The following is a 45,179-nucleotide window of genomic DNA, read 5'->3' as shown; positions in this document are numbered from 1 at the left end:
CCTTCTTGCCCTCAAGCACCTTCTTGAGGGTAATTTTCTTTCAAGATTTCGCAACGATTATTTGCTTATCTTGTGTAATTTTTGTTTTTATCTCGACAATTGCAGAAAAAACATTTGCAATACATGTAGACAATGTGCCTCTTAATTCTCTAAACTATTAAAACGTTACGGAAGAGTGGCAGAGCGGTCGAATGCGTCTGATTCGAAATCAGAAGTTCTCTTACAGGAACCAGGGGTTCGAATCCCTTCTCTTCCGATACTTTTACTTTACTGTGATTGTACTAAAAAGAAAGTTATAGAATTCTTCTATAATAAAAAATTCTCGAGTATTCAGGATAAGCTATCAAATAAAATCAACTTAGCGGTTACAGTTATACTATTCTTTCCCTTTTAGATAGCTTAGGAGGGATTCATAATACTCATCTGAAAGATTTTTACGAAGCTGAGACCATTGGATATCGGCGAGCTGATGATTATAATTGTTCACACGTAAGCTCGCGGGAGTGTAGAGCATCCCTATAAAATAGATATTTGTCTTTTTACAAAAAGCATCGATAGTACGTAAACGTTCTGCATCATGATCGATATAGATGATTTGACTTGGCTGAGAAGATATGTTTCTTAAAAAAATTTCTAAAGCTTCATTCATTCCTAGATTATTTTTTATCCCTCCAACAAACCAAACATTTTTTTCTATAGCCATCTCTTCTATAGGTTTCTTTTCTGTCGTAGATTGAGATAGCCAACCGTCTTGACAAATCGCTGGACATGAAGTGAAATCTATGTTTAAAGAACGCAAAACTCCGAGAGTCTTCTTAATCAAATTTATAGGCCTTTGAGAAACCCCCAAAACCCAAGATCGTTTCAAAGACAAGCCTACGAGTGTATTTTTTAGGTTAGGGCTCACTAATTCATATTCCACAAGAAAAGAAATCCCCATCCATTCAAGAAACGCCTGTTCCTTGGCCTGCTCTCTAGTTAATATTGTCGAAAGCTCTTTTTCTCTATAATACAGCCATGCAGACTGGCCTATCATCTGTTTCGGAAAAATTACAGTATCTTCGATATTGAAACATACTAAGGTTTTCTCCCTAGCAAATCTATTAACTGCTTGGACATCTGTAATTTTAATTACTACCGCCTCAAGAGAGGGGATTTTACATAAACATAGAATAAATAAAATGAAAACATTTCGTCTCATAAAAGACCTTACAAAAACACAAGAAAGATTACATAGCAATTTGTATGAGAATATACTCCAGTAAATCATTACAACCTGAGTTACATGATCATAGTAAATAAAAAGGGCCCTAAGCACCCTCAGGGGGAAAGAGAATGCGTAGGGCTTGTTTTGTAAACATCATGTTAATTCGTTTTCGGGAGAGCATCTAAAACTAGTTGTGCCACTTCATCCATAATTACTTGCAAACCCTGGGATCCCTGGAGCTCTGCAGCTGTGGCATAAGGATGAGTATAATCAAAAAGACTCTTTTGAGCAGGATAGTATACCAATCCTAAAAACTTCATGCCCCAATCTATACAAGCAGAACCTATAACTTTAATAGCATCTGGATCTTCTCCTAAAAAAATAATTTTTTTAGGAGAAAGATTTAGTTCAGCAAAGAGTTGGCTCAGAGCATCTACTGTAGAATGTTGTCCAGAAAAAAGCACTCCTCGATAAAAAAGAGACGCGTCTGAAGGAGTGCTCGGTATCTTTAAAAAGAGGTTTTCTGAAGATACGGAGCGTCTTTCAAAATTTATATTCTGCTGAAGCAAATTATGCAAAGTACAAGGAACAGCCTCTATGCCAAACGAAGAGATGCCTAAAACCAAACTATTAGAAGTTACAAGTATAGTATTTAACTGCTCTGGAATGTTACTTTCTAAACAGTCTTTCTTCCTAAAGATATCAATAGCGAGAGCTTCTTCTACTAAACGTTGGTTTCCCTCTTGTTCATTACCAAACAATTTAAATAATTGCCTACGTCTAGTTTCATACCATCCTGGACTACCTAAAGAAGGATGTTGAAGCAGTCCACGGTCTACATCGATACAAAATATTGTACTTTCATCTTCATTTTCTAAATAAGAAAGGACTTTGTTAAAGGAATAAATAATCTGTAGAGAAATTTTCTTTTTTTTCGGGAGCGCCTCTGCAGAATTGAAGAGACCCATTATGACACCTGCTACTGTTGCTATATAAAAATATATTCTTTTTGTCTTAATTCTCGACATTTGTTTCCAGCAGGATCGATTTGCATAGGCATTATAAACTTTTTTTAAATAAAAGCAATAATAAAGGTGGTTCACAGTACATTCTAGGACAGTTTTTGTCATCAAAAAATCAACTTAACAAATTGAATTTCTAAAACTAAATAAAGTGTATCTGTGAAAAGCTTTCTGCTATTCGCTCTAACTGTTGGGGCATCATATTCTCCTATTTCACCAAATAATTTTTATTAAATTATTCCTAAGTGTAAGAAACACCTCCCTGGGAACTCTTCTTAAAGCTTCTCAAGCTAATGCAAGAAATTTTTTTAATTTTATAGATTTTAAAAAAATTACTTTATACAATCGCTAACGTTCTAATTTTAAATGAGGTGAAAACACAAAAACAACAGTCCTGATTGGAATTGTGTTTGTAAATACTATAAGTATTTGCATAGGCTCATCTTTTTAATGTCGAAGTTTTCTAATTTTCAATGACTGAAAATAAATTGTTCAATTCTAAATTGGCATTGCTCCGGAATAAAGATTGGGACTCGCTTGTTAAAACACGCTATCTCCAAGTAATAGCTCACTAATTTCTTAGGCCTACTAGATAAAGAGTTCTTCTTAACTCTATGAAAATCAAAACAAATCTAAACTATTAGAGGTGGTTTTATGGTTTGTCCAAGCAATTTTTGGTCATCACTTTGCGGCAGTTGCACTGTCCAATGGAGCGAAGTAAGAACAGAGGAAACCGGGGGTATAAATTTAGGAGGAGAGACAAGCACAAATACAGTTGTAACTACACAACCTAAAATAACAAAGGTAGAGAAACATCTGCAGTTTACCACAACAGCACCTGATGACAGTGTACTAAAAACAATTCAAGAAGCAGGCAATTTAGTTGATGCTGTCCTATCACATCAGCGAACACAAAGATGTGCTGCGTATTGTTATGAGTCATGTTCTGATGGATGTAGTAGTTATTGCGGTGCTTTCGGAAGGTTCGTTTGCGGAATCTACAATGCTTGTTGTTTTGATCAAGAGAATGCTATTTCCAATCTTGTTCGAGAATGTGATAAAATATACGGCCCCATTTGTGTAGCGTTGGCTGCTAAACACATGAGCTGGAATTTAATGGAGCTAGCAGAAAGTAATGCCCCATTGAGTGAGGAAGAGAAAAATTCTTTCAAACAACAATGCGCAGAAGCTAAGGATAATCTCTATGGAACTATGTCATACCTATCTCAACAATTTTTCTTTAAAGGAGTAGATAGCATTAGAGAGCAAGGCTTAGAGAATTCACTAATTCAAACCGTTCTAAATTTCATTGCTACAAGATCTTGGGAAAAAGCAGAAACATCCATTCAAGAAGGTGCTACATCCTCTCTTCAGTCTTCTCCTACTTGTTATGTCCTCACTTCAACTCCTCTTGGTTTACAAACTTCATCCCCTACTCAACCCGAAGCTCGACGACCATCCTACGTCCCTCTAAAAAACGAACAGAACCTAGCAAACAAAATTAATCTCAAAAAAATACAGAAAGAATTAGCAAAGATCCAAGTAATAAATCTAAAAACAGGAGAGGTATGCCCTATGGGTCATCTTTCTTGCCTATTGGTAAGGATGCTTGAACACTTTCTCATATTTGTAGGAGGAGGTCCCTCTTCAAACCTAGGATTGACAGGTGCAGGGATATGTTATACAAGTGAACAATTTCTAGAGATAATTATCCTACTTTTATTGTGTATTGGCTATTGTCCTATAGCAACTGATAGTAGTCCTGGGATAGATAAAGATGATCTTACGGATCCCATTATACTACTTTTCTATCAATTTCAACATGCTTATCAGGGAGGAAAAGGAAAGCTTTCAAAACAAAAACCTGCATTATTAAGACAAACGAGTATTCACTCACCAACTCCAGCAGACTCATTTCTACCTGGAGAGGAGTCAGACGAGGAGGAAGAGGAGAAGGATGACGATATAGTGTACCAAAATCAAATTCTTGAATGCTCAGGACATTTACAAACTATATTTCTAGGAATAAACAAGTCGTAACTTCTCTATATCTTGGGGGCAAGACCCGTGCGTTTTTTCAAGCATGTGATTTTTTGCAAATGGCTATGTTTTACTAAGAGTCTTTTAAGGCTGCAGCCTTTAAAAACGATACGAAAATTTTCGCATATAAACCACAGAATATTTTCGAAATTTAAAAAACAAATTGACTAATAACAAAAAATCATTTTAAACTTTCTGTCTAAAAAATTTTTTACAAAAAATAATATCAAATATTTTCTATATTTAGACTTCTTGCAATGAATTATCATTCAAAAATAATTCTAAGGGATTTGCTATCGATAGGTTTTTTCTCTATAGAGAACTCCGAATTAAAAATATTTGCATAACTTAATCTTATAAAAGGAAAATTTTTATGACCTGTCCAATTGGAGGCTTCAGTTGTTTTTATCGCGAACAACCAAGAAATCCTCAACCAGAAAATATTCCACTCCAAGGACAAGATCCTTCTAATCCACCAATCACACAACAGCCTAGACGTGAAATGGGGTTTAATATCTCATCTCCAGAAGGCCTATTAGATACAGCAAAACAAGCAGGTCAACTAGTAAATGATCTTTTAGATAGCGCTAGAATGCAACGCCTAGGGAACTATTGTAATAGAACAGGAACGCCTTGGTGTGAACAGCATTGTCCTGGCTTTTTGCAATGGATATGGGGAGGGTGCTGTGCCTGTTGCTTAAACACCACTGACAATCCCGATAATCCTCAATCAATTTTCTTACAAGAACTCGTAAACCTTTTCGGACCTATTTGTGTTGGGCTAGCTTTTCAACACTACCCAGAACATCAAACGAAAGTTCAAAGTGGTCTCATGTTAAACGAAAGCGAGAAAGCTGATCTCAAAAATATTTGTCAACAGACGCTGACAGCGCTTCAAAAAACACAAACACACTGCCTGGCTTACCCTCTACGTTGTTTGTTGCTTAGCAACGAGTCCGGGGACAATATAAGTGAAGGGGAATACTCTTCTAAGGTACTGGAAGCTGTATGCAGTGTTTCAGCACCCGGTGTATTTTCACCTGACAATCCTCCTACTACTTGGATCTTACAAGCAGATTCTTCAGCAGCACAAGAAGACAGCGACGATACACTTCTTCAAGGTGCTGTTGGAGGTGCTCCACGGGCTAGCTCAAGTTACCGTGTAACATGTAAATTAAATTGTAAGCATCTGTTGCACAAATTAGCCAGGTTAGAGGTCTATAGCGTCGATTCAGGATATACGGGCCCTTTAGGACAAGCTGCTCAGACTGTGGTTGATCAAATAAAGCGAACACTAAAATGCCTAGTCCTTGGTACAGGCACGCTATTCCAGACTCCTGGATTCGGATTGAGTCTCGAGTCAGATGTATTCCAACTCCTAGTACTGCTGTGTCTTCTTGCACAAGGATATATTCCTGTAGATCCTTTAGATCCCAGCAAACCTTGTATTGATCCTGATGCCGAAGGTCCATGGCAAAACATCATCCGAACATTATTAAGAGAAGGCCGAGGGAGAACTTATCGTTGGGCCGCGTATAGCACTCACTCGGGTTTAGACGATCCGGATCTAGAAGTAGACGGTACTTCGCAGCAGCACTCAAAAAAGCATACTACTAAGCAGCAACCTTCTGGTCTCCCTCAAGCAACGACAAGTCATCACCATAGACACCCAGATGAAAGCGATTCTAAAACTACAGGAAGAAAACAGCCTGATCTAGGTGTACCTCTAGAAGATCATGAGGATAAGGATAACCCATGGTCCCCTGGTAACCAACAAGCACTTTTGCAATCATCTAGGAAAGCCCAACACTGTTTCTTCTTAGGATAAAAGTACTACCTACTCATCTGTTGGTCTAAATATAGACCAACAGGCCTTGAGTTAAAAAACAGAAAACAGAGACCCTAACCACCATATGGAAATTCCCCCTAAAACAATTAATCCTGCCCACCAAAGGTTTGACCAAGAATGAATAGCTCTTTCAGGAGAATTCCTCCCCCCCATGGACTCAAGGTCCAAAAGCATTTCCATATTATGCTCTGAAAAGTCCTTGAAAATTTTCATTACATAGGGATGTTCTTGTAAAATAGTTTCGCCATCCAATCCAAGATAAGTAGCATACTTTTTAATAAATCCTTGAGCATAAATTGGGGAAATTAACTTGCCTAAATATCCCTGTTCAATAGCTTCTAAACAAGAATAACGTATCGAAGTTGCAGCTTCTACATCTTTTAATGATAGTGATTGAGACTCTCTTGACACACGAAAAATCTCGCCTAGATGTAGAAGTTCTTTATGTATGTGTTCCTTCATAAAATCAACTTTACCTATTTACTGTTCCTCAAAAACCCTGAGACTTTAAAATACAAGATAGTTTTCACGCCTATATCTTTTGCACTCCTAAGTTATTTGCAGGAATATACAAAATTGTCTTTTAATTTGTACTTGGAAAATGTCTTCTCTATACAGTATATTACTTAGAAATAAAAATAATAAACCCCTAGCATCTTGTTTATAGGGTTAAGAACCAAGCAGTTGTAAGCATTTTTATAATTCATAGGTAGATTTCCTGCATGTCAACACCCTTTGTTATTACTTTAACAACCTCTGCTCAAAATAATTTAAGAACTCAACTGGAAGAAAAAGATTTCACCTTTTCTCAGCCACAAAATACTATATTTCAAGCTCAGTCTAAATCTGTTACCTGTACCCTATATTCCTCAGGTAAACTTGTTATACAGGGTAAGGGAGCTCAAGAATTTATAGAATTTTTCCTGGAACCTGAAGTTTTGCACAGATTTACTCATACCGCCTTAGAACAAGATCTTCGCCCACGATTAGGAGTAGATGAATCTGGGAAAGGAGATTTTTTTGGTCCCCTATGTATAGCAGGAGTCTATGCTGATCAATCTGAGATTTTAAAAAAACTTTATGATAGTAACGTTCAAGACTCTAAAAATCTTAAAGATAGTAAAATTATTTCCTTAGCACGGATCATACGCTCGTTATGTGTCTGTGATCTAATCATCTTGTATCCAGAAAAATACAACGAGCTGTATAGAAAATTTCATAACTTAAATAAGCTTCTTGCTTGGGCTCACGCTACTATTATCAATAACTTAGCACCCAGGCCTTCGGGAGATGTATTTGCAATTTCAGATCAGTTTGCATCTTCCAAACAGACTTTACTCAATGCTCTCAAGCAAAAAGCAACCGACATTTCTGTGATACAAAAAACCCACGCAGAACAAGATGTTATTGTAGCCGCAGCTTCGATAATAGCTCGGGACGCATTTGTAAATTCAATACAAAAACTAGAACAAAAATATCAGTTGCAGCTTCCTAAAGGTTCGGGAAGTAACGTTAAAGAAACAGCAAAGGTAATTGCCAAACAAAGAGGGAAAGATTTTTTAGAAAAGATTAGTAAAACACATTTTAAAACTTTTGAAGAAATATAGTCGTGAAGATAGCTTCGTTCTGATTTAATCAAGTCTAGGAAGCAAGTAAAAATCCTGCATTTTAATTAAGAAACAATTTCCTCTTTACTCAAATGTGAGTTATAACGACGCTTAATTTTCTCTAAAGCAGCTTTAAATTTCTTTGGATCTCGAGGTTCTTCCATAAGGTCAATATAGAGAATTCCATTAAGATGGTCTGTTTCGTGCATAATGATACGAGCAGTAAATCCTTCTAAATTCTCGGTAAACGTCTTTCCATTAAGATCCATAGCAGTCACTGTAATGTTTTTAGGACGAAATACTTCGCCCCGTAGTCCAGGAATTGAAAGGCATCCTTCTCTACCTATTACCAGTGTTTCAGAAGGATTAGACAGAGTCGGATTGATAAATACCCTCGGAGACTCACAAAAAATCAATTCTCCATCTAGGCTCTCTCTCTCTACACACATAACAAATAGGCTGATATTTTTTCCTACTTGGGGGGCAGCGAGGCCTACCCCTCTATGGGCTTCCATAGTATCACACATATCTCTAACAAGATTTTGAATTTCATCTGTAATCTCTGTAATTAAAACAGATTTTTTCCTTAAAATAGGACTACCGTAATATTCTAATCGTCTAATCATGGTCTATAACATGGCCTTAATAGATTTCTAGGAAGAAGGCTGATAAAACAAATATGTAAAGCCAAAATACTTCTTATACTGATAAATCAATATACTTTGGGCAAAAAAAGAATTTCTTAGCGCCAGGAATGACAGAGACATGGAAGAGGATACTAAAAAACTGTCATTCTTATTTAAAAGATGAAGGCCTCGTAAAGTCATACTTCGTTTGAGAATAAAAACCAGCCTACTCTCCTTCTTGACTAGAAAAACACCTAGCCAAAGAGGCAAGAAATTAAACGTGATTTTTTTTAATCTTTATCAGCAGCAACTTCACTTTGAATCTCCTCAGAAACACTTACTGGAAATTCTTTAATATCTAACTTTTTTCCTAAGAGATTTGTTGAAAACGAAAGTAATAAACAGCCTACACAGAAAGCAACAGCAAACCATGTGGTTACTTTTTTCAAAATATCTGGAGTAGAAACACCAAATACAGAATCTCCAGAATCCACACCGAACGAAGAACCTAATCCCATGCTCTTACTTTCTTGAACTAAAATTAAGCTACAAAGAACTACACATAGAAAAAGGAAGATGAATAAAAATGCGTAAAATAACACCGTCATGCCGTTCTCCTTACCTAAAGACACCGATTAAAATACAAGAAATTGAGCAATGGAAAATCCTTATTTTTAGTGCTAGATGTAAATGCTAGAAGCACCGTTCTCCTAGCACATGATACAGATCTAATCCAATACGTAAGCTTGTGGATCTAGATAACATTGTGGTAAAAAAAGCAATTATTGACCATCTGAAAATTAATTCTATATATAGAGACATATTCGTCTTCATGCCCTTCCATCATATAGCTATCATCACACTCTGTTCTTTGATTATCGTCCGATGGGGAAAATAGATCAAAGTTAAGGTTTTCAGTAAATCCCTGACAACAACAACCTAAGAAACAAAGAAAAAATAGGTATAACAATTTCATAAATCTCCTAAACTACCAACAAAAATTTCTAGCCACATCAAAAAAATTTTGAGCCTCCAAAGAAGCTCCACCGACTAAAAGGCCATCCACATCATCACATTGACCTAAATCCTGAGCGTTATCCGCTTTCACAGATCCTCCATATAAAATGGGAACTGTCTCTGCTACGATTTTAGAAAATCTTTTTGCTAGCACCTCACGACAAAACAAGTGAATACGCTGGACATCAGAGGCTTTAGCCACCTGCCCTGTGCCAATTGCCCATATAGGCTCATAAGCAATCAAAAAGTCGACATTATTCGGAATTTCTTTTAGTCCTGAAAGTAGCTGGGTTTCGATTAGCTCACACGTCTTTCCCTGTTCACGAACTGTTAGGCTCTCACCAATGCAAAGAACAGGGACAAGTCCTGCCTGAGCCACAGCCTTTACTTTAGAAGCTATGAAAGAATCACTCTCTCCAAAAATATGCCGTCGCTCTGAATGCCCTACTAAAACAAACTTTACCCCAACCTCCCCCAGCATGAGCAAGGAAATCTCTCCAGTAAAAGCTCCCGCAGTCTCTGGATATACGTTTTGTGCCCCTAACCAAACAGAAGCACCCGTAGCGTTTATTACCTTATCACAAGAGTACAAAGAGGTAAATGGAGGAGCAATACCTATAGTACACCCAAGAGGTTCTCCCTCTAATAGAGCAGCAAGTGTTTGAACGTACGCTTCTGTATCCTGTATTGTTTTATGCATTTTCCAGTTGCCCAAAGCATAACGTTTTCTCGTCATATTGTTCTCCTTACTTTCCTGAAAGAATCAATGATTTTTTAATAGTTTTCTATCAGAAAATGAACTAATCTAAACCCTCTCAATTCTGCAGAGAGGCCTTCCTATTATGTCATCGCCTCCAGAGGCTGTTGCACTTTTAACTGAGCGCATTAAGACTCTTCTTGAGTCAAATTTTTGTCATGTCGTAGTTAAAGGCGAACTTAGCAACGTCTCCTTACAGCCTAGTGGACATCTCTATTTTGGCATTAAAGATAATAAAGCTTTCCTTAACGGTGCGTTTTTCCATTTTAAAAGTAAGTATTATGAACGCAAACCTAAAGACGGAGATGCTGTTATTATTCACGGGAAGCTCGCTGTCTATGCTCCTAGGGGACAATACCAAATTGTAGCTCATGCTTTGGTTTATTCTGGAGAAGGCGATCTCTTACAAAAATTTGAAGAAATTAAAAAACGTCTTACTGCTGAAGGATATTTCGCTGTTGAGAAGAAAAAGCCACTTCCTAGCACTCCCAAATGCATCGGTGTCATTACTAGCCCAATAGGGGCTGTCATTCAAGATATCTTGCAAGTACTTTCTCGACGCGCCTATAACTATAAAGTGTTCATTTATCCAGTTACTGTGCAAGGAAGTTCTGCGGCTCATGAAATCTCAAAAGCAATTGAAGTCATGAACACTGAGGGCCTGGCCGACGTACTTATTATTGCTCGAGGTGGAGGCAGTATCGAAGATCTCTGGGCATTCAACGAAGAAATTTTAGTTAAAGCAATCCATGCAAGCAGACTACCGATACTTTCTGCTGTTGGCCATGAAACAGACTATACCTTATGTGATTTTGCTGCTGATGTACGCGCTCCTACCCCTTCTGCAGCGGCAGAAATTGTATGTAAAAGTAGTGAGGAGCAAGTGCAAATCTTAGAAGGGTATCTGCGTTATCTGATATCTCACTCACGACAATTCCTTGCATCAAAAAAACAACAACTTATTCCTTGGAGACGCTTTTTAGATCGTGCAGAATTCTATGCTACAGCACAACAACAGATCGACTATATTGAAATAGCCATTAAAAAATGTATACTGACAAAGCTTAATCAAAGTAAACAATACTATACCAACATCTCACGTTGGCTACAAGGAGACCTTGTTTCTCGAACAAACTGTAAACTTCAAGACTTACAAAAAATGCTTTTACAAGCCTTATCCCATAAACTACTTTCCATCCAAAGACACTGCTATCAAGTAAAAAAAAATCTTATACCCCCTCGCCAACTTCAACAGCTATCACAGAAATTATCTTCCCGGCAGCAACAACTCAAGGCCTTGATCTCCCGACGACTGCACTATCAAAGAGAGGTTTTTTGTCATAAGCATGCTTTGCTTAAGCATGCTCAAAATGCTTTAGAGCAACAGCTCTCTATTCATTTGCAACATCTCAAGCTACTAGAGAAACGTCTAGCGCGAGAATGCTTGTTAAATGTCCAAAATCAAAAAATCTTGTATGAAAATTTAAACGAAACTTTTGCAACAATTTTAGAGCATCGTTACGCAAGTTATGTCTCCCGTTACTCTGCGTTAAAGGAACAACTTCATTCCTTAAATCCTAAAAATGTTTTAAAACGCGGATACTCAATGCTCTTTGACTTTAATAAAAAGTTCGCTATTATTTCTGTGGATAACTTACAAGAAAATGGTCGTGTAAGGGTTCGGTTGCATGATGGCGAAGCCATTTTAACTGTGACAGATATAGAAGTTGATAAACGTATAAAGGGCTAGGCCATGGAAGAAGTCCCCTTTGAGAATGCAATGCAACGGTTAGAAGAAATTGCCGATCTAATGAATCAACCTACAACATCTTTAGATACATCTCTGGCATTATATGAGGAAGCTGATTCCTTAATGCGTATTTGTGAAGCTCGCATTCGACAAGTAGAGCAAAGAGTTCATGAACTCTCAGAACGGCGTCATGAAAGTTCCAACTCTCAAGAATAAACGCTAGCCAGGTAGTCCTATGGTAGAAGCCAATCACGACAATCCGTTATTAAAGGAGTTATTTGCCCTTCAGCAATCCCTAGAAAACCTAACTTCTTTGGGCGATGTTCTAAGTACATATGAGACAATGTTTTTGTTAATCCACGCAGGATTACATAGAGCTTTAAAAAAAAATCAACAGTCGTATCTTCTTTCTATTGACTCTAAGGGAGACCTACGTAAAAGTCCTTCTGGAGATCCTATATTACAAACATTTTCTATCCATCCACATAACTAAGACAATGGCTTCTTCTTCCTTTCCCCTTTTAGATCAAATATTGTCTCCTACAGATTTAAAGAAGCTACCTATTGCTCAACTTCCTGATCTAGCCGAAGAAATCCGTTATCGCATTATCTCGGTATTATCACAAACAGGCGGTCACCTCTCTTCAAACCTAGGCATGGTAGAACTTACTATAGCCTTGCACTATGTTTTTTCTTCCCCCAAGGATAAATTTATTTTTGATGTAGGACACCAAACCTATTCGCATAAACTACTCACAGGACGAAATACAGAGAGATTCGACCGCATTCGCAATGATAACGGACTCAGTGGTTTTATTAACCCTACAGAAGCAGATCATGATTTATTTTTCTCAGGACACGCAGGGACAGCGTTATCTTTAGCCTTAGGAATGGCAAAAACAACTCCTTTAGAATCACGTACACATGTGATTCCTATTCTCGGAGATGCTGCATTTTCTTGTGGTCTTACTTTAGAAGCTTTAAACAATGTTTCAACTGATTTATCCAAGTTTATTGTCATTTTGAATGACAATAATATGTCTATATCTAAAAACGTGGGGATGATGTCCCAAATCTTCTCTCGATGGCTACATCATCCTACCACAAACAAACTCACCAAGCAAGTTGAGCAGTGGCTTTCTAAGATTCCACGCTATGGGACTAACCTAGCAAAACATAGCCACAAACTCTCACAGTGTGTTAAGAATCTATTTTGTCCTGCCCCTCTATTTGAACAATTTGGCTTGGCTTATGTCGGTCCTGTAGACGGTCATAATCTTAAAAAAATGATTACTCTACTTCAGACAATCAGGAACTTACCTTTTCCTATTCTCTTTCATGTCTGCACAACTAAAGGTAAAGGTTTAGATCAAGCTCAAGAGAATCCTGCGAAATATCATGGTGTAAGTGCAAATTTCAATAAATCAGAAACAGAAAAACATCTTCCCATTATTAAGCCCAAGCCTTCTTTCCCAGATATATTTGGTCAGACAGTATGTGAACTCGGCGAGATTTCTTCTCGCCTCCATGTTGTGACTCCTGCAATGTCATTAGGATCACGCTTGGAAGGATTTAAACAAAAATTTCCTGAGCGTTTCTTTGATGTCGGGATTGCCGAAAGCCATGCTGTAACCTTTAGTGCTGGAATTGCCAAAGCTGGCAATCCTGTGATCTGTTCGATATATTCTACATTTTTACATCGTGCTTTAGACAATGTTTTCCATGACGTCTGTATGCAACATCTTCCAGTTATCTTTGCTATAGATCGAGCAGGACTTGCTTATAGCGATGGACGCAGTCACCACGGCATCTATGATATGAGCTTTCTACGTGCTATGCCCCAGATGATCATCTGCCAACCACGTAGCCATGTAGTATTACAACAACTTCTCTTCTCTTCTTTACACTGGTCTGCTCCCTGTGCCATTCGCTACCCTAATGTTCCGGCTCCTTACGGTGATCCTCTTAACGGTGATCCAAATTTCTTAAGAGCTCCAGGAAATGCTGAGACTCTATCACAAGGTGAAGACGTCCTAATTATAGCTCTAGGCACTCTCTGCTTCACAGCATTATCTATAAAACACCAGTTACTCGCTTATGGGATTTCTGCAACGGTTGTAGACCCTATCTTTGTAAAACCCTTAGACAACGATTTATTCAGCCTTCTTCTCATGAAGCATTCTAAAGTGATTACAATGGAAGAGCACTCTATTCGCGGAGGACTCTCATCAGAGTTTAATAATTTTGTATCTATGTTCAATTTTAAGGTAGATGTTTTGAATTTTGCGATTCCCGATATATTCCTGCCACACGGCAGCAAAAATGCTCTTACAAAAGCTGCTGGCATTGATGAGAATAGTATGATGAACCGTATTCTTACCCACTTCAACTTTAGATCAAAAAATCAATCTTTTGGAGATATAAAAGTTTAGTTTTTATCTTTAAAGAATTCTAAGCAAACTCTATAAGACTCCTATCATATTATGAAACAGGTTAAGGTAATCGTTTAAACTGAGAACCTCGGGACGCACATTTAGAGAAAAATCTAATTGCTGTAAAACCTTAGCGACCTTATCTTTGGGATAAAGATTTTTCAAAGTATTAACAAGTGTTTTACGGCGTTGTTGGAATGCTGTTCTTGTTAGATTAAAGAACAGTGGAATTTTCTCTTTTGATAAAGGGAATTGCTCTTTTACCTTCATATGGATGACAGCAGAATGTACATTTGGTTTAGGATAAAAGCATGAAGGAGTCACCTTAAAGGCATAGTGTATATCAGCAAAAAACTGTAAAAAAATGGTTAAAGAACTATAATCCCTGCTTCCAGGTTGAGCTACTATACGTTGAGCTACTTCATTTTGTACCATGACAGTCACTGTTTTCCATAGATCTGGAGCTTCAGAAAATAATTTTGTAAGTAATGGAGTCGTAATATGGTAGGGAAGATTTGCAACCACTCTACCTTTCCCAAGGACCCTATAATCTTCCAACTGATCTAAGGAATATTTACAAGCATCGGTAATTTCTAAGCGGATAGGAAGCTCCTCTAAAGATCGTACAAACATGGGATCTTTTTCAATAGCAATTAGCTGGACTCCCGCAGCCACAAGACCTTCTGTAAGAGCTCCGAATCCTGGGCCTATTTCTAAAACCCAATCTCCAGGAACAACTTGGGATGTGCTAATGATCTTTTTGACAATATTTTGATCGACCAAAAAATTCTGAGACAAGCGTTTCTTGGGTTTATTCTGGACTTCAGAAAGAAAGCGCGTAAGCTGCGCAGGAGAACTTCTTGTCACTAAAGCTCCTACAATAAGGAAAACAACGGGGGAGCTTCTTCAGAAAGAAGTTTTGTAATCATAGAAGCATCATAACCATAGCGTTTACGCAACTTATCCTTGTATTGCTTCTCTACGCTTTCAGCTTCTAAAGCAAAAAGATGTTGTTTGATCTTAGGCTCCATAAGATCTAGAGATTCTACAGAACCTGTAGCCTTGTCTAATAACATATAAAGTTTATATCCGGACTTGTGAGCTTTAGGTAAACCGCAGAATTCTTCAGGATACCCAATCGCATCGAGCTCCTGCTTATGGCTTTCTGACAACTCGCTATTCTCTCGAGAAAATTCGTCTGAACACACTAGTTGTCCGCCTTGAGAGACCACAAGAGCGCTTAAACGATCTTTATCCCAATTTTTTCCTTCATTTAGACGAGCACGCACCTTGTCTGCAATCTGACTAGCCAAAGATTCTGTATTTGCCTTAACGGTAAGCACACGATATTTCCAAATTATTTTCTTCGAAGCTTCTTCTTCTAGCTGTTTATAGTATTCTCGTATCTTTCCTGGAGTTACTTTCAACATAACTTTAGAGCGCACCATCATCCCCATCACCCGTTGAGCTGTTAGGGTTCGATCTATCACATTGAAAATATCATTAGCTGTCATTTCAAAATGAGCATACAAGGGAGAGAGATCTCTACCAAACATTTCTTCAATTTCTTGGTTTACTGAGGTTGGATCTGTACTGATTTTCTTTTCCTTGGCGTCTGCAACCATTAAAAATTCATCAATTACAGACTCAAGGACTACAGGCCACATAGCAGTATAGTACTGAGAACGTGCTGAAAAAGAATCTATAAGATGGGGGTAAGAATTATAAAATAACAAATTTAACTTATGAATAACGTCTAATGTAGTGACTACATTCTCTTCATCTACCTTAAACAAAATACGATCGTGGATTGCCAATCCTGCAGGGTTTGCTTCCCTAGATTCTAAAAAATTCTCATATCTAGAAGAAGCCATAGGAATTTCAGTTGAGTATCCCAAACGTATTCCTAATAACAAACATCCAATATTTATTAAAAAAATCCCCTGCAGGGCCTGGTGTGATTTCATAACTTCCTACCCTATAGATTTTCACCTGCCTAGGGACTTTACTATAAGGAATTGTGATAATTTTGGCCACTTAGAGAAGTAAGTTTTCTTTTTTGAAGATACAAAATTTTAGTTAGTAAAAATGATCTTAACTTCTAATTTTGAAATAAAGATGTATTCTTTGGCTGTTTCTTTAAGAAAATTAGGAGATTAGGTAACAACGAAAAGATTCCAGGTCTTTAAATTTTCTACCTTGATCTACTTCTAAAACATAGATCACAGTCTCTGCAGAGTTCCCTTTAGGAATCAAACTATGTTGATATTCTGGAAGTATAGACTCTAAGAGTTCTCGGTTATCCTGGGTCATCCAAATTAAAGATATATAGGGAAGAAATAACCCTGACAAAGACTGTAAAATAGTTCCACGATCCTTCACGTTTCCTAAGGCAATTAATACCTTAATATGTTTTCTAGAAAAGTAGCTCTGAGCTGCAATTAGCAATCCCAATGAAGAAAATTTATGAGTATGACCATACGCTTGGGCTAACTGTAAAATCTCTTCAGCATAGGTAAGATAGTCTTTTTTTTCTGTAATGAGGTGAAGCGACAACAAACACTGACATACCAAGGCATTCCCTGATATTGCCTCGCCATCAGAGAGATTGGACTGCTTGATTAGCAATGTATTATCACGGCCATCAACACTATAAAAGCCCCCTCCTTCTGAATGAAAGGAGACGAGCACTTCCTCCATAAGTTCTTTAGCAAAGCCCAGCCAATGAGATCCACATCCCGATTGATAAAGGGCGAGCACTCCCAAAATAAGAGCCCCATAATCTTCTAAGCTAGCTCGATATTTTGCCTCTCCTTCTCTCCACCTTCGGTAAAGTTCATGGTGCTTATAGAGAGAACTACGGACAAACTCTCCACACTTTTCACCTATATCAATATATTCGGGTTCTCCAAGAATACGGCCTGAGTGAACAAGAGTATAAATCATCCAACCGTTATTAAAGGCTAAAGATAGATCATCTTTCGAGCGATGGGGCCGTTTTTCTCTAATTGTTTTCAAGACCGCTCGTGATCTATCAATAACAGCTTCAATAGCCTCTTTAGAACAGTTGTGTTTTTCCGCAAGCTCTTCTATATCCATATCCACAGGAATATGTAGTATATTTCTTCCGTTGAAAAAGCCTTCCCTGGAAATCGCATAGTAATCACAGAAAATCTCTGCGTCCTTACCTAAAGCACTGATAATCTCTTCTCCAGACCATGTATAAAAATTCTGCCCTCCAGATCCCCAATTTTCTGCTTGCTCCGAACTATAAAATGCTCCAACCTTGGGATCATATAACTCACTTAGGATATAAGAAAGGACGCGCTTTCCTATAACACGATATTCTTCTTTTCTAATACACGTCCAAGCTTCTAGGTAGTTTAAAGCCATTAAAGCATTATCAATAAGCCGTTGTTCAAATGCAGGGATCTGCCATTTATCATCTATAGTATAAGAATAGAAACCGCCTCCAATATGATCTCGGATGCCCCCCAAAGCAAGCATACTCAAAGAACGATCAACAAAAAATAAACCACGACTCTCTTGATGCTCAACACCATACCTTAGGAAAAATTGTAAGAGCAAACCAGGCAACCGCTTAGGAAAGGCCTTGACTCCTCCATAGTGAGGATCAATATCTTGATACAAAGCTTCTACGGTACGCTTTAAAGAGCTCTCCTCTATTACTTCTTTTCTTACACACCCTTCTAAAAAGGACGCTATTTCTATGACTTTCGTAGCCTGTTCGATAAGGGCCTCTCGCTCCTCAACATCGTCCCACATAAAGTGAAGCTTATCAATCATCTGAGCAAATGAGGGGAGACCAAGTTTCCCTTCATTTCCTAAATAATTTATAGAGAAAAAAGGAATTAAATCTGGAGTAAGAAAGACGTTTAAAGGCCATGAAGTAGATTCTTGATGATCTGCCGATACTGAAAGCATCTGAGCAAGATCACTATAAAGCTTGGCTACATAAGGAAGCTCTTCCTTATCCACTTTTACATTCACGAAATACTCGTTAAGCATGGCAGCAATTTCAGGATTTGTATAACTCTCCTGTAACATCACCTGACACCATCGAGAATGCTTACAGCCTATAGATAAAAAGATAGGCTTATTCTCAACAGCAGCAATATGAAAAGCTTCGGTTCCCCAAGGATACCAATTGACCGGAGTATGAGCATAAAGAAGCAAATATGGAGATTTCTCTGTGATTAGCTTATTCGTATATAGAGGCTCAGGCATAGCAAAAATAAAAAAGTAAAAGTATATAATCTATTTTAAATAAAAACCCATGCTTTTAATACAAATTTTATAAAACCTTAAAAAGGGCAGCCAATCCTTTTATTTATAAAGGATTCAAAATCACCAGAATTAATATAATTAAATCAAAATAAATTATATAAATTTATTCTCTAAGAAACAAGGAACCACACATCTATATTAGTAAGAAACGCTTTTCTTCTAAAAAAGAAGTAATGTTTCTTATACCTCTAAAAAACAATGAATTTTTAAAACTTAGATTTATATAGGATTATCCCAAACAGAACAAACATTCCTAAGACTGAACAAGAACAATATAAGGTAGAACACCTCTCTTATTTCATTAGTTCGTTTGATTGATGCTTCTAAAAGTTATTGGAAGCTCAAAAAATAATGTTATAGATATCTTTAATTCTCTTTTACTTAAATCTATACCTATAGTAAGATTTTCTGGTCTTATTCACTTTTTGCCTAAAATACCGGCTAATATACTTAATGATTTCTGCTCTTGCCGTTTCTAATCAATTATTATCCCCGGAAACGACTCAGCAGGAGTCTCCTAGGCTTTCTATAATTAAATCACGAGTTTTTGAAATTACTCTACTTATTCTTGGAATTATCTTTTTAATATGTGGTGTTATCTTATTCACAATAAGCATCCCCGGATTTAGCTCAGTGCTTTCTTTAGGCATTGGGGTATTTACATCTGTCTTAGGCGTACTTGTGTTCTCTCTAGGGATTCTTTTGCTGATCATAAATCAAGGCCCTCTAAAAGAAGTTTCTAAGCAAGATTCACCCCCATCTTCTATCGAGATGTCAGATCCTAAGAAACCTCTTAATGTAGGGATAAGGGAGTTAAATCAAGCAGTTGCCTACTTAGAAAAAAGTAGGAATTGGACTGATCAAAACCAAGATTTAGTTGAAAAAACAGAGAAACAATTAAAGTCTTTAGACTTTAATTTAAAGAATATTTTTCTTGAGATATCAGATATCAGATTTTTCTTAGAACAAAAAGAGTATTATTTTATGGAGGCTCAAAACTATCTAGAGTCCTCTGCTAACGAGATGATTCTTAACTTAAAATTGCTATCTAACACAATCGTTAATGCCGCTATAGATGAGAGCAAAATTCGCCAGGCATTAAAGAATGCTGAAACACTAACGTTTAACTTTATAGACGCATGCGCGGCATTTAAAAAAGTTCAAGCTAATTTTGAAGAAAGCAGTTTCATATTAACCAAGCATATGTTTGAGAAAAGTTTAAGTTCTTTAGAGCAACTTGTTTTCAAGAATATTGTAAGAAGTCATAAACAAGTGCTTTTTTTAAATACATATCCTACTGAAAGACCTCTACAAAAAGATCATCTTTTAGATCAATTTAAACAAAATATCTTTTGTTTGAAAGAAGATGGGACAATAGATCTATCTGATGCGATTCATTGGGCTCTCCCTGCTAGAAACTCTAGAAAAAACATAGAGAAGATCCAAGGACACAAATTATGGTCTGATACCCATCTCTATCAAATGAAGCTTCTAAAATATCTTTCCCTAAAATCTATATACAATAACCAGCCTACCGAAAAAAATCATAAACAGCTTTGTAAAGCAAAAAAAAATTTTGATTCCCAATGCGACAAGCTCCAGGCACTTGAATATAATAGGGTAGAAGCCCAGCTGAAAGAGCTGAAAGATCTCTATCCTAATGTTGAAGTTCCTATTAACCCAAGCAGCATCACCAAAGAGTTTCCCAATGTTAAGCCTAGTCTACAACAACGGTTAAACAAGATCCAAGAAGAAGCAAACCTATGTAAGAAACAGCAAGCGAAGTACTTCAAGGAATTAGAAGAAAAAAGAAGCAGCCACACAGACAAGTCTACCGCTAAAAAGAAAAATAAGTGTCAGAAAAGTCTGGAAAAATTACAACTATCTTCATCAACTGTTGAGCAATACTGTGCTGACTTAAAAGCATCTCTAAAAAATATAAACTTAGTTTTAGATGAAAAAACAACTAATACAGAGATTCTATACATCGAAAAAAGACTGAAAGCTCTGGAAGAAGAGCTTAAAGATATTCCTAACAAAATTGGTTATATTGAAAAGCTTTTATCTCATAGAGAAGCTATGCTTTTTACTACGAATGAACATTTAAGCAATGCTCAGCTACAACGCAATACGTACTCCACTAGTGAAATAACATCTGCATCCGACACTCTACTTAAACAACTCCAAGATTTCGATATAAAGATACAAAACATCTCCTCACAATATGAGAAGGAAAAAGAATTATTATTTGAAAAGAAAAATATTTTCAAACAATCCGTAAATACATTTGAAGCTACCAGCTTGAATTTTATAAAAGAAGAACTGCTTCAAAATATGAGCGAACTGCAATTTATGGCCAGAAGCTCTGCTTCTCTTCGAAATGCTATTATACCTAGTCTGAAGATCTATATCAGTTATTTTGAACGAGAATACAACAATCTCTCCAAGAAAATTCTGCAAACGGTGACAAAGTACAAGACCGCTCAACATAAATTGATTTCCGACAGAACAGATTCTAAATCCTCCTCACCACAACGAGTTACTTTAAAAGAAAAAGATATAAATAAACGACAAAGAAAAGAAGATCTTCTAGTTTCTCAGAAACTGCAAATTCTTGAAGAACGTATACGAAACCTCAAACCATTATAGCTATTATTGGTTCAAAAACCATTAAAAGACCTAAGTATTGATACTTAACTTAAATAATATAGCTTGTCAAGAACTTGAGTTTTCTAAATTAGGAGCTTTATAAAGTGATTTGCAACTAGAAGTGTTAGTACAAACCTGTTGCTAACTAATCGCAAGAATTGAGGGCATACTAAAAGACCTGGTTAGCATCTAAAAAGATAAAAGAGTAAAAACTAGTTAATTTTAAATCATGACTGTAAATTTAAATAATGCGCTTAACAGTTCCTTCCCAAACATACCTCTAAGCATGCTTTCAGAAGTGTCTGGAATGTCCCTGGGATCTTTTATAGCAAGAAAAGTTCAGATTTTCGCAATAATTCTGTTTATTCTTGGTGCTATTTTGCTAGCAATTGGTGCTGCCTTAGCAGTAGTGGGTTTTTTCAGAGCTGGAATTCCCTTATGTTCTATAGGAAGCCTAATACTTACTCTAGGCCTACTGTTACTTATTAAAAAAGATACAGTAGTAAAAGCTGCCTGTTTAAAAGCTTGTAATATGTTTTTAGATAAGCTTCCTACAGAGCTTATGAAATCTCAAGACAATGAAATTGAAACTCCTTCTAACTATAAACCAAGTACAGTTGCTCCTGTTAAAAAAGAATTTTCAACAACTAAATCAATAAGAAAAACAAAAGCAGAGATAATTCAAGAAGCGCAACAAATAATCGCTATTTCAGAAGTCGAATGGGTAGCAAGCAAAAACGAATTAAAAAGAAGTAACCTAAAGAAAGATATTAAAAATTCAGTAGTGCAAATGCTTAATAAGCTTCTACAAATTACTTCTCATTTCAAAAGGCTAATACATAAGGATAATTTGAGCTTAGCAGAAGAACAAGTATTACTTAGTCTGAGCAAAGAAATATGCAGAGCACAACCTATGCTGGAAGAACTATCCGTAACCCTTAACCATAAACACAAAACTCGGAAACACTAAGGGAAACTATGCAAGATAAACGTATTTATTTTTAGACAGTTAAAGCACTACTTTTTCTAACAACAAAACTGAATTCGAAAGGATTCAAAACTATTAATTTTTAAGCATACATCAAAAGATTATTTAAATTATGTCTCCACAATTAATCAACGAATCAAAAAGTCCTCTTAACGTACCTGTTAAAACTCTCTCAAAAGGAACTGGTGCAAATCCGACTCTTTCGATACAAAGAAAAGACCGAGTTTGGGGCATATTACTCCTTGTTCTTAGTCTTATTTTTTTCCTTCCTGGCATAGCCATATTAGTAGTGGGTTTTTTAGAAATTGGAATTTCTCTTTGTCTTTTAGGGTTATTGGGATTGATTTTAGGAATTTTCTTTTTAGTTAAAGCACGTACCTCTCTAAAAATACTTACTGATAAAACTCGTGAAGATATTGTAATCCAAGATCCTAAAAAAGACTTAGCTATTCTTGACGATGAAAGCTTGAGAGAAATTCCTATCTCTCCTACTCCTAAAACTTCTTTAAGAACTCCTCCTCCTATTGAAATTGAAGAAGAACCTTTAGTCATACCCTCTTATCCAATAGAAACAACAGAAGCCGAAAGAGCTCTTGAAGAAATTTCAGAAGATGTTAAGCAAGTGGAAATCTACTTAACAAAAATTAGGACTTGGTCTCATCAAAATCAAGGATTATTTGAAAAGACAGAGCAAAAATTAAAGACTTTAGAATCTGTTTTAGACGCAACTTTTTCTGAAATATCGCACCTTGAATTGTGCTTACTAAGACAAGAAGTTTATTTTTTAGAAGCCGAAGCAGCTTTAAAGAGACTCTGGAACAATGTCCAAGCAAGCCTAAATATGTTAGGCAGCATTATAGTTAGTCCAAACGAAGATAAAGGTGTACTTCGTAGTGCAACTAACCTAGCAAAAATGTACGCATCTGACTTTATAACTATGGTAACACGATTTAAAAACAGACAAGCTACTTTTAAATCAAGTACCCTTGCTGTGGCTAAACAAATGTTCGAGGAGAGTCTAGATTTATTAGCAACCAATGTTTATGAAAGCATCCTTACAAGTCATGAGTTGGAAACTTCTAGCAGTAAAGCTAAACAAAGGCTTCGGAAAAAGCGTAAGCTTTTACATGAACTCCAAACAAGCATCTTATGCTTAAGAGAAGATGGTTCGGTTAATTTCGCCGATATAAAACTCTGGGATTTTACTCAAACCGATGTGAAAATCAAGTTAGCGAAAATCAAAGCAAGTCCACGATTCGATCAAATAAGTAGCTTTAAGTCTCAGCTTTTCGAATATCTCTCTAATAAGCATATATGGGAAGAAAATCCGACTCAAAAAAATCGAAAATTTGTACAAAAAGAAAAAACTTTACTGGACAGCAAGATCCAAGAATTTTATAGCGAGGAGCTTAAGATAGCGATGAACAAGCTTAAAGAGCTTCAGGATCTCTATCCAAATACGAAAGTTCCTACTAAAGAAACCAGAATCAGAAGCGAAAAGCAAATAAGGTCTGATTTCAATTTACAAGAAGAGCTAGACAAAATTAGTCTAGAGGCCACGGAATGCCAAGAAAAACAAACTAAATACTTGGCATCCTTGGAACAAAAAAGACTAGTCGCTACCGGAACAACAGGTAAGGAAGATAAGAGACCATTAAAAGACTTTCAAACTTGTACTGAAAATCTAAACGCTTTTTCTCCTGATATGAAAAACAATATGCGTGCAGCCAAGTCATTCTTAGAATCTGAAACACGCGAAACAGAAGAGGAAATAAACAAGACGGAGATGTCATATATTCTCCAGCGTTTAGAAATACTCCAACAGGAAATTTCTAATATTCCTGTTATAATTCAACAAGGTAAGAAACTTCTGCTTCATAGAGAAAGTCTACTTACGGCTGCGAAACAAAAATTAACATATGCACAACACCAATTAGAAAAGCATTTAAAATGTTTACCTGAGGAAATGAAAAATAAGTACGAAATTGTAGCAACAAAGTTAAAAGAAACCTCTATAAATTATAGTCATGAGCAAACAATACTATTAAACCAGAAGAGTCATTTGAAACGGTCCTTAGATAGGTTTGAAAAAGAGGGAATGAATAATATACAAGAACGCCTCGTTAGTAATTTATTTGAACTTTGGCAATTTGCAGGAGAAGAGCATATTATCCATAATTCGATTCCTTGCCTACAGCTTTATCTTACGTATAAGAAAGCAGAGAAAAATAAAACCGCTAAGGCTGTTCTTAAATTAACAGAGCAGTATAAATCTTACCGCAGTATTCTAGACTTAAAAGAAATAGAAGAAAAACAATCTGTCTCACAAAACGAAGAATCTTTAAACGAAGAATTAGATAAGGAGGAGGAAAAAGAAGAAGGTCTTACTTGTTTGAAGCTTCAAATAACTCAAGAACGTATAGAAAATCTACAAACAAAATTGGGAACAATGCCAGAGTCACAACAAGCAACGATCAAGTCTAAAAAGAAGAAGAAAAAATAAAATATGTTTATTTCTACGATTAAATGATATTAAGAATCTATTTCTAAATAGATCTAAAATCCCTTTTAAAGGTTATCTAATTACATTATTAATGTTTTTATGATCATTGTACGATCGTTTCTAGTATTTTCTTTCATCAACCTATTTATAAAGGACTCTTTCTTAAAAGACGTTTCGAACTTTTAACAATCTAATTAGTTCGCTCAATAGTCTTATTATAACTACCAGAATCGATCTAAGTTTTCGTACCCAGGTAGTTTTTAATAAGAGAAGAAGCACGTTTCACTACTTCTAAACAACACTGAAAAAAATACAATGCGAGAATTAACACTTAGATTAGTATTATAGATTTGGATTCTAAAAGGAGGCTGGATCTCAATAAGCTTAGTAAGCCTTCTATCCTCTTCCTGAACATATCTTTATAAAGAAAAAAGCCTTTTCTATGTTTTAAATAGAAAAGGCTTTTCTAAAGATCCTATAAAAGAACGACCTTGTTAGAATCCGTATTGATAGCCCAATTCAAAGCCTGTATTATAGGCTAAATGACCTCTTTGTTTTTTTGTTTTTTCTAATGAAGTACATTGTGAATAACAATTCTGAATAACTTCACTTACTTGGAAAGTGAAAGCAGTATTTTCAGAAATAACAAAGCGCTCTCTGGCACTTAAGCTAAAAAATGCAGTATCTTTTGACGTTATCGGCATCTCTTTAGGCTCCCTACTTCCATGAGAAAGCACAGAACCAATCCTTGGAGCTATGTGCATATCAATATTAAAATCATGACGCCCTGATAGTGAAATCACTTCATAACGAACACCTATAGGAAGACTGACTATAGAATAGTATGTATTATTACTTGAGGTTGCACGTCGAAAAGGCTCCCCAGAAATACATCGAAATTTACTATAAATAAGAAGATTCTGAGATGCTTTTCTAGAATCAGTACTTACATCATTTGTAGAGAATATTGGACAAGCCATACCAAAATCTCCCAAACCTGTTACGTACATATGATGAATATCATTTTTTGTAATACTTAAGTCAGAACTCTTTTTAAGGTTTCTTTTTACATCTGATGTCAACCTAAAGAAGAAAAGTAAAGGACGTTTCTTGCCTACAATATACTTCATAAACCCAAGTGGTCTTGTAGTCATGCTACCGTGGACGGAAACTATTGAAGATGTCGCACGAGTTCTATGAGCATCAGAAACATCTTTAAGGCGTCCCTGCATTAATCCAGAGGCTATACCTATCTCATAAGAATCCCATATCCTAGATCTCAAACCAACTAAGTATCCACATGCAGTATAACGGAAAGGTTCTGACCCTTCAGCATCACATCGAGATGTAGATTTTGTGAAGATTGTGGATCCCCAAACCTCTCTTGAAAAATTGCTAGACAACATTTGAGAGTCTAAGAAATTACTAATTGCACAAAGATTACCTATTGAACTTTGAGCACTTAAGGACTCGAGAGATGCCTTTCTTTTAGAAAAAACATCTGAATTTTTTACAGACACATCTTCTGTTAATCCAGGATACGTATCATTCTCGTTCACTATTTTTTTTGTTTCTTCTATAGGATTTATTTCCTCTGTAGAAACACTAATTTCGGAAGCACCCAATACTGTTTGGGCTATTGAGAATATAATAAGACAACGAATAGAAAATTTAATCATAAACACTTTAACTGAAGTTATTTCGATGCATAGTCATACAATACAATCGGTAAATTCGTAAAGCTTTTTCTGTTTTTTTTCTTGAATTATATTTTATTTTTTGCATGAAAAAATTATTCAAATAAACCTCTCAGCATAGCTTCGAGGTGATTTTGAAAAATCTTAAATATTGCAACAATATAGAAAAAAAATCAGCAGATATGCAGCATAAGAGATCGTCTGACCCTTTTTATGGAACAACGACTTTTATTTTCTACAGATCAAAGGGAAAGTAATAAAACGTAGTATACACATAAGAGACAAGCACAGGGTAGCCAGAAAAAGCATCATAGTTCGACAAACAAAAGTCGCAATGCAAATCCGACTAAATCCAACAAAACGCAAGAAATAAAGCAGCACCCAAACCAGTTCTAAAAATCTAAGGAGGGTCTGTTTACATAATGTTTTTGTTTTTATAGGAGAAATTTGTCTTATCAGCTGAACAGACTTGACTAAATTTGGGTATCGCATAAATTTCAAAGTCGCAGACAGCGTTATGTTATTTGCTAAATGACCAAAAAAATGCAGTGCATCTTGTTAAAAATCCAGCATAAAAACCGCCCTATAGAAAAAAATGTATCTGAAGTTTTGATTGGAAAAATACAATTTACAACAACGTAGACAATATAAAATGAAATCCTCTGTATTAATAAGAAGATAAAATGGATGTGGAAAGTTTTGGCCAAGCTAACATGTTCTCTACAACACGAGGTAAATCATAGGAATCGAAATCTTCTATAGATAAAGGCAAGCGTAAATCTGGGTGAGCAATATAATTTTTGTAAGCAAGAACAGCTTTAATTCCAATGGGATTAGTTGTTTTATATAACCACCGACAAGTTGCTTTCCAAAGAGAAGCGTATGCTTCTTCTGAAGGGCTCTGAACGTAATCTTTGGCCTCTTGAGGCCAAGCATTTGACAGAACAGAAATTAAGCCATAAGCTCCAGATCGAGCCATGTCAGACCAACAAATATCATCTCCACAATAAAGGTGGATATTAGGAGCATTTTTTTTATAACGCTGGAATTCTTCTATCGAACCTCCAGAATCTTTAATTCCCAAAAACCGTGGGTGATTAACTAGGGCTTTTACAGTATCCGTATATAATGGAGTTCCTGCTCGAGCTGGGATGTTATAGAGAATAGCGGAATGTTTAGCAGCATTAAGCAGCGACTCAAACCATAAAAATTGCCCACGCTCTTTAGGTTTACTATAGATAGGACTCGTCATTAGAAATCCTGATATAGGCAGGTCATTACAAAAGTAAATCCAATCTAAAACTTCGTCTAGAAGTATTCCTGCAACTCCTACAAAAATAGGAATATTGAGTTGCAAATTACAAGCAAAGCAAACAATTGCCTGCTTTTCTTTTTGTGTTAATGAGAGACCCTCTCCTGTGCTCCCTAAAAGCACAACACCATTACCAATAGCATTTTGAACACGTAAAAGAGATTCTAATCCGGAAAAATCTATAGTGAAATTAGGAAAAAAAGGTGTCACACTTGCTGTGAGTAAGCGCATTACTATCCCTATCAAACTACTAAAACTTTTTGCTTCACATAATCATTATGCAATTGTTCTATAAAACCTTCTGCTAGATCCGAGGAAACAATAAAACTTAATGCCATAGAATTTTGACAGAAACAAAATACAGGCCACGGTAAAGCTTTCAGTTTCTCCGTAATTGTAGAGACAATTTTTGAAGAAGAAAGGTTATCCCCAATCATCGTAATTAATGCAACATTATGATGCAAATGTGTAACCCCAGAAATTGATAAAATATCTATAAGCCGTTCTTGAACCTCTTGGGAAATGACATCATCATCCATTACAAATCCGATCACGTTATTTTGTGCTGTCATTAATTTAGGATCTATTCCATATGATTCTAACACCCTTAAAATTTCTTCTAATCCTCGATACCCTAAAACATTATAGTCTACGGAACAAAAGCTCTGGTGCTGACTTAGGGATAAAGCTTTTATCCGAGGCTCGCAACTCACAGACTTATCGACCGCATAAACCCATGTTCCCCCTTTTTCAGGGTCAAATGTGGATGTAACAAAAATAGGAATCCCAGCACGAATACAAGGGACAAGCATAGGAGGATAGAGAACTTTGGCTCCAAAACTAGCTAAATTCTGCATTTCCTCAAAACTCAGTTCAGGAATACGTTGGGCATCAGAGATAACCTTAGGATCCATCGTATAAATACCATTGACATCAGTATAAATACGCACTTCAGCAGCTGTTGAGATTTCAGCTATCAAGGCTGCTGAATAATCACTACCCCCTCGACCAAGCAAAACTGTATCCCCTGAACTATTGGATCCAATAAACCCCTGAGTAATATAAGAAGTTTCATTAAACTCTAACTCATCCCAGTGTTCTTTCATAAGATCAAGGTTTGGAGTCGCACGCAGATAATTATCATCAGTTAAAATAATACTACGTGCTTCTAAAAATCCTAAATCCCATCCGTAGAAACTACAAACAACACGGACAAGAGAGGCTGAAATATCTTCTCCCACAGACAAAATATTAGCAAAATCGAGATCAGAAATTTGAATAGGTTGCACGTAAGGAAGCAATCGCGAGATCCACTTAGCAACTGAGAAAGGGATAGCAAGGTCATTTACAATATTCTGATGCTTTTCTTCGATTTTTCTTAGTATCTCCTTTCTACCTTCTAAAGTAGAACAGAAATCTACCAGAAGATCAGTAATACCTGCTACGGCACTAACAACAATAAATGAGGGTTTATCCTTGCAAATTATATCACAAACTAAACGAATATTTTCAGCAGTTGCTAAACTAGTACCGCCAAACTTATAAACTACCTTAAACACATTTCCCTCTTAAGATAGTTAGAAAAATAACTCTGTATATTTGCTAGTAAATTTCCTGCAGCTCCTCGCACTAGATTATGTATTAAAACATTCATTTTTATAGTGCGAAGATCTCCACCATACGTGATGGGCCCTATATGCACTCTCATATCGTCATGAGAAAGATGCTTACGCGCCTGAGGGTACCAAGGGTTATCATAAAGTTGATAAGTATTTGGGAACTCTTCATTTTTCTCTTGATAACAGTGGGAAATTTCCTCAGGATCTACATTCTGAGAAAATGTCACATGTAAAGAAAGCGTATGACCATAGGCTACAGGAACCCGATGGACAGTAACAGAGAGTTTACAAGACAAAGGTTGCTTACCATCTCCCAAAATTTTCTGAGTTTCTCTAAGAATTTTTTCCTCTTCTCCTACAATGTGAGGGACAGTATTCGCTAGAAGATCTAATGAGGGAACTCCTGGATATCCTGCACCACTTGCTGACTGTAAGGTGACAACATGTATATGATCTAGAGAAAATTTTCTTAAAGGAGCTAAGGCTAAAGCAATTCCAGAGACACAACAATTAGGACTAGTAATCATTTTACCAGGATAAGGTTGTTCTTCTAAGAGTCTGAAATGGCGCGTATTAATTTCAGGAATGATAATCGGAACCCAAGGATGCATGCGGTAGGCTGAAGCATTGGAAAAAACGATTTTTCCCTGAGACAAAAAATATGCTTCCATAGATTCCGCACTAGCAGGCAAGCAGGAAACTATCACATCTGATTTCACTTCTTCGATTTTGGATATATGTAAAGCACGGACAGCTTCGGGCATAGGGCTAATTGGTTCTTGCCAAACACAAGCTGCTAAATAAGGCTGTCCATATTTACTATCCGAAGCTACGACTTCGGCAATCACCCAATCAGGATGCCAATGATGAAGTAAAGCTACGAATTTCTGTCCAACAAGTCCGGTAACGCCTAAAACAGCGATTCGCATTCCTTTCGTTTCTCCATCTCAATGTTACTTATGTCAGAAGTAAGTCAATGATAATCATGTTTTTAGCCTCACGGCATTATTACTTCATATTGGCTTTAGAAACTGATTTAACCAATCACAATCTGGGGCAATCTAGACACTAAAAATTAAGATAATCTTCATCTATGATGTTGCACACCAAGTTTTTTAGCTGCGGCACTTTACACCCATCGACATCAAGATTGGGACTTTACGACGCAAAAGACCTTTAGCCCCGTATTTTAATGATCAACTGTCTTTTTAAGCAAGAAATGTTCTTTCTCTAAAATTAGCTGTAAAGCATCTTCAGGACTGTAAAGACCTGGTCCTGGACTAAACACCTTTAACCAATTTAAAATAGACAAGACTCCCTGACTAAAAACATCCCGAGAAAATATCGTATGGCGAATTAAAATTTGCTCCCCACAACTTATAAAGGCTACCTCGTGCTCACCAGGGATATCTCCGACTCGAGATGAATGTACTTCAATGTTTTTCTTAGAAGGATCGATGTTCGTTGCCTCATAATCCTCACCCCAATGCTCTCGTTTTACTTGCTTTATAGTATCAACTAAATCTTGAGCTGTTCCCGAGAGAGCATCCTTCTTATGTTTGTGATGAGTCTCTTTAATACGAATGTCATAACTTGCATTACACAATTGGGATAATAACATTACAAGACGCTTGTGCATATATGCTCCTAGACTTGCATTTGGACAAAGCACAATAGGAACTATTTGGGCTAACTGTTTAAGCCTATTATAACTTTCCATACATTTTCCAGGAAATGCCGTAGTCCCAATAATGAGGGGTTTAGGAAAACATAATAACTCGTTGACCACTTCCCTAGTCAATGATACATTTGAAAAATCAACAAGCACATCATTATGCATAATAACTTCACTAAGAGTCTGGGAACTCGTTCGTGAAAACCCCGGTCCCAAAATATATTCAGAAGACTCCTTTAATGCAGAGACAATAAGTCTTCCTGTTCTTCCAGAGCACCCAATAACTCCAACACGCATACATCTAATCCCACTTTCATATTCATATGGAGATTTTACAAAATACGGATAAAGAGAGACAAGCTTTAGCTGGACACAAATGTGTTTTTATTTTAAAATTTATTGAAATTTACTCCTTGCTCTCATCGTGTCTGATTTTTGAAAAGTAAAAAAGTAAAGTTCCTCTCATCTATTTATGTTTTCTTTAAGTATTCCATTTTTTCATCAAAATTTGTGGTCTCAGCTGCTTTCGTTTCGTTTTCCTTTATGGAAAAATTATTGTCCCTCAGTTTTTTTTGATTACTTAGAAGCTTTTGGCCTATTTTCTAGCTCCTTAGACATCCAGACTGTTGCCAAACTGTTAGAATCGAAAACAAGCTTTTCTTATTATCCTGTTTCAGGTTTCGTACCTCCCAATCGATATTTATCTTTATTGCACGATCATTGTTTCCCCATTGCCACTACGCTGCGAACATTCGATGAAAACGATTTTTCTTTGACTCCTGATCTCATCCACGACCTTTTAGGACATGTCCCATGGCTTCTTCATCCAGCTTTTTCTGACTTTTTTCTCAATATGGGAAGAATCTTCAATAAAATAGTAGAAAAAGTAAAATCTCTTTCTTCTAAGAAAGAGATCATCCAAATATTGCAGAGCCATCTCATGGCTATCGTACGCTGTTTTTGGTTCACTGTTGAAACTGGCCTTATTGAAAATCATGAAGGGAGGAAAGCCTATGGAGCTGCCCTTGTAAGCTCACCTAGAGAACTGCAATATGCCTTCACTAACGATATTCAGGTTTTTCCGTTAGAACTTGATCTGATTATCAATCAACCTTTTGACACATCAAAACTACAAAAAATTTTTTTCTCAATAAAACATTTTGATGAACTTCTAGAGCTAACTTTAAACCTGGAACAAATGATTGATCAAGGTCTATTAGAATCAGTCCCGCTACACAATCAAGAAAAATGTCTTACTGGTTTTGAGGTACTTTTCCAATGAATACTTTTTATAGAAAAACATTACTGTTTTCCTGTTTGTCTTTAACTTTTTCTTTACTTCTTATTCTCTCTAACCTTGTCCTTTCATCTAAGCTGGTTCCTACGGCTTTTTTTGGATTCATTATTCCAGGAGGGTTGATTCTTTATCCATTGACTTTCCTAATCTCAGATGTTGTTAATGAAATCTTTGGCCCTAAAAAAGCACGGTTCATGATTTTTTCTGCTTTTATTGCCAATCTCATAGCTTGTTCAATTGTGCAAATTTTTATGTTTTTCCCTGCGGTGTCTCCCGAAACCCATACTGCCTGGCACTACTTGTTTGATTTAAGTCCTCTTCGCTTTCTAGCCTCACTACTTGCTTTCATTATTTCACAGCAACTAGACATTATTCTTTACAATTTTTTAAAAAAACGAACTCCACACTCATCTTTATGGCTCCGCAGCAATGGGTCTACGTGGTGTTCCCAAATTCCTGATACTTTCATTGTAGATACATGTGTTCTATACTTTGGCATGGGACTTTCCTTTTCTCAAACCCTACACATCATGTTCTATTCTTATATTTATAAAATTACTTTTTGCGTTCTTACAACACCTCTTTTCTATCTTGCTGTAAAAAATATTCGCAAATCTTTGGGTATCTTTTCCGAAACAACTGCAAAAACATTTTATTTAATAAATGAAACCTAACAGTCTATATTGAAATCAGAAGAAGTTCATGATTAATTATAATTTAAAAACAGAAAAATCTTATCTTAAAACAAATTCTGTTTTTCCTTAAAAAATAGAATTTAAAACTTGGTTCTTATTGACTTTCTCTTAATTCCATGTAAATATCCTTAACTCCGTCATCAAATTCACTATCCTAGGCAAAAGAAATATGAGTGAAGAAATTCGATCTTGGTCACTAGAAGATATACATCAAATTTATCAAACTCCTATATTTGAACTTATTCACAAGGCTAATACCATATTACGTAGCAATTTCCCTCATTCAGAGGTACAGACCTGTTATCTAATTTCGGTTAAAACTGGTGGGTGTGTTGAAGATTGTGCCTATTGTGCACAATCTTCACGTTATCAAACCCATGTCAAACCAGAGCCCATGCTAAAAATTGTTGATGTTTTAGATAGAGCTAAACGTGCTATAAAACTTGGAGCAACTCGCATATGCTTAGGAGCCGCATGGCGTAATGTAAAGGATGACCGTCAATTTGATAGAATCCTTACTATGATAAAAGGTATTACAGATCTCGGAGCTGAGGTGTGTTGTGCCTTAGGGATGCTGTCTGAAGGGCAAGCGAAAAAACTCTATGACGCAGGACTATACGCCTACAATCATAACTTAGATTCCTCTCCAGAATTCTATGAAACCATCATAACAACACGTTCTTATGAAGATCGTCTTAATACTATTGAAATAGTAAATAAATCTGGAATCAGTACTTGCTCTGGAGGGATTATAGGCATGGGAGAATCCGAAGAAGATCGGATAAAACTTCTTCATGTTCTTGCAACAAGAAACCATATCCCTGAGTCCATACCTATAAATTTACTATGGCCTATTGATGGTACACCTTTGCAAGATCAACCCCCTATATCTTTCTGGGAGGTATTAAAAACAATAGCAACTACTCGTATTGTATTTCCAAAAACTATGGTGCGACTTGCTGCAGGACGTGCTTTTCTTACTATAGAACAACAAACATTATCTTTTCTATGCGGAGCTAATTCAATATTCTATGGAGATAAACTTTTAACAGTAGAGAACAGTGATGTAGATGAAGATGCTGCAATGATCAAACTGTTAGGTTTAATCCCCCGTCCTGCATTTTCAGTAGAGCGAGGCAACCCATCATGTCATGCCAACAATTCCTGATTGAGGGTTTGGCGCAATGTAAGTCCAAACACATCCATCGTTCTCTAACTATTAACTCCCATCTCATTGATTTTACCTCCAATGATTATCTTGGATTTGCGTCTTCTCCAGAGTTAAGACGAGAGTACATTCTAAAGTTGAGTGAAATTGAAACTCTAGGAGCTACAGGCTCTAGGCTTCTCACAGGACACTCCGAGCTCTGTCAAAATATAGAAGAAAAATTAGCTCTCTATCATAACTTCGAAAATTGCTTAATCTTTAATACAGGCTATACAGCAAACCTAGGTTTGCTCTACGCGCTTGCAAAGCCTCAAGACCGTATTCTGCATGACCTCTATATCCATGCTTCTATCTACGACGGGATTCGATTAAGTAGAGCTAAAAGCTTTCCATTTTATCACAATAATCTCAAACATTTAGAAAGGCGTTTAGCTAGTCCTCATCCAGGGAAGACCTTTGTCTGTGTAGAATCTGTATATTCTCTTCATGGATCCATAGCTCCTTTAAAGGCTATTAGTGAACTTTGTGAAAAATACTCTGCTTTTCTTATTGTTGATGAGGCCCATGCGATAGGGGTATTTGGAGAGCAAGGCGAAGGTCTTGTTTCGTCACTAGGCCTTCAAAATAAAGTCTTAGCAACAGTCTATGCTTTTGGAAAAGCCCTAGGAACTCATGGAGCTGCTATTGCAGGGAGTTCTGTACTCAAAGACTACTTAATTAACTTCTGTAGACCCTTTATCTATACTACAGCGCAACCCCCACATGCCCTGACAGCTATTGATCTTGCCTATGAGCATAATAAGCTGGCTTCTAGTCAGCGTAATCATCTTTATGAGCTAATTCGTTATTTTCGCAGAGGTGCTCAAGAACTTAGTTTTCAGCTAATGGAGGATAATGAAACAACTCCTATACAATCTATTTGTATTTCAGGCAGTAATCATGTGCGGCAAATAGCATTAAAAATACAGGAATTAGGTTGCGACGTACGTCCTATCGTCAGCCCAACAGTAAGGCAGAAGGAAGAACTGTTACGTATTTGCCTTCATGCTTTCAATACAAAAAATGAAGTAGATCTTCTTTTATATACTTTACAACAGGTGTGTTTATGCAACAAATCGTCATTGTAGGAATAGATACCGATGTCGGGAAAACTATTGTCAGTGCTATCCTTGCTACTGCACTTAAAGCAGAATACTGGAAACCTATACAAGCAGGAAGTTTAGAAAATTCAGATAGTAGTATTGTTCAGCAGCTATCAGGAGTATACTGTCATCCAGAAGCCTACCGATTGCACATGCCACTATCTCCGCATAAAGCAGCACGATTGGAAAATGTAGTTATCGAAGAAAAGAGTATTTATCCACCCAAAACTTCCTCAACTTTGATTATTGAAACTGCAGGAGGTTTTTTATCTCCCTGTACATCAAGCTCACTCCAAGGAGACGTGTTTTCTTCTTGGCCGTGTTCTTGGATTTTAGTGAGTAAAGCGTACATCGGAAGTATTAATCATACTTGCTTAACGATAGAAGCGATGCGCTCCCGCAATCTGAATATTTTAGGTATAATATTAAATGGGTATCCAAAAGACGAAGAAGAGTGGTTAGTTCAGACAACAAAACTCCCCTTACTCGGTAATCTTGCCTCAGAAAAAGAAATAACAAAAATAACAGTAAGCCAATACGCAAAACAATGGAAGGACTTATGGACAAGCAATCAAGAGAAAATCAGGGCTCTATCTGGCATCCCTTCACTCAATCTGCATTAGAACCTGATCCAATACGAATTGTACGAGGAGAGGGTGCTTACCTCTATACCGAATCTGGTGAAAAATACCTCGATGCAATATCTTCTTGGTGGTGTAATCTCCATGGCCATGGGCATCCCTACATCACTGAAAAGTTGTGTGAGCAAGCACATCAACTACAGAACGTCGTGTTCCCTAACTTCACTCATACACCAGCTTTAGAGTTAGTATCAAAATTAACCCCACTACTTCCTAAGGGTCTACAACATTTCTTTTTCTCTGATAACGGAGCCACATCTATTGAAATAGCAATAAAAATCGCTCTACAATACTACCATAATCAAGGCAAATCTAAAACGCACTTTGTGGGATTCAGTAATGCCTACCATGGAGATACATTTGGAGCTATGTCTGTAGCTGGTCAAACTCCTACAACCACTCCCTTTCATAATCTCTTTTTTCCTTGCAGTATAATCTCAGCTCCTTACTACGGGAAAGAAGAGCTCGCAATTGCACAAGCAAAAAAAGTTTTTTCTCAGGGAAATATCGCAGCGTTTATCTATGAACCGTTATTGCAAGGCATTGCGGGAATGGTAGTCTATAATCCTGAAGGCTTACTAGAGATTCTTAAACTTGCAAAGCACTACGGTATTATTTGTATTGCAGATGAAATTCTCACTGGCTTTGGCCGTACAGGTCCACTTTTTGCTTCCGAATACACTCCTGAGATCACTCCCGACATCATCTGCCTTTCTAAAGGACTTACAGGAGGGTATCTTCCACTAGCCTTAACAGTCACTACTGAGGAAATCCATAAGGCCTTTGTCTCTAAAGATCGCATGAAAGCTATGCTTCACGCCCATGCCTCTACTGGTGCTCCTCTAAGCTGCAGTGCTGCGCTTGCCTCTTTAGAACTCACCTTATCTCCAGAATGCCTAAAGCAAAGGCAAATGATAGAGCGTTGTCATTACGAATTCCAAAAAGCTCATGGCTCCCTATGGCAACGCTGTCAAGTCTTGGGGACTGTCCTTGCTGTAGATTATCCTACCGAAGCTACAGGATACTTTTCACAATATAGGGACCAACTCAATCGTTTTTTCTTAGAACGCGGTATTCTTCTTCGTCCTCTAGGAAATACTTTGTATATATTCCCCCCCTACTGCATTCAAGAAAAGGAACTCTACAGCATTTATTCTTACTTACAGGATGCTCTATGCCTACAACCACAATAAAATATGCTATCAAAATAGCCCATCGTTGGACCCCTATTCCTAAAGAGAAGGCAAGTATAACGCAAAAGTATTAATCAGACTTGTTTGATAACAGAAGCTATGAACTCCCTTAATGTTACTATTTTAGGTATAATATTAAACTGGTATCCAAAAGACCAAGAAGCGTGATGAGTTCAAACAACAAAATTCCCTCTATTCGGTGCTCTTGCCTCAGAAAAAGAAATAACAAAGATAAAAGCAAGCTACTACTAAAACAATGGAAAGACTTATGAACAAGCAATCAACAAAAAATCAAGGCTTTATCTGGCATCCCTTCATTCAATCTACATTCGAACCTGATCCAATACGAATTGTACGAGGAGAGGGTGCTTACCTCTATACCGAATCTGGTGAAAAATACCTCGATGCAATATCTTCTTGGTGGTGTAATCTTCATGGCCATGGGCATCCCTATATCACTGAAAAGTTGTGTGAGCAAGCACACAAACTAGAACATGTCATTTTTGCTAACTTCACCCATGCACCAGCTCTAGATTTAGTGTCAAAATTAACCCCACTACTTCCTAAGGGTCTACAACATTTCTTTTTCTCTGACAACGGAGCCACATCTATTGAAATAGCAATAAAAATCGCTCTGCAGTACTACCATAATCAAGGCAAATCTAAAACGCACTTTGTGGGATTCAGTAATGCCTACCATGGAGATACATTTGGAGCTATGTCTGTAGCTGGTCAAACTCCTACGACCACTCCCTTTCATAATCTCTTTTTTCCTTGCAGTATAATCTCAGCTCCTTACTACGGGAAAGAAGAGCTCGCAATTGCACAAGCAAAAAAAGTTTTTTCTCAGGGAAATATCGCAGCATTTATCTACGAGCCTATATTACAAGGAACTGCCGGAATGATAGTTTATAATCCCGAAGGCTTACAGGAAATTCTTAAACTTGCAAAGCATTACGGCATTATTTGTATTGCAGATGAAATTCTCACTGGCTTTGGCCGTACAGGTCCACTTTTTGCTTCCGAATACACTCCTGAGATCGCTCCCGACATCATCTGCCTTTCTAAAGGACTTACAGGAGGGTATCTTCCACTAGCCTTAACAGTCACTACTGAGGAAATCCATAAGGCCTTTGTCTCTAAAGATCGCATGAAAGCTATGCTTCACGGCCATACCTTTGCTGGAAATCCTCTAGGTTGTAGCGTTGCCCTCGCCTCTTTAGAACTCACTATATCTCCAGAATGCCTAAAGCAAAGGCAAATGATAGAGCGTTGTCATTACGAATTCCAAAAAGCTCATGGCTCCCTATGGCAACGCTGTCAAGTCTTGGGGACTGTCCTTGCTGTAGATTATCCTACCGAAGCTACAGGATACTTTTCACAATATACGGACCAAATCAATCATTTTTTCTTAGAACGTGGTATTCTTATCTCTATTTCAGGTAATACACTATATTTAGTTCCCCCTTACTGCATTCAAGAAAAGGAACTCTACAGCATTTATTCTTACTTACAGGATGCTCTATGCCTACAACCACAATAAAACATTTTATTAAAACAGCTCATCGTTGGAAGCCCGTTCTTCAAAAGATTGTAGCTTCCAACTATTGGCATGCGCAATGGGTAAATACCCTCTCCTTTCTAGAAAATACTGGAGCAAAAAAAATTTCTTTGAGTGAACATCCTACACAAGTGAAAGAAGAAGTTTTGAAGCATGCCTCTGAAGAATTTCGTCATGCTCACTATCTAAAAACTCAAATTGCTAGAATTTCGGAAACCCCTCTCCCTGATTACACATCCAAAAATCTTCTCGGAGGCTTTCTTACAAAATACTACCTCCAGATTCTAGACTTGCAGACTTGTCAAGTGCTGAAAAATCAATACCATTTATCAGGCCAAACTTTAAAAACTTCAGCCTATATCTTAGTAACCTACGCGATAGAACTGCGTGCTGCCGAACTCTACCCTCTCTACCATAGTATTCTAAAAGATGCTGGCAGCAAAATTACTGTGAAATCCATCATTTTAGAAGAGCAAGGGCATCTTGCAGAAATGGAACAGGAGCTTAAAGACATTCCTCATGGTGACGAGCTTTTAAGTTATGCTTGCCATTTTGAAGGGAATTTATGCTTGCGATTTGTTGAGAAATTAGAAAACATGATTTTTGGTACCCCTGCAACCTCGATAAATCCATAGAATTTTTCTTAGACGAGAAATAAGAATTCGGGCAAATTATCCTAAAAAAAAGATAAGTTTGCTTAGAAATGCTTACTTATAAAGTTTCACCTTCTTCCGTGTATGGGAATGCTGTCATTCCTCCTTCAAAATCCCATACTTTAAGAGCTATTTTATGGGCTTCAGTTGCTGAAGGAAAGTCTATAATTCATAATTATTTAGATTCTCCTGATACCGCAACTATGATTTATGCCTGTAAACAAATGGGTGCTTCTATAAAAAAGTTCCCTAAAATGTTAGAAATTGTCGGCAATCCCTTAGCAAAATTTCCACAACACACACTCGTAGATGCTGGAAATTCTGGCATCACCCTGCGCTTTATGACAGCTCTTGCCTCTGTCTTTTCAAAAGAAGTTACTATTACAGGATCCGAGCAGTTACAGCGACGTCCTATGACTCCCCTGATTCAAGCATTAACTAACTTTGGAGCTTCTTTTCAATTGCCCTCAGGAAAAAATATTCTACCTTTCAAGTTATCAGGACCCCTGCGCTCTGCCTACAGTGATGTCGAGGGTAGTGACTCACAATTTGCATCAGGACTAGCAATCGCATGTTCTCTAGCCGAAGGTCCTTCTTCCTTCACTATCATTGACCCTAAAGAACGACCTTGGTTTGATCTTAGTCTCTGGTGGTTAGACAAACTGCATCTTCCTTATTCTTGTTCCGATACCACTTACTCTTTCCCAGGAAGCTCTCGCCCCCAAGGGTTTTCTTATCATGTCTCGGGAGACTTTAGTAGTGCAGCTTTCATTGCTGCGGCTGCTCTACTCTCAAAAGTATCCTATCCTACCAACCTTCTTAACTTAGATATTCTAGATATACAAGGAGACAAAGTCTTCTTTTCTCTAATAAAAAGTTTAGGAGCTTCTGTAGACTATGATAACAAGGGCATCATAGTCTCTCCTTCGTTATTTTCTGGTAGTTCCATCGACATGGATAAATGTATCGATGCTCTGCCTATTCTCACAGTTCTTTGTTGTTTTGCAAATTCACCCTCGTATCTCTATAATGCACAAAGCGCCAAAAATAAAGAATCGGATCGTATTCTTACAATCACTGCAGAATTACAAAAAATGGGAGCTTGTATACAGCCTACTCATGATGGTCTACTTATTAATCCAAGTCCCCTTTACGGGGCTGTTCTCAACTCCCATGATGATCATAGAATCGCAATGGCATTAACCATAGCAGCTTTAAATGCTTCTGGTGATAGTTATATTCATAATACGGAATGTGTTAAAAAAACTTTTCCTAATTTCATTCACATTTTAAAGTCATTGAAAGCTAATATTAAGGAGTACTATGAAAATTATTCTATGCGGTCTACCGACAAGCGGAAAATCATCATTGGGAAAAGCTTTGGCTAAATCGCTGCAAGTGGCTTTTTACGATCTTGATGATTTAGTTGTAAGCAACTATAGCAAAGGGCTATACTCTACGTCTACTGAGATCTACAAAGCTTACGGAGATCTTGGCTTCAGCCACTGTGAAGCAGAGATTCTTAAATCTATATCCTTAGAAGAAGGAGTGCTTTCTCTTGGCGGAGGAACTTTAATGTATGAACACTCTTGTCAAGCCATTAAAAATAAAGGGCCTCTTGTATTTCTATCCCTTCACTTGACTTTAGTTTGTCAAAGACTCGAGAAAAGAGGTCTACCAGAACGTCTGAAAGAAGCTACAAAAACAAAACCTTTAATTGAGATTTTAACTGAGCGTACAAATCGCATGCAACAACTTGCTGACTATATTTTCCCTGTGGATCACGTAGATTATACTTCTGAAAATTCATTAGAGCAAGCTTGTCAGGAGCTCCTTAACTTATTAAAAGCATGAAAAATAGTTTTGGTTCCCTTTTTTCTATTACGACGTGGGGAGAATCCCATGGTCCTTCTATTGGGGTGGTCATTGATGGCTGCCCCGCAGGACTTGATCTTCAGCAATCAGACTTCATTCCAGCAATGACACGTCGACGCCCAGGAAACCCAGCAACCTCGCGTCGAAAAGAAGAAGATATCGTTCACATCCTTTCTGGAGTTTTTAAAGGAAAAACTACAGGAGCTCCTTTATCACTTCAAATCTTCAATACTGATATTGATAGTTCCCCTTACGAACAAAATGTAGGAATTTATCGCCCCGGTCATTCACAGTATAGTTATGAAAAAAAGTTTGGAATTGTAGATCCTAACGGAGGGGGTCGAGCCTCTGCTCGAGAAACAGCATGCCGCGTTGCTGCTGGTGTAGTTGCTGAGAAATTGCTTGCTCATCAAAATATTTTTACTTTAGCCTACTTATCCTCTTTAGCATCATTAAGTCTGCCAGACTACCTTAAGATATCTCCACAAATCATACACGACATTCGCTCCTCCAGATTCTATTCTCCTTTACCCGAAGAAAAAATTGAAGAAATTCTTACCTCTATAGAAAAAGATGGTGATTCCTTAGGAGGTGTCATTTCTTTTATAACATCTCCAATACACGAATTTCTTGGAGAGCCTCTTTTCGGAAAAACTCAGGCTCTATTAGCAAATGCTTTGATGAGTATTCCTGCTGCTAAAGGATTTGAAATAGGGAAGGGATTCTTCTCTGCTCAAATGCGGGGTTCTCAATACATAGATCCCTTTGTTATAGAGGAAGGAAATATCACCTTGAAATCCAATAATTGTGGAGGCACCCTGGGAGGAATAACCCTAGGAGTGCCTTTAGAAGGACGCGTAGCATTCAAGCCAACGTCCTCTATAAAACGACCCTGTGCCACAGTAACAAAAACTAAAAAAGCAGCCAACTATACGACGTCTGAAGCAGGACGTCATGATCCTTGTGTAGCTATACGTGCAGTTCCTGTTGTTGAAGCTATGATTAACCTTGTTCTTGCTGATCTTCTATTATACCAACGGTGCTCTAAATTATGATATCTGAGACAATAATTACTACTCCCCATACTATAAAGTTGGTATCGAACTTCTTCCAAAAGAAGTTATTTTCGTCCATACCCACAACATATCCCCTAGTCATTATTACAGATGAACTAACCCAGCAATACGTGCTCTCGCGTATTTTAGATCATATTAAAGCTTTAGGATACCAAGTCGTTGTTCTAACCTTTCCTAGCGGGGAACCTAATAAAACCTGGGAAACATTTATTTCTCTACAATACCAGCTTGTAGATCAAAATATCACTCCGAAATCTTCGATTATTGGTATTGGAGGTGGCATTGTCTTAGATATGACAGGATTCCTAGCTGCTACGTATTGTAGGGGTCTACCTCTCTATCTAATTCCTACAACGATAACTGCCATGATAGATGCCAGCATTGGAGGGAAAAATGGTATTAACTTGTTGGGGATTAAAAATCGATTGGGAACGTTCTATTTACCAAAAGAAGTATGGATGTGTCCAGAGTTCCTCTCTACATTGCCCCGAGAACAATGGCACTACGGCATTGCAGAAGCAATAAAACACGCTTTTATTGCTGATGCTTACCTATGGGAATTTTTAAATAGTCATAGTAAAATGCTATTTTCGTCACCGCAAATCCTCTATGAATTCATCAAAAGGAACTGCCAAATTAAAGCTGCTATTGTTGCTGACGATCCTTATGACCTACATATCAGAAAAATCCTAAACTTTGGCCATTCTATAGCTCATGCTATAGAAACTCTTTCTAAAGGAACTATCAACCATGGGCAAGCTGTGAGTGTTGGCATGATGATAGAAACCAAAGTATCACTCGCCGAAGGAGTTATGCAAAATCCGCAACTCATAGACCAGCTCGAAAAACTTCTTAAAAGATTCGAGCTTCCATCAACACTTAAGGAATTGAAACATATCGTCCCGGAACACCTTCATGATAGCCTCTACAACCCTGAAAATATTATCTATACTTTAGGATACGATAAAAAGAATTTCTCCAAACATGAACTAAAAATGATCATGATAGAACATCTAGGTCGTGCTGCTCCTTTTAATGGTACTTATTGTTCATCTCCAAATATGGAAATTCTTTACGATATTCTATGGAGCGAGTGTCATGCTATGTGCCACGGTTAGCGGTCCCTCATTTGTTGATGCTCAACAACAAATTTTAAATTCCCTACATCTCGTAGACATTATAGAACTACGAATAGACCTTATAGATCAGCTTCATGACCATGAACTTATGACTCTAATGGCCATGGCAAAAGAACCTATCCTAACCTTCAGGAAACGCCAGGATATGTCCAGAGCACAGTGGATCAAGAAAATACACTCTCTAACAAAGTTTTCTCCCAAGTGGATAGATATTGATCTCAGTTTCCCTAAGGCTACTCTTAAAGCTATCCTCATGAGAAACCCGAGAATCAAACTAATCCTTTCCTACCATACAGATAAAAATGAAGACCTGAAAGCAATCTATAATGAGATGCTCCTAACTCCTGCTGAGATATACAAAATAGTAGTCTCTCCACTAAACTCTAGCGAAGCTTTAAATTATATAAAAAAGGCGCGTTCTTTTTGCAAGAAGTCTACTGTTCTAGGTCTTGGAACATACGGGCTACCATCGAGAATTCTCTCCCCATTCATAGGGAATGCTATAAATTACGCTGCTGCTATCTGTGCTCCTCAAGCAGTCGAAGGGCAACCTAAACTAGAAGAACTACTATCTTACAACTACTCACAGCTTTCTGAAACATTAAATATTTACGGATTGATCGGAAATCCTATAACTAATAGTATCAGTAATATCACTCATAACTTTTTATTTTCTAGACTTTCTCTCAATGCTACATATATCAAAATTCCTGTTGCCCTAAATGAAGTTGATACGTTTTTCTCCCTAATTCGAGATCTTCCCTTCTCTGGTCTTAGTGTTACCATGCCACTAAAAACTGCTATTCTACCCTATGTAGATTATCTCCATGAATCCGCAAGTCTTTGTAAGGCAATAAACACTCTCGTCTTTCAGAACCAAAAAATTATAGGATACAATACAGACGGTGAAGGAGTTTTTCAACTTCTAAAACGTAAGAACATATCTGTTGATAAAAAACAAATTGCCATTGTAGGGGCTGGAGGATCTGCTAAGGCAATTGCTTCAGTATTAGCAACCCAAGGCGCTGATATCCATATCTTCAACAGAACTGTAGCTTCAGGAAAGGTTTTAGCGGCTTTGTGTAAAGGCCGAGCCCATACCCTAGATTCCCTGCTCAACTTCAATACTGCTGATATAATCATCAACTGTCTCCCTCCTGAAGTTATCTTCCCATGGATATTCCCTCCTATTGTTATGGATATCAATACCAAGCCCTATCCCTCTCTATATCTCCAACATGCCAAGAAAAAAGGCTCTTTTGTTATTCATGGGTATGAGATGTTTATAGAACAAGCCCTGCTTCAATTCGCTCTTTGGATTCCTAATGCCTTAAATTCAAAAAACTGCGATTTTTTTCGAAACTATGTAAAAAACTACCTAGCAAAAGTGTAAAAAATACTTTTCTTAATCTATCTTAAATCAAAAGATTTTAAGGTAGATCATGAAAACCTGGTTGTTTCTTACTTTTTTATTGTGTTCCTTTTCACTTAATGCATCTTGTCGTTATGCTGAGGTAAAGTCTATTCATGAAGTTGCTGGGGATATCCTTTATGAAGAAGAAGAGTTCTGGTTGATTCTTGACCTTGATGATACTATTCTCGAAGGAGGAGAGGCTCTTTCTCATTCTACATGGAAGAATAAAACTATAGAGGGATTACAAAAAAAAGGCATTTCACAACA

The 45,179-nt window shown here is 37.1% G+C and carries 39 protein-coding genes and 1 tRNA gene (1 of these 40 only partly in view); 25 read left to right on the top strand and 15 right to left on the bottom strand.

The window, feature by feature from the left end:
- Positions 1 to 169: 169 nt before the first annotated feature.
- Positions 170 to 256 (top strand) — tRNA-Ser (locus tag C834KP_RS05235).
- 120 nt (positions 257 to 376) lie between these two features.
- On the opposite strand, the gene C834KP_RS05230 is transcribed toward C834KP_RS05235, so the two are convergent.
- Together C834KP_RS05230 and C834KP_RS05225 are read right to left on the bottom strand one after the other, a co-directional pair.
- Positions 377 to 1,201 carry a DUF2608 domain-containing protein gene (locus C834KP_RS05230; RefSeq protein WP_108897102.1) on the bottom strand — a complete coding sequence of 275 codons (825 nt, stop codon included), beginning with the start codon at positions 1,199 to 1,201 and terminating at the stop codon, positions 377 to 379.
- A gap of 164 nt (positions 1,202 to 1,365) precedes the next feature.
- Positions 1,366 to 2,235 carry a DUF2608 domain-containing protein gene (locus C834KP_RS05225; RefSeq protein ID WP_108897160.1) on the bottom strand — a complete coding sequence of 290 codons (870 nt, stop codon included), beginning with the start codon at positions 2,233 to 2,235 and terminating at the stop codon, positions 1,366 to 1,368.
- A gap of 648 nt (positions 2,236 to 2,883) precedes the next feature.
- Between C834KP_RS05225 and C834KP_RS05220 the strand changes: the two genes are divergently transcribed.
- Positions 2,884 to 4,269: a hypothetical protein gene (locus C834KP_RS05220; RefSeq protein ID WP_108897101.1), complete on the top strand. Its 1,386-nt coding sequence runs from the start codon at positions 2,884 to 2,886 to the stop codon at positions 4,267 to 4,269.
- 373 nt (positions 4,270 to 4,642) lie between these two features.
- Positions 4,643 to 6,097: a hypothetical protein gene (locus tag C834KP_RS05215; protein ID WP_108897100.1), complete on the top strand. Its 1,455-nt coding sequence runs from the start codon at positions 4,643 to 4,645 to the stop codon at positions 6,095 to 6,097.
- Positions 6,098 to 6,148: 51 nt separating this feature from the next.
- Here the strand turns inward: C834KP_RS05215 and C834KP_RS05210 are convergent, their stop codons facing one another.
- Complete coding sequence (locus C834KP_RS05210; RefSeq protein ID WP_108897099.1) at positions 6,149 to 6,580, bottom strand: helix-turn-helix domain-containing protein; 432 nt, start codon at positions 6,578 to 6,580, stop codon at positions 6,149 to 6,151.
- A gap of 260 nt (positions 6,581 to 6,840) precedes the next feature.
- Here C834KP_RS05210 and rnhC point away from each other — a divergent pair, with 260 nt between their 5' ends.
- Positions 6,841 to 7,725 (top strand): ribonuclease HIII, encoded by an 885-nt coding sequence (gene rnhC / locus C834KP_RS05205; RefSeq protein WP_108897098.1) that lies wholly within the window; start codon positions 6,841 to 6,843, stop codon positions 7,723 to 7,725.
- A 65-nt stretch (positions 7,726 to 7,790) separates the two neighbouring features.
- On the opposite strand, the gene def is transcribed toward rnhC, so the two are convergent.
- From def to tpiA, 4 genes are all read right to left on the bottom strand, one after another.
- Positions 7,791 to 8,351, bottom strand: coding sequence for a peptide deformylase (gene def / locus C834KP_RS05200; RefSeq protein WP_108897097.1), 561 nt, complete (start codon positions 8,349 to 8,351; stop codon positions 7,791 to 7,793).
- A gap of 290 nt (positions 8,352 to 8,641) precedes the next feature.
- The gene (gene secG, locus C834KP_RS05195) at positions 8,642 to 8,959 is read right to left on the bottom strand and encodes a preprotein translocase subunit SecG (protein ID WP_162295484.1); all 318 of its coding nucleotides are present in this window, start codon (positions 8,957 to 8,959) and stop codon (positions 8,642 to 8,644) included.
- A gap of 146 nt (positions 8,960 to 9,105) precedes the next feature.
- Positions 9,106 to 9,327: a hypothetical protein gene (locus C834KP_RS05190; RefSeq protein ID WP_108897095.1), complete on the bottom strand. Its 222-nt coding sequence runs from the start codon at positions 9,325 to 9,327 to the stop codon at positions 9,106 to 9,108.
- 12 nt (positions 9,328 to 9,339) lie between these two features.
- A complete protein-coding gene (tpiA, locus tag C834KP_RS05185; RefSeq protein WP_108897094.1) occupies positions 9,340 to 10,104 on the bottom strand; it encodes a triose-phosphate isomerase in 765 nt (254 codons plus the stop codon).
- A 106-nt stretch (positions 10,105 to 10,210) separates the two neighbouring features.
- On the opposite strand from tpiA, the gene xseA reads away from it, so the two are divergent.
- The 4 genes from xseA to C834KP_RS05165 are packed head-to-tail and all read left to right on the top strand — an operon-like array spanning position 10,211 to position 14,307.
- Positions 10,211 to 11,875, top strand: coding sequence for an exodeoxyribonuclease VII large subunit (xseA, locus tag C834KP_RS05180; protein ID WP_108897093.1), 1,665 nt, complete (start codon positions 10,211 to 10,213; stop codon positions 11,873 to 11,875).
- A gap of 3 nt (positions 11,876 to 11,878) precedes the next feature.
- Complete coding sequence (locus C834KP_RS05175; protein WP_108897092.1) at positions 11,879 to 12,091, top strand: exodeoxyribonuclease VII small subunit; 213 nt, start codon at positions 11,879 to 11,881, stop codon at positions 12,089 to 12,091.
- A 19-nt stretch (positions 12,092 to 12,110) separates the two neighbouring features.
- Positions 12,111 to 12,368: a hypothetical protein gene (locus tag C834KP_RS05170; RefSeq protein ID WP_108897091.1), complete on the top strand. Its 258-nt coding sequence runs from the start codon at positions 12,111 to 12,113 to the stop codon at positions 12,366 to 12,368.
- A 4-nt stretch (positions 12,369 to 12,372) separates the two neighbouring features.
- Positions 12,373 to 14,307, top strand: coding sequence for a 1-deoxy-D-xylulose-5-phosphate synthase (locus C834KP_RS05165; protein ID WP_108897090.1), 1,935 nt, complete (start codon positions 12,373 to 12,375; stop codon positions 14,305 to 14,307).
- 30 nt (positions 14,308 to 14,337) lie between these two features.
- Here the strand turns inward: C834KP_RS05165 and rsmA are convergent, their stop codons facing one another.
- The 3 genes from rsmA to C834KP_RS05150 all read right to left on the bottom strand — a co-directional run bounded on the left by rsmA (position 14,338) and on the right by C834KP_RS05150 (position 18,555).
- Entirely contained in the window at positions 14,338 to 15,174 is an 837-nt protein-coding gene (gene rsmA / locus C834KP_RS05160) for a 16S rRNA (adenine(1518)-N(6)/adenine(1519)-N(6))-dimethyltransferase RsmA (RefSeq protein WP_108897089.1), read from the bottom strand.
- A gap of 8 nt (positions 15,175 to 15,182) precedes the next feature.
- Positions 15,183 to 16,274 carry a hypothetical protein gene (locus C834KP_RS05155; RefSeq protein ID WP_108897088.1) on the bottom strand — a complete coding sequence of 364 codons (1,092 nt, stop codon included), beginning with the start codon at positions 16,272 to 16,274 and terminating at the stop codon, positions 15,183 to 15,185.
- Between the two features lie 181 nt (positions 16,275 to 16,455).
- On the bottom strand, positions 16,456 to 18,555 hold the full coding sequence (locus C834KP_RS05150) for a thioredoxin domain-containing protein (RefSeq protein WP_108897087.1): 2,100 nt from the start codon (positions 18,553 to 18,555) through the stop codon (positions 16,456 to 16,458).
- 513 nt (positions 18,556 to 19,068) lie between these two features.
- On the opposite strand from C834KP_RS05150, the gene C834KP_RS05145 reads away from it, so the two are divergent.
- The 3 genes from C834KP_RS05145 to C834KP_RS05135 all read left to right on the top strand — a co-directional run bounded on the left by C834KP_RS05145 (position 19,069) and on the right by C834KP_RS05135 (position 24,755).
- Positions 19,069 to 21,264 (top strand): DUF1978 domain-containing protein, encoded by a 2,196-nt coding sequence (locus tag C834KP_RS05145; protein WP_108897086.1) that lies wholly within the window; start codon positions 19,069 to 19,071, stop codon positions 21,262 to 21,264.
- 307 nt (positions 21,265 to 21,571) lie between these two features.
- The gene (locus C834KP_RS05140; RefSeq protein ID WP_162295483.1) at positions 21,572 to 22,234 is read left to right on the top strand and encodes a hypothetical protein; all 663 of its coding nucleotides are present in this window, start codon (positions 21,572 to 21,574) and stop codon (positions 22,232 to 22,234) included.
- A 130-nt stretch (positions 22,235 to 22,364) separates the two neighbouring features.
- The gene (locus C834KP_RS05135) at positions 22,365 to 24,755 is read left to right on the top strand and encodes a DUF1978 domain-containing protein (protein WP_108897084.1); all 2,391 of its coding nucleotides are present in this window, start codon (positions 22,365 to 22,367) and stop codon (positions 24,753 to 24,755) included.
- Positions 24,756 to 25,249: 494 nt separating this feature from the next.
- Here C834KP_RS05135 and C834KP_RS05400 read toward each other — a convergent pair whose 3' ends face one another.
- The 5 genes from C834KP_RS05400 to C834KP_RS05105 form a co-directional block, all read right to left on the bottom strand.
- Complete coding sequence (locus C834KP_RS05400) at positions 25,250 to 26,434, bottom strand: hypothetical protein (protein WP_231911687.1); 1,185 nt, start codon at positions 26,432 to 26,434, stop codon at positions 25,250 to 25,252.
- A gap of 685 nt (positions 26,435 to 27,119) precedes the next feature.
- Positions 27,120 to 27,995 carry a 4-hydroxy-tetrahydrodipicolinate synthase gene (gene dapA / locus C834KP_RS05120; protein ID WP_108897083.1) on the bottom strand — a complete coding sequence of 292 codons (876 nt, stop codon included), beginning with the start codon at positions 27,993 to 27,995 and terminating at the stop codon, positions 27,120 to 27,122.
- Positions 27,996 to 28,006: 11 nt separating this feature from the next.
- Positions 28,007 to 29,323, bottom strand: a complete 1,317-nt coding sequence (locus C834KP_RS05115) for an aspartate kinase (protein WP_108897082.1) — start codon at positions 29,321 to 29,323, stop codon at positions 28,007 to 28,009.
- Entirely contained in the window at positions 29,311 to 30,312 is a 1,002-nt protein-coding gene (gene asd / locus C834KP_RS05110; protein WP_108897081.1) for an aspartate-semialdehyde dehydrogenase, read from the bottom strand. The genes C834KP_RS05115 and asd overlap by 13 nt, the downstream gene beginning before the upstream one ends.
- Before the next feature lie 260 nt (positions 30,313 to 30,572).
- Positions 30,573 to 31,355, bottom strand: a complete 783-nt coding sequence (locus tag C834KP_RS05105) for a 4-hydroxy-tetrahydrodipicolinate reductase (protein ID WP_108897080.1) — start codon at positions 31,353 to 31,355, stop codon at positions 30,573 to 30,575.
- Positions 31,356 to 31,530: 175 nt separating this feature from the next.
- On the opposite strand from C834KP_RS05105, the gene C834KP_RS05100 reads away from it, so the two are divergent.
- From C834KP_RS05100 to C834KP_RS05035, 14 genes are all read left to right on the top strand, one after another.
- Positions 31,531 to 32,340 (top strand): aromatic amino acid hydroxylase, encoded by an 810-nt coding sequence (locus tag C834KP_RS05100; protein WP_108897079.1) that lies wholly within the window; start codon positions 31,531 to 31,533, stop codon positions 32,338 to 32,340.
- The gene (locus tag C834KP_RS05095) at positions 32,337 to 33,029 is read left to right on the top strand and encodes a queuosine precursor transporter (protein ID WP_108897078.1); all 693 of its coding nucleotides are present in this window, start codon (positions 32,337 to 32,339) and stop codon (positions 33,027 to 33,029) included. The genes C834KP_RS05100 and C834KP_RS05095 overlap by 4 nt, the downstream gene beginning before the upstream one ends.
- Before the next feature lie 190 nt (positions 33,030 to 33,219).
- On the top strand, positions 33,220 to 34,218 hold the full coding sequence (bioB, locus tag C834KP_RS05090; RefSeq protein WP_108897077.1) for a biotin synthase BioB: 999 nt from the start codon (positions 33,220 to 33,222) through the stop codon (positions 34,216 to 34,218).
- Complete coding sequence (locus C834KP_RS05085; RefSeq protein WP_108897076.1) at positions 34,197 to 35,345, top strand: aminotransferase class I/II-fold pyridoxal phosphate-dependent enzyme; 1,149 nt, start codon at positions 34,197 to 34,199, stop codon at positions 35,343 to 35,345. Before bioB ends, C834KP_RS05085 begins: the two co-directional genes overlap by 22 nt.
- Positions 35,324 to 35,983: a dethiobiotin synthase gene (gene bioD, locus C834KP_RS05080; protein ID WP_108897075.1), complete on the top strand. Its 660-nt coding sequence runs from the start codon at positions 35,324 to 35,326 to the stop codon at positions 35,981 to 35,983. Before C834KP_RS05085 ends, bioD begins: the two co-directional genes overlap by 22 nt.
- Positions 35,920 to 37,194: an adenosylmethionine--8-amino-7-oxononanoate transaminase gene (gene bioA / locus C834KP_RS05075; RefSeq protein WP_108897074.1), complete on the top strand. Its 1,275-nt coding sequence runs from the start codon at positions 35,920 to 35,922 to the stop codon at positions 37,192 to 37,194. The genes bioD and bioA (C834KP_RS05075) overlap by 64 nt, the downstream gene beginning before the upstream one ends.
- A 268-nt stretch (positions 37,195 to 37,462) precedes the next feature.
- The gene (gene bioA / locus C834KP_RS05070) at positions 37,463 to 38,737 is read left to right on the top strand and encodes an adenosylmethionine--8-amino-7-oxononanoate transaminase (RefSeq protein ID WP_108897073.1); all 1,275 of its coding nucleotides are present in this window, start codon (positions 37,463 to 37,465) and stop codon (positions 38,735 to 38,737) included.
- The gene (locus tag C834KP_RS05065) at positions 38,719 to 39,390 is read left to right on the top strand and encodes a ferritin-like domain-containing protein (RefSeq protein WP_108897072.1); all 672 of its coding nucleotides are present in this window, start codon (positions 38,719 to 38,721) and stop codon (positions 39,388 to 39,390) included. The genes bioA (C834KP_RS05070) and C834KP_RS05065 overlap by 19 nt, the downstream gene beginning before the upstream one ends.
- Positions 39,391 to 39,458: 68 nt before the next feature.
- A complete protein-coding gene (gene aroA, locus C834KP_RS05060) occupies positions 39,459 to 40,796 on the top strand; it encodes a 3-phosphoshikimate 1-carboxyvinyltransferase (protein ID WP_108897071.1) in 1,338 nt (445 codons plus the stop codon).
- Positions 40,732 to 41,262 carry a shikimate kinase gene (locus C834KP_RS05055; protein ID WP_108897070.1) on the top strand — a complete coding sequence of 177 codons (531 nt, stop codon included), beginning with the start codon at positions 40,732 to 40,734 and terminating at the stop codon, positions 41,260 to 41,262. The genes aroA and C834KP_RS05055 overlap by 65 nt, the downstream gene beginning before the upstream one ends.
- Positions 41,259 to 42,338 carry a chorismate synthase gene (gene aroC / locus C834KP_RS05050; protein WP_108897069.1) on the top strand — a complete coding sequence of 360 codons (1,080 nt, stop codon included), beginning with the start codon at positions 41,259 to 41,261 and terminating at the stop codon, positions 42,336 to 42,338. The genes C834KP_RS05055 and aroC overlap by 4 nt, the downstream gene beginning before the upstream one ends.
- On the top strand, positions 42,335 to 43,477 hold the full coding sequence (gene aroB / locus C834KP_RS05045; protein ID WP_108897068.1) for a 3-dehydroquinate synthase: 1,143 nt from the start codon (positions 42,335 to 42,337) through the stop codon (positions 43,475 to 43,477). Before aroC ends, aroB begins: the two co-directional genes overlap by 4 nt.
- Positions 43,458 to 44,891, top strand: a complete 1,434-nt coding sequence (locus tag C834KP_RS05040; RefSeq protein WP_108897067.1) for a bifunctional 3-dehydroquinate dehydratase/shikimate dehydrogenase — start codon at positions 43,458 to 43,460, stop codon at positions 44,889 to 44,891. The genes aroB and C834KP_RS05040 overlap by 20 nt, the downstream gene beginning before the upstream one ends.
- Positions 44,892 to 44,940: 49 nt before the next feature.
- Positions 44,941 to 45,179, top strand: partial view of a DUF2608 domain-containing protein gene (locus C834KP_RS05035; protein WP_108897066.1) — the 5' end (the start) only. The gene runs 550 nt beyond the window's last position; only the first 239 of its 789 coding nucleotides appear in the window; it begins with the start codon at positions 44,941 to 44,943; the stop codon falls past the right edge of the window.

It is taken from the genome of Chlamydia serpentis, assembly GCF_900239945.1.
Taxonomy (GTDB): domain Bacteria; phylum Chlamydiota; class Chlamydiia; order Chlamydiales; family Chlamydiaceae; genus Chlamydia; species Chlamydia serpentis.
Note: the sequence above shows the minus strand (reverse complement) of the source record. Positions and strands in the feature narration are given on the sequence as shown.

What these genes read in the sequence shown, in the direction of transcription:
- C834KP_RS05230 (WP_108897102.1), bottom strand. Translation starts at nt 1,201, where the DNA reads ATGAGACGAAATGTTTTCATTTTATTTATTCTATGTTTATGTAAAATC.
- C834KP_RS05225 (WP_108897160.1), bottom strand. Translation starts at nt 2,235, where the DNA reads ATGTCGAGAATTAAGACAAAAAGAATATATTTTTATATAGCAACAGTA.
- C834KP_RS05220 (WP_108897101.1), top strand. Translation starts at nt 2,884, where the DNA reads ATGGTTTGTCCAAGCAATTTTTGGTCATCACTTTGCGGCAGTTGCACT.
- C834KP_RS05215 (WP_108897100.1), top strand. Translation starts at nt 4,643, where the DNA reads ATGACCTGTCCAATTGGAGGCTTCAGTTGTTTTTATCGCGAACAACCA.
- C834KP_RS05210 (WP_108897099.1), bottom strand. Translation starts at nt 6,580, where the DNA reads ATGAAGGAACACATACATAAAGAACTTCTACATCTAGGCGAGATTTTT.
- rnhC (WP_108897098.1), top strand. Translation starts at nt 6,841, where the DNA reads ATGTCAACACCCTTTGTTATTACTTTAACAACCTCTGCTCAAAATAAT.
- def (WP_108897097.1), bottom strand. Translation starts at nt 8,351, where the DNA reads ATGATTAGACGATTAGAATATTACGGTAGTCCTATTTTAAGGAAAAAA.
- secG (WP_162295484.1), bottom strand. Translation starts at nt 8,959, where the DNA reads ATGACGGTGTTATTTTACGCATTTTTATTCATCTTCCTTTTTCTATGT.
- C834KP_RS05190 (WP_108897095.1), bottom strand. Translation starts at nt 9,327, where the DNA reads ATGAAATTGTTATACCTATTTTTTCTTTGTTTCTTAGGTTGTTGTTGT.
- tpiA (WP_108897094.1), bottom strand. Translation starts at nt 10,104, where the DNA reads ATGACGAGAAAACGTTATGCTTTGGGCAACTGGAAAATGCATAAAACA.
- xseA (WP_108897093.1), top strand. Translation starts at nt 10,211, where the DNA reads ATGTCATCGCCTCCAGAGGCTGTTGCACTTTTAACTGAGCGCATTAAG.
- C834KP_RS05175 (WP_108897092.1), top strand. Translation starts at nt 11,879, where the DNA reads ATGGAAGAAGTCCCCTTTGAGAATGCAATGCAACGGTTAGAAGAAATT.
- C834KP_RS05170 (WP_108897091.1), top strand. Translation starts at nt 12,111, where the DNA reads ATGGTAGAAGCCAATCACGACAATCCGTTATTAAAGGAGTTATTTGCC.
- C834KP_RS05165 (WP_108897090.1), top strand. Translation starts at nt 12,373, where the DNA reads ATGGCTTCTTCTTCCTTTCCCCTTTTAGATCAAATATTGTCTCCTACA.
- C834KP_RS05155 (WP_108897088.1), bottom strand. Translation starts at nt 16,274, where the DNA reads ATGAAATCACACCAGGCCCTGCAGGGGATTTTTTTAATAAATATTGGA.
- C834KP_RS05150 (WP_108897087.1), bottom strand. Translation starts at nt 18,555, where the DNA reads ATGCCTGAGCCTCTATATACGAATAAGCTAATCACAGAGAAATCTCCA.
- C834KP_RS05145 (WP_108897086.1), top strand. Translation starts at nt 19,069, where the DNA reads ATGATTTCTGCTCTTGCCGTTTCTAATCAATTATTATCCCCGGAAACG.
- C834KP_RS05140 (WP_162295483.1), top strand. Translation starts at nt 21,572, where the DNA reads ATGTCCCTGGGATCTTTTATAGCAAGAAAAGTTCAGATTTTCGCAATA.
- C834KP_RS05135 (WP_108897084.1), top strand. Translation starts at nt 22,365, where the DNA reads ATGTCTCCACAATTAATCAACGAATCAAAAAGTCCTCTTAACGTACCT.
- C834KP_RS05400 (WP_231911687.1), bottom strand. Translation starts at nt 26,434, where the DNA reads ATGATTAAATTTTCTATTCGTTGTCTTATTATATTCTCAATAGCCCAA.
- dapA (WP_108897083.1), bottom strand. Translation starts at nt 27,995, where the DNA reads ATGCGCTTACTCACAGCAAGTGTGACACCTTTTTTTCCTAATTTCACT.
- asd (WP_108897081.1), bottom strand. Translation starts at nt 30,312, where the DNA reads ATGCGAATCGCTGTTTTAGGCGTTACCGGACTTGTTGGACAGAAATTC.
- C834KP_RS05105 (WP_108897080.1), bottom strand. Translation starts at nt 31,355, where the DNA reads ATGCGTGTTGGAGTTATTGGGTGCTCTGGAAGAACAGGAAGACTTATT.
- C834KP_RS05100 (WP_108897079.1), top strand. Translation starts at nt 31,531, where the DNA reads ATGTTTTCTTTAAGTATTCCATTTTTTCATCAAAATTTGTGGTCTCAG.
- C834KP_RS05095 (WP_108897078.1), top strand. Translation starts at nt 32,337, where the DNA reads ATGAATACTTTTTATAGAAAAACATTACTGTTTTCCTGTTTGTCTTTA.
- bioB (WP_108897077.1), top strand. Translation starts at nt 33,220, where the DNA reads ATGAGTGAAGAAATTCGATCTTGGTCACTAGAAGATATACATCAAATT.
- C834KP_RS05085 (WP_108897076.1), top strand. Translation starts at nt 34,197, where the DNA reads ATGTCATGCCAACAATTCCTGATTGAGGGTTTGGCGCAATGTAAGTCC.
- bioD (WP_108897075.1), top strand. Translation starts at nt 35,324, where the DNA reads ATGCAACAAATCGTCATTGTAGGAATAGATACCGATGTCGGGAAAACT.
- bioA (WP_108897074.1), top strand. Translation starts at nt 35,920, where the DNA reads ATGGACAAGCAATCAAGAGAAAATCAGGGCTCTATCTGGCATCCCTTC.
- bioA (WP_108897073.1), top strand. Translation starts at nt 37,463, where the DNA reads ATGAACAAGCAATCAACAAAAAATCAAGGCTTTATCTGGCATCCCTTC.
- C834KP_RS05065 (WP_108897072.1), top strand. Translation starts at nt 38,719, where the DNA reads ATGCCTACAACCACAATAAAACATTTTATTAAAACAGCTCATCGTTGG.
- aroA (WP_108897071.1), top strand. Translation starts at nt 39,459, where the DNA reads ATGCTTACTTATAAAGTTTCACCTTCTTCCGTGTATGGGAATGCTGTC.
- C834KP_RS05055 (WP_108897070.1), top strand. Translation starts at nt 40,732, where the DNA reads ATGAAAATTATTCTATGCGGTCTACCGACAAGCGGAAAATCATCATTG.
- aroC (WP_108897069.1), top strand. Translation starts at nt 41,259, where the DNA reads ATGAAAAATAGTTTTGGTTCCCTTTTTTCTATTACGACGTGGGGAGAA.
- aroB (WP_108897068.1), top strand. Translation starts at nt 42,335, where the DNA reads ATGATATCTGAGACAATAATTACTACTCCCCATACTATAAAGTTGGTA.
- C834KP_RS05040 (WP_108897067.1), top strand. Translation starts at nt 43,458, where the DNA reads ATGCTATGTGCCACGGTTAGCGGTCCCTCATTTGTTGATGCTCAACAA.